This is a genomic window from Kitasatospora sp. CB02891, from assembly GCF_002803145.1.
In the GTDB taxonomy this organism is placed as follows: Bacteria; Actinomycetota; Actinomycetes; order Streptomycetales; family Streptomycetaceae; genus Kitasatospora; species Kitasatospora griseola.
The window spans coordinates 456,283-511,247 of sequence record NZ_NNBO01000001.1 but is presented as its reverse complement, the minus strand read 5'-3'; the positions used below and the strand labels follow the sequence as shown (position 1 = coordinate 511,247).

The window sequence follows — 54,965 nt, the reverse complement described above, 5'->3', positions numbered from 1 at the left end:
CGGGCGAGTCGCCGTTCGCCGCCCGCGCCGGTGGCGTAGTCGAGGTTGTAGTGCGCGAACACCTCGGGCTCCATCTCGGCGGCCAGCACCCCGTCGGGGTCGATGGACGGCGCGTCCTTCACGGCGTTGCGGTCGAACGGGACCCGCACGTAGCCCGGCCCGACCACCGCGTCCGCGACCGGTACGAACACCAGGCGGCGTTTGCTGAACATCGGGCCGACCGTGACGGTGGCGAAGGACGGCAGGTCGGTGGCGGTGTCGACGTAGATGTTCTCCAGGGAGCCGATCTTCTTGCTGTCCTGGTCGACCACGTCGTGGCCGCGCCACTCGCGGATGTCGGCGATCGAGATCATTGACGGCCTCCCGGCTGGACGGTCCGCCGGCCGCACGGCCCGACGGCGGTGCGGCCCCGTGGCGGGGCGGGGGGATTCCCCGACCCGTCCATGGTCAGCGACGGTGGTCGGACCCGCCCGTCCGCGCCGCCGGGTCCGGCGGGAGCAGCAGGCCGGCCAGCTCGTCGAGCAGCTCGCCGACCCGGCGGGCCTGCTCCGGGTCGGGGACGGCGCCGGCGATGACCGGCTCGGCGGGGCGGGCGACCCGGGCCCTGATGTAGCGGCGGGCGGTCTCGGAGGCGCTCAGCAGGGTGCGGCGGCCGTCCGCGGGGTCGGGCGCGGCGTCCAGCAGGCCGCGCTCGCGCAGGCGGGCGACCGAGGTGGAGACGTGGCTCTGGGCGAAGCCGGTGCGGGCCCGGATGTCCTGCACGGAGGTGTCCGGGTGCCGGTACACGTCGGCGATCACTGCGATCTCGCCGGGGGAGAGGGTCGCCGAGGCGTGGTCGGTGACCATCTCCCGGCCGAGCTCCGTCAGTCGCTTGCCGAGTCGCAGAAGTCGCACGCCGTCCATGCCCGGCAGAATACATCTTCACAGATGTATCGGTGGCGATGTAGTTTCTCCGGCATGACGACCCAAGAGCCGGCCGGCCCCGGACTGCCCGCCGCCGAGCAGCTGAGCCCCGTGTCCCGCACCGCCCTCGCCGTGGCCCGCGGCCGCGCCTACGAGAGCGCCCGGATCGACCCGCTGTTCGTCGACCCCTACGCGCTCGCCTTCGTCACCGCCGCCGGAGAGCCGCCGCGCCCCACCGGCAAACCGCTCGGGCCGCTCGCCGCCCGCCTGCTCATGCACGGCATCCTGCGCACCCGGCACTACGACGACCGGCTGCTCGCCGCGGGCGCCCGCCAGGTCGTCCTGCTCGCCGCCGGACTCGACACCCGGGCCCACCGGCTGCCCTGGCCCGGCGGCACCCGCCTGTTCGAGATCGACCTGCCGCCCGTCCTCGCCTTCAAGGACCAGGTCCTCGCCGCGCACGACGCCCGGCCCCGGTGCGCGCGCACCGCGCTGCCCGCCGACCTCACCGACCCCCACTGGCCCGACCGGCTCCGGGCCGCCGGCTTCGATCCCGGGCAGCCCACCGCCTGGCTCGCCGAAGGGCTGCTGGTCTACCTGGAGGCCGACCAGGCCGCCCGACTGCTCACCACCGTCGGCGAGTTGTCCGCACCCGGCAGCCGCCTGCTGGTCGAGCAGGGCCGCGACACCAGCCGCACCCCCGTCGAGGAGGGCCTCACCGAGATGACCTCCCTGTGGCGCGGCGGCCTCGGCCCCGGCACCGCCGACTGGCTCGACGCCCACGGCTGGACCACCCGCTTCACCTCGCTCGACGAACTCGCCGCCACCCACGGCCGCACCCTGCCGCCCGCCTCCGGCACCGTCACCAACGGCTTCCTGGAAGCCGTGCGGGGCTGACCGCCGCCCCGCCCGGACACCGTCGGACCGGTGACCGGGCGGCTGCCGCGGCGGAGTGGAGTCGGCTCAGGAGGTCGCGGTGCACACCGGCGTCGCGGACGCCACCGCCGAGGCGTCCGTGCGGGTCGCCTGGACGCCGAACGTGGTGGACGCCGCCGGGGCCAGCACCCCGTTGTACGCCAGGCTGCGCGCCGTCACGGTCTGCCCGCTGCGGGCCACGTCCGCGCTCCAACTCCCGCTGATCTGCAGGCCGGTGGGCCACGTCCAGACCACCTGCCAGCCCTTGGTCGCGGCCGTGCCGGTGTTGGTGACCGTCACTGTCGCGGTCAGGCCGCTGCCCCAGTCGTTCAGGCTGATCGCCGCCGCACACCCGGCACTGCCCCCGCCGCCCGCCGAGGTGGTCGCGGTGACCGCCGCCGACGCCGCCGACACATTGCCCGCCGCGTCCTTCGCCCGGACCGTGTAGCTGTACGCCGTCGCCGCGCCCAACCCGCCGTCGGTGTACGAGGTCCCGGCCACCGACGCGACCTTTGCCCCGCCCCGGTACACCTCGTACCCCGTCACCCCGGTGTCGTCGGTGGACGCCGCCCAGGACAGCGACACACTGCTCGCCGTGACACCCGTCACCGCCAACCCGCCCGGCACGGACGGCGGTTGGGTGTCGCCCGGGCCGCCGCCGCCCGGACCGCCGCCGAAGCCCGGGGACTTCACCGACGCCAGGTAGCCGTCCTTCACCGTGTTCACGGTCGTCCAGTCGTCGTTCAGAATGCCGCCCGTGTCACCCGAGTTCGGGTTCCACGACCAGAACGTCCACTGGAACGAGTCCGCGCCCGCCGTCGCCGTCGGCCGCAGGTACTGCACCAGCGCCCGCAACCAGGTCTGGTCGGTGGCGGACTGCAGCGTGGTGCCGAACTCGCCGACCCACACCGGCGCGAGGTTCTGATTGAACAGGTAGCCCCAGTTCTTGTCCCAGATGCCCGGCATGTTCGCCGGGAAGCTCGGGTCGGAGAACCAGGACTGTTGCGCCACACTGGTCGCGTAGTCGTGCGCCGAGTACACCACCCTTCCGGCGACGCTCAGTTGGACCGGATACTGGCCCGCGCCCTGCAGGTTGCCGCCCCACCAGTACGAGGAGCCGTTGAAGGACTGCACGCCCTCCACGAAGATCAGCAGCTTCGAATTGGCCGACAGCACCGCCTCGCCGCCGCGCTGCGCCGCCAGCCGCCAGTCGGTGGCCTGGTCGCCGCAGCCCCAACAGGCCGGGTCGTGCGGCTCGTTGTGCAGATCGATGCCGACCACCGCGGAGTTGCCCGCATACCGGGCGGCGATCGACTTCAGGTTGGCCAGCCAGGTCGACTCCGGCACCGAGGAGGTGTACCAGAGCGCCGACTGGCCGCCGGAGTCCGGGCGGTGCCGGTCCAGGATCACCTTCATGCCCACGGTGCCCGCGTAGTCGACCAGCTTGTCCATCACACCGAGCGAGTTCAGGCCGACCAGGTCGGCGTTCATCCCGCCCGAGGTGTTCAGGCTGGTCGGGGTGGTGCCCTTGAAGATGTCGTCGCTGTACGGCAGCCGGATGGTGTTGTAGCCCAGCGACTTCATCTGGTCGATCATCGACCGGTAGTCGCGGCTCCACAGGCCGTGGGCCACGTAGTTGGAGGTCTCGAAGCCGAACCAGTTGATGCCGGCGATCCGGACCGGGTTCCCGGCCTCGTCCAGGATCCTCCGGCCGCTGGTGTGCCAGAAACCGGCGCCCGCCGAGACGGTGGCGGACGCCGCGGGTTCGGCCGAGGAGGTCGGGGCGGCGGGCGCCGGAGGGGCGGCGGCGAAGGCGGCCGCGAGCAGCGCGGCCAGCGCGGCGGCCGAGGCCGCCAGCCGGCGCGGCAGGTGCCGGGGCAACGGGAGTCGCATGGTCTCGTTCCTCTCTGGACGCGGATGGGGGCGTCCGACAGGGGTGGGGGAGCGCTCCGACAAGGGCCCTTGGGGATACCGGACATGACGCCAGACGCGGTCCGGCGGTGTCAATAGCGTTGGGAGCGCTCCCACTTGAGGTGCGGAGAGTCCGCCCGCGCGCTGAAACGTACATCGCCCGGCCGCGACACCCCCGGGGCCGGTCCGCATTGACGCGGGGCCGGTCACGGTGATGGAGTCCAGACCGGTCCTGTGCGTTCGCCCTGATGGGAGGCTGGTTTCGATGGCGGGTCGGTCGATCACCGTGGTCGGGGAGTGCGTCGCCGACGCGTTCGTGGAGCCCGGTGCGGCGCGGCCGGGGGAGCTGGCGCTGCGGGTGCTGCCCGGCGGGGGCCCGGCGAACACCGCCGTGGCGCTGGCCCGCCTGGGCACGCCGACGCGGTTCCTCGGACGGATCTCCGGCGACCCGTTCGGCGAACTGTTCCGCGCCCACCTGGCCGGCTCCGGCGTGGAGCTGTCGGGCGCCGTGCGGGCCGCCGAACCGAGCACCCTGGCGCTGGCCGCGCTCGACGGCGACGGCCACGCCGACTACTCCTTCCACGCCGAGGGCACCGCCGACTGGCAGTGGACCGGACCGGAGCTGGCGGCGGCGCGCGGCGACGGGTCGGTGTGCGTGCACACCGGTTCGCTGGCCCTGGTCCGCGAGCCCGGCGGACCGCGGATCGAGGACCTGCTGGCCGACGTGCGGGCCGGGGCCACCGTCTCGATCGACCCGAACGTCCGCCCGCTGCTGGTCGAACCGGAGGCCTACCGGCGGCGGCTGCCGCGCTGGTGCGAACTCGCCGACCTGCTGCGGCTGAGCGCCGACGACCTGGCGCTGCTGCTCCCCGACACCACGCCCGAGCAGGCCTGCGACCGCTTCCACCGGGCCGGCGCCCGACTGGTGGTGATCACCCTGGCCGAACACGGCGCCCTCGCCTCCCTGGACGGCCGGCGGGTCCGGGTGCCCGCGCCGCCGACCCCGGTGGTGGACACCGTCGGCGCGGGCGACTCGTTCACCGCCGGACTGCTCCACTCGCTCGCCGAACAGGGCTTCCTGGGCGGCCGGTTGGACGCGCTGACGGCCGAAGGCCTGGAACGGGCCTGCGCGTTCGCGGCGCGCGTCGCGGCCCGGACGGTGGCGGTGGCCGGCGCCAACCCGCCGTGGGCCGGCGAGCTCTGAGTTGCTGCCGACGGCCCGTCACCAGGGCAGCGGGCCGTCCTCGTTGAAGAACTGCCCGGTCGGCCCGTCGGCCGGCAGCGTGGCCAGGCGCACCGCGATCACCGCGCCCTGGGCGGGAGTCCGGGTGCCGCGGTGGCCGTTGAGGTCGGTGTCGCAGTAGCCCGGGCAGGCCAGGTTGACCAGGACGCCGGTGCCGGTCAACTCCTTGGCGTACTGCACCGTCACGGCGTTCAGGAAGGTCTTCGACGGCGCGTAGGCGGCCGAGGTCGGCCCGGTGAACGCGTCCGGGTCGGACTGCAGCGCCAACGAGCCCACCCCGCTGGACATGTTGACGATCCGCGGCGCGGCGGAGCGGCGCAGCAGCGGCAGGACCGCGTTGGTCACCCGGATCACCCCCAGCACGTTCGTCTCCACCACCAGCCGCACCTGCGCCGGGTCGACGCCGGTCGGCGCCTGCGGCATGCCGCCCGTCACCGCCGCGTTGTTGACCAGCACGTCGAGCCGCCCGAAGCGCTCGGCGAGCAGCTCCGCGGCGGCCGTCGCGGAGTCGTCGTCGGTGACGTCGAGCGGGACGGCGAACGCGTCCACGCCGCGGGCGCGCAGCGTCCGCACCGCCTCCTCGCGGCGCTGCCCGTCCCTGGCGCCCACGCCGACCTGCCAGCCCAACGCGCCGAGTCCCGCCGCGATCTCGTACCCGATGCCCTTGTTCGCACCGGTCACCAGCGCCACGGTGGGTCCGTTCGTGTTCTCGTTCATGGCCACCATGCTGCGGGCCGGCCCGGCCGGGTGGCCAAGACCGATCCGGTGGCCCGGCGATACCGTGCGGGTATCGCCGTAGGCTGGGGCGGGTGGAGACCAGGGAACTGCACTACTTCGTCGCCGTGGCCGAGGAGTTGAACTTCGGACGGGCGGCCCGGCGGCTCGGCATGGCGCAGCCGCCGCTGTCGCGGGCGATCGCCCAGCTGGAACGGCGGCTCGGCACCGTCCTGCTGGAACGCGACAGCCGCGGCGTGACGCTGACCGGCGCCGGACACGTGCTGCTGCGCGAGGGCCGCACCGTGCTGGCGGCCGTGGCCGCCGCCGAGGCCCGCACCCGGCGGGCCGGGCAGCCGCCCGGCCTGGTCCTCGCGGCGAAGGCCGGCGCCTCCACCGAACTGCTGGCGGCCCTGCTCGACGCGTACGCCGCCGGGCCGGATCCGGTGCCGGTGGACCTGCGGCTGTGCCGGTTCGGCGAGCAGGAACGCCTGCTGCGCGAGGGTGCGGTGGACGCGGCGCTGCTGCACCTGCCGTTCGACTCCACCGCCGGACTCGACACCGAGGAGCTGCACACCGAGGGCCAGGTCGCCCTCCTGCCCGCCGGCCATCCGCTGGCTGCCCGCACCGCCCTGCGACTCGCCGAGCTCGCCGCCCTGCCGGACCTGCCCGCACCGCGCTTCCCGCGCCGCGACGGCAGTTACCCCGACGGCCCCGGCCCCGAGATCCGCGACCACGCCCAGCTCAGCCAACTGGTCGCCCTCGGCCGGATGTACGCCGTCCTGCCCGACTCCTCCCGCACCCAACTGCGCCCCGGCGTCACCGCCGTCCCCGTGCCCGATGCCCGGCCCGTCACCTCCGTGCTGGCCTGGGACCCGACCGCCCGCTCCCGCCCACTGGCCGGACTGGTGCGGGCGGCGATCGAGGTGTTCGGGGTCGGGACGAACTCCGCTTCTGCGCAGGTGAGTTGAACAACTTTCAGGTGGCCCGGGCGTGGCAACCGGCGTGGGGCAAGTGGATGTTGGGTGGTTTCCCGGGTTGGTGTTGGCCTTGAGGGGTGCGTGAGCGTCGACCGTGGTGGTGCGGTGCGGGCTGGCATGTCGCCGAACGGGGCGGCGGAGCTGTTGCGGGCCGGGCAGCTGTGCCTCGGCGGCGCCTGCCATTGGTCTGGGTGAGTTGGGCAATTGGCGTGGGGCAAGCGGATGTCGGGTGGTCGCCCGGGTTGGTATCGGCCTTGAGGGGCGCGTGAGTGCCGGTCGGAGTGGTGCGGTGCGGGCCGGCATATCGCCGGACGGGGCGGCGGAGCTGTTGCGGGCCGGGTAGCCGTGTCTCGGCGGCGCCTGCCATCGCGCCGGGCGGCAGGGTTCGGCGGCGGACGGTGTCGGCTGTCCTCGGCTCGGTGTTCCTGTTCGAGAACGTGCTGAGCTGCGCCCGGCGAGACTGCACGGGGTTCGTCGAAAGGGCGTCAACTGGTTACCGGATCACCGATGGTGGGTGGCTGCCAGGTGTAGGTGGGGGCCGAGCGGTCGAGCAGGACGCGGTCGGGCAGGCGTCCGGCGGCGGCGAGGACGCTGTCGCGCAGGAGGGTGCCCGGGCGGGAGTGGACGGCGACCAGGCGGCCCACGGTGTGCGAGCCCGCCACGATCCGGGAGGTGCGGGGCAGGCGGGCAGCGGAGTAGGCGTCGAGGGCGAGGGAAGGGTCCGACGGCTCGTGCGGGGCGGGAAGTGCGGCGGCCAGGACCACCGCGTCCTCGACGGCCTGGCAGGCGCCCTGCCCCTGGAACGGCGACATGGCGTGTGCGGCGTCGCCGAGCAGCGCGACCCGGCCGCGGTGGAACGCCGGCAGCGGGTCGGTGAGCGCCCAGACGTCGTTCCGCAGCACCCGGGCGGCGTCGGCCCCCCGCAGCAGTTCCGGCAATGGGGCGCACCAACTGCCGTACCGGCGCAGCATTTCGGCGTGCTCGTCGCCGTCGGCGGCGCGCTGCCCGGCCGGCGCGAGGGCGGCCCCGTATACGTACACCCGTCCGGCGGCGAGCGGCACGATGCCGGCGAGCGCGCCGCGTCCCCAGATCTCGCCGACGGCGGCGGGCGGGTGCTCGGGGTGGTCGACGACGGTCCGCCAGGTGGTGAACCCCGAGTAGCGGGGCCCGGGGTGGTGCGGGAAGAGCCGGGCCCGAGTGGCGGAGCGGATGCCGTCCGCCGCGACCACGAGGGACGCCTCGCACCGGCCGTCCGGGGTGTCGACCCGGGCCGGGGCGTGGGCGTCGCCGGGGTCGTGCAGAGCGGCCGGCGAGTCGGTGCGGACGGTCCCGGGCGGGAGGGCGTCGACCAGCGCGGCGATCAGTTCGGCCCGCGCGACCGCCAGCACCGGATCGCCGAAGTGCCGCTGCACCGCCTCGGTGTCCGTCCGGGCCAGCCACCGTCCGGACGGGCGTCGCAGGCCCACGGCCGGGTGCCGCACCGCGAGGGCGCGCAGGCGTGCGCCGACGCCCAGAACGTCCAATGCCCGCAACGCGTTCGGCGCCAACGCCAGCCCCGCGCCGACCGGTTCGAGGCTCGCGGCCCGCTCGTGCACGGTGACCCGGACGCCCCGCCGATGCAGGGCGAGGGCGGCGGCGAGGCCGCCGATGCCACCGCCGATCACGATCGCCGGGCGGCTGTCAGGGGTGGAGGGCATGGCGGGGCTCCGATCGACCGAGTCGACTACAGGTGTAGTTCGGCTTGCTGGGGCCGAGCGTACTACGGATGTAGTTCCGGTGGACCGGGTTCCTTCGCGCGCCGTCGACGGCGCGCCGTCGGCTGCGGGCTGTCGGCTGGGGGCCGTCAGGCGGAGGGTGCGGCGGCCGAGCGGATGGCCCGGAGGGCGGACTCGGGGGTCCAGCGGGCGGCGGCGCCCGGGCGGGTGGCCAGGTAGTTCGCGGCTCGGGCCGCGCTCCAGCCGTGGGCCTCGGAGAGACCGGCGGCCATGGTGGCGAGGTAGGCGGCGGAGGGCGGGTTGAGATCGGCGTCGGCGAGCGTCCCGGGGGCGGTGAAGGTGAGCACGGGGATGCCGTCGAGGCCGCCGAGACGGAGCAGGGTCTCGTAGCGCCCGGGGCCCACTCGGTCGCGGCCCGTGGTCAGGACCCGAGTCAGGTCGAGGTCGGCGAAGGGCTCGCGGTACATCTCCTGGGCGGCGATGTCGGCGAACTGCCCGGCGGTGAGGAGGTAGGCCCGGGCCGGCAGGTCGCCGCCCGGAGCGGGGTCGTAGAAGGCCGTGCCGCCGGTCCAGGTGGAGGATTCGAGGGCGAAGTACAGGGTCCCCGACAGCAGGATCGGCAGCGTCCGCTCCGGTGGAGTGCGGTCGCGGCAGCCCGAGTAGCTGCGGGCGGCGCCGACCGGACGGCCGCCGGAGAGGTAGCGGGCGAGGCGGCCGGCGTGCATGTTCGACCCGTACGCCGCGTACCACACCGGGTCGCCGGGGGCGGTCGGGCCGGACAGCGGCGACGGTCGGCGGGGCGACGGCTGGGGCTCGGCGCGTGACGGCCGGGGCTCGTTCATGTGGCAGAAGGTAGCGGCGACCTGACGGACCGCGGCTGCTCGACGGGCCGATGGCGCGGCGCGGTTTGGGGGAAGCGGCCGGAGCGCGGGATGATCTCGCCATGACTCTGGCACGACCGACCCGGATTGCCGATGCGGCTGTCGCCGTGATCGCGGAGCGCGGCCTGCGCGGGCTGACGCACCGGGCGGTCGACGAGGCGGCCGGGCTCCCCGTGGGATCGACGTCCAACCTGGCGCGGACGCGGTCGGCGCTGCTGGAGGTCGCCCTGACCCGGATCGCCGAGGTCGAGGCGGCCGGGATGGTCGGGGACGTGCTGACCCGGCCGGTCGGGGAGGGCGCGGCGGCGCGACGCCTGCTGGTGACGGTGGTGGCGGACGGGCTGGAGCACGCGTTGACGGCGGGCCGGGTGCTGACGGTGGCCCGGATCGAGCTGGCCCTGGAGGCCGCCCGTCGCCCCGAACTCCGGTCCGTCTGCGACCGGTTGGGGGCCGGCTTCGTGGACGTGGCGGTCCACCTGCTGCGCGCCTGCGGCTCGACCGACCCGGCCGCGGACGCCCGGCGGCTGGTGCGCTGGTGCGACGGCGTCCTGTTCAACGGGACGGCGGGCAGCGGGCACGCGAACCCGCCGGGCCGCGCCGAACTGGCGGCGGACGCCGACCGGTACCTGGCCGCCCTCCTCGACGGCTGAGCGTCGGCGGTGCTCGAACTGCCCGAAGGCTCCTGGTGGGACTGGGACGTGGTCTCCTGGGACCCGTCCCGACTGATCCTGGCCGCCGGCCACGACCTGACGTACCACCACCGCCTCGAACTGCACTTCGAAGACCCGGAGTTGGTGTCCTGCCCCGCTTCCTTCCAGGACCCGGTGTTCCGCGCTCCGACGCCCGCCGAGACGACCGGCGTCCGCGACCGACTCGGCACCGCCCCGTCCGTCCTGATCGCCTTCACCGCCGACGCGGGCGGCCCCGAACCGACCGAGGGCCTGATCGCGGCGGGTCGGCTGCGCGTCGTCGAAGGCCTGGTATACCGGTACTGGCGTGGGGAGTTGGGCCCTGGCGAACGCCTTGCACCGTGGGTGCGGCGGCCGGAGTGACAGCGCGGACGGCGATCGAGCGCGCCGGGCTTCGGGGGGTACTGAGGGCATGGAGCTGCGTGGAGCCGAGGTCGTACTGCGGCCGGTCGCCGTCGGTGACGAGGAAGTCCTCGACCGGATCGTCCGGGAGCCGGAGGTCGCCGCATGGTGGTCGCCCCCGGACGACTTCCAGCGCATGCTCGCCGTCGTCCTCCGGGGCGAAGTCATCGGAGCGATCCAGTACCAGGAGGAGACCGACCCCGAGTTCCGGCATGCCGGCCTCGACGTCTTCCTGACCGCACGCCACCACGGAAAGGGACTCGGCACCGACGCCGTACGGACCCTCGCCCGCTGGCTGGTGCACGACCGCGGCCACCACCGCCTGACCATCGACCCCGCCGCGGCCAACACCGCGGCGATCCGCAGCTACCGCAAGGTCGGCTTCCAACCCGTCGGAATCATGCGGTCCTACTGGCGCGACCACCGGACGGGCACCTGGCAGGACGGGCTGCTCATGGACCTGCTCGCCGAGGAACTCACCTGACCCGACCGGCCTGCGCCGGGCCGCTCCGCAGTGGCCGCGCCTGCGCCGGTCAGCCTTCGGCGTCGAACCAGTCCTTGTCGGCCGTCCAGTGGGCGACCCAGCCGGCGAAGCCCGGAGCGGCGGTGGTCCCGCCGAAGACGTCGCCGAACGGGGAGGCGCCCTCGCCGGTCACGAGCCAGATGTGGCCGCGGTGTTCGCCGGTGACGACCAGGTGCCAGTACATGCCGCAACCGTCGGTGCCGAGCACGATCGAACCGTCGTTGAACACCGGCTCGATCGCCTCGTCGAGCTCCTCCTCCGGGGTGTCCTCGTCGTCCTCCCACAACCACGTCCCGGTCAGCGGGAACGGCCGGCCCAGCACCCGCTCGGGCCGGCCGCCACCCCAGTCCTCGGGCAACTCGGCCAGCGGCACCAGCCCGTAGGTCGGCGGGCCCTCGGCCGAGCCGTCGGCGATCTCGGCGACGAACGTCCGATAGGGCTCCGGCAGGACGACGCCGTGCTGCGCCTCGAAGGCGTGCACCCCCGCCCAGCCGAGAGCGGCGCCGTTGGCGGAGGCGAAGGCTTCGCGGAGAGCGGCGAGTTCGGCCGCGTCGGGGTGTTCCGTATGCACGGGCCATGTCTAGCAGCAGGGGCGGACACACGAGACCCGCGGGGCCTGCCGGGGCTGCGTCAGAACGGCGGCTCGGCGCTGTGCCGTTCGGCATGGTCACCCGCCGCCCAGGAAGCACGCTCGGCCCTCGGCCGGTCGCGACGTTCGCGGGCGGCCGCGTCCTCCGTGGTCTCCAGCGCCCCGGTGCCATGCCCCCACGTGCTCAGCGCACCGAGGACGCAGTCGCGCCGGTGGCGGTTCGCGACGGCCGAGGTCGAAGTCGTCGAGTGCAATCGAACGTGGGCGGCTTCGGTGGTCAGCGGCAGTTCGAGGCTGCCGGCCGGCAGAGTCTGACGTTGGTGACGCCCGGTAGTTCGGCGATCGTGCGGCGCAGTTCGGCGCGGTCGGCGGCGGAGGTGCGGGGGTCGAAGACGACCGTGAGTCCGGCGCCCGGCACTCCGCCGGTTTCCAGCAGGAAGACGTGGGTGGCGCCGTGGCCGAGATCCTGGGCGTCGTAGGAGATTGCGTGGGTGTGGCCAGTCGGCAGGAGGGGACTGCCTTCCTGGACTGTGGCGAGGTAGGCGTCCGGTCCGCGGAAGAGAGGGGCGACCCAGGCCTCGCCGATCAGCCAGCCGGCCAGGCCCAGGGTCACGGTGGACACCAGAACGCCGAGCGCGAGCGGCCCGGGGCGGGGCTCGGGACGTGCCCGGCTTGCCGCGGTGAGAAGGACGAGGCCCGCGGGCAGCAGGACGAACAGCCCGAAGAGGAATCCGAGGACGGCGATTCCGAGTACCGCGCAGCTCATGGTCAGACAGGCTGTCCGGAACGTGGCGACGTCCCGCGCGAGCAGCGGTGCTGCTGCGGCCAGTGCGCCGAGCACCAGCCCGAAATCGATGCCCGACCCACCGACCAGGACCACCCAGAGCACGCCGGGCGCGGCGCACAGTGTCGCCAGCACCACCAGGACTCGCGCTGCTCGCGGTACCTGCCTCGCCCGCTCCACGGGTCCGGGTGCAGCCATGGCTTCCACGCCCCCACTGTTGAACGCGTTCAAATTTTCTGAAGTCACGCTACCAGGCCCGCCCGGTCGCTGGTGATCCGGCCGATGCTCGGCGTGCGCAACGGCCATGCGAGCCTGGGCTGATGGCGTGTCAGCCGACGGCGTGGGTGAGGGGCGGGGCGATGGCCTGGACGTCGGCGTTCTGGCCGACCCAGAGGCCGATGAAGAGGGCCGCGGTGGCCTCCAGGAGGTGCGCGCGGGCGAGGGGGCCGGCGTGGACGGGTGTGCAGCCGAGGTCGCGGACCAGGGTGGCGGCGTGCGCGAGGGCGTCCGGATGGTCGCCGCAGAGCGGGACGGCGAGGGGGCGGCCGTCGAAGACCGGGGGCTGCAGGCGCCAGACGTCCTCGTGGCAGAGGTTGAACGCCTTCACCACGCGGGCGCCGGGCGCCGCGTCCGCCAACTGGTGGGCAGCGGACGGCCCTTGTTCGGTGAGCAGCCGGAATCCCGGGCCGACCGGGTTGGCGCAGTCGATCAGCGTGCGGCCGGCCAGCGCATCGCGCAGCTCGCCGACCACCTCGGCGCCCGCGCCGTACGGCAGTGCCACCAGCACCACCTCGCCGGCCTCCGCCGCCGCGCGCAGACCGGCCGGGCGGGCGCCGTGGCCGATCCGGTCGGCGAGGCGGCGGGCCCTGGCCGCGTCCCGGCCGCCGACAGTGACGTGGTGCCCGGCGCGGGCCCAGTGGGTGGCGAGGGCGTCGGCCATGCGGCCGGTGCCGAGAACGCCGATGGTGAACGGTTCGGACATCAATGTGCTCCACTCCGTGCGGGGTTGGACCGATCTCCTTCGACAGTAGGGAGCCGGTCGGGCACCATTCGGTACGTGACCCCCGACGCCTTCCTCGCCGACTGCCGAGCCCGGCTCGCCTTCGACCTGCTCTCCAACACCTGGAACGCCGTACTGATCTGGGCGCTGCGCGACGGCCCGCACCGCCCCGTCGAACTGCGGGAGCGGATCGGCGGCATCAGCTCGAAGGTCCTGACCGAGACGCTGCGCCGCCTGCAGTACCACGGCCTGGTCGAACGCCGCCCGCAGGCCGCGACCGGCGTGGAGTACGCGCTGACCGCGCTCGGCCGCACCCTGCTGGCGCCGATCGACGCCTTCGGAGCCTGGGCGTTCGAGCACGGGGACCAGGTGATGGCGGCCCAGGAGGCGGCGGACGCGGCGGCTGCGGAGGACCGGCCGTGAACGAGGCGCAGCCGGGGCCGACCGAGATCGCCGGGTGGTTGCAAGCCGTCGCCGAGGGGTGGGTGGACCGGGACAGGGCGGACCGGTGGGCGGCGAGATGGGTGCTGGACGACACGCTGCGGTGGGACGAGGTGTCCTGGTGGGCGCTGGGCCTGCTGCACGGCATCGATCTGCGCTCCGGACCGGGCGAGCCGTACCTGCACGACGATGAGCAAGTAGGCGAGTGGGTGGCGGAGTTGGCGGATCGCGGAGTCACGGGTAGGGGCGCCGGGTGATGGCACTGCCGGTTGGTCCTGGCTGAGTGCGGCAGTCGCGGCGCCTGGAAATCGTGCGGATGTTCGGTTGTCGGGGCATGGTGGGACGACGGCGGGTGCGGTGCTGACCGGGTGGGCCCGGAGCGCCGGAGTCTCCATGAACTCGACGCTCTGGAAGCTCAGTTGGAGCCGGACCGGCGCGGGGGCGAGGATGTTGATGCGCCGTCATGTTCGGTGCGGCGGCGGTCGGTCGCAAACGATGGTGGACCGAACGACGGAAGGCGGACCGGAACGATGGTCCGTCGGAATGGAAAGCCGGCCGGAGCCGCACCATCGGTCTGCCGAACGGTTAGGAATTCGGGCGACCCATCACTCGCTTCGACCGCGGCCGGTTCGCTGCCGCAGGGCGCGTCACCCGGCCGGGATCGAGAGGAACCCTCCATGGCACCGCACTTCCGAGGCACCGCGTTGCTCGCGGCCGCCGCCATCACTCTGCTCGCAGCCCCCTCCGCCGCCGCCCTCGGCACCCCGGCCAGGCCCTCCGAGTCCGCCCCCACCGGCACCACGGCCGCCGCCCCGGGCGGAACGTCGGCGGCGAAGCCGGCCGGTAGCACGACCAGCTCGAAGCCTGCCGGTACGGCGACCGGTGCGAAGCCGGCCGGTAACACCTCGAACGCGAAGCCTGCCGGTACGGCGACCGGTGCGAAGCCGGCCGGTAACACCTCGAACGCGAAGCCTGCCGATACGACGACCGGTGCGAAGCCGGCCGGTAACACCTCGAACGCGAAGCCCGCTGGTAACACGACCGGCTCGAAGCCTGCCGGTAGCACGACCGGTGCGAAGCCCGCCGGAAGCACCTCGAACGCGAATCCTGCCGGTAGCACGACCGGTGTGAAGCCTGCCGGTACGACGACCGGTGCGAAGCCCGCCGGTAACACCTCGAACGCGAAGCCTGCCGGCACCACGACCGGTGCGAAGCCCGCCGGCACCACGTCGGGCGCACCGACCGGGGCGAACCCGGGTGCCGGCACCGGCATCATGGTGCCCGGCACCTCGTTCGCGCTCGGTGATGTCGCCACCCCGGGCGGCGCCCCGCTGGCGGAGGACGTCGCGACGCCCGGCGGTGTCCCGCTGGCGGGGGAGGTCGTCACGCCCGGTGGTGTCCCGCTGCCCGCCGATGGCGCCGCGCCCGGGGGCACTCCGGCCACGGGTGGTGTGCCCAGCGGCCAGGACGACGACTCGTATCCGACGCTCCGGCCGGTGGACAAGGTCTACCCCGCGTTGCCGCCGCCCGGGCGGCTCGTCCACGGCGAGCCGGTCGAGCGCGTCGTCCGCTGACGCGTCGTCCACCCTCGCCTCCGGCACACCCCGTGGTGTGTCGTCCGCCCGCCACTACGCTGTCCGCGTCGGTGGTCGGGCGGACTCCGCTGTGTGCCCCCGCCCGTGATCTGCGGCTGCGGGGCCGAGGCGGAGCGGTCCGGTTCTGCCGCGCGGTGCCCACAGACGGCGCTACGGTTCGCTCGTGACGCGGCCGCGAGGAGAGAGCAGGCACCAGTGGGGGACGAATTGACCATGGCGTCGGACGGCTTCCCCGTCCCGGATCTCGCGGCGATGCTCGGCCAGGCGGTGCCCGTCGACCGGAGCCGCTGGATGCCCCTGCTGCCGGACGCCACCTGGTGGCCGACCGGCCTGGACGACTGCCCGCAGGCGGGGCACTGGCCACGTGTCGACCGGCGCGCCGTGTTCTCGCTCGCCCGCCGTGCCGGGACGGTCGAGGCCAACCGGCAGCTGCTGGTCGCCGCACTCGTGTGGGGTTCGGGCACCAAGGCCCGCGAGGTGAAGCGGCGTGGTCGGATATTCGCCCGCAATTCCGTCGCGGAGCTCGATGCGCGACTCGGGTCGGCGCTGACAGTGCTTCGCGAGGAAGGGGCGGCAGCGGCGTACCGGGCGTTCAACAACGACCACAGGATCCCGTACCTGGGGCCGGCGTTCTTCTCCAAGGTGCTGTACTTCGCCGGTGACGGGGCCGTGGCAGGGCCGCACCGTCCGCTCATTCTGGACCGGGTCGTCTCGACGGCCCTCAGGAGGCTCGGGATCGTCGACGGCAGTTGGCCCCGGTGGGGCTGGACGTCGAGCCAGTATGCGCAATACCTGGCTGCGGTTCACGACCTGGCGCAGCAACGCTCCGTCCGGCCCGACCAGATCGAGGCGGCGCTCTTTCACCTCGGCAGTCGGGCCACCCGGAACAGTCGACACGGTGCGGCGTGCTGGAGTCCCGCCGTCGGGCCGGTTCCTGCTGCCCGGGTCAGCGGCTGTCGCGCTGCTGGACAGTGAGGCGCTCGGCGGGGAAGAGGTGCCGGCCGGTCAACTGCGCGCGTTCGGTGCGGCAGAGGATCAGGAGTCCGAGGTCGGGGAGGTCGGCGAGGGGCGTCAGGTCGAGCGAGACGGGGTGGTCCTCGGTGACTTCCAGGGTCAGGAACTCCAGTGCGGGGAAGAAGCTGTCGAGCAGGTCGAGCGGGTAGTCGGTGGGGACCTGGGTGAGGTTCAAGTACCAGACCAGTTCGACCGGTTGAGGGTTCGGGATCGAGGCCAGGTCGGGTGCGGTGATGGTGAGGGCGTCCAGGCCGACCACAGTGCCGAGGACCGAGTGGAGTTCGGCGGGCCGGGTCTCGGCGGGGAGTTCGTGCAGGTACAGGCTGCGGACGGACATGCCGGAGAGCGGGGTCAGGTCGACCAGGTCGGGGCACCGGTAGATCGACAGGCGGTCCAGCGGGCCCCAGTGCCGGAGGAAGGAGAGGTCGGAGAGTCCCCGCATGGACAGGCTCAGTTCCTTCACCTGTGGTGCGAGCCGATTCCACAACTCCGGTTCGACGGGCAGCCGGTGGCCCAGCAGGACGCGACGCAGGGTCGGGTGGCCGAGCAGTTCCGGGATCTGGTCGGACGACGTGATCTGCACCTGGATGCTGGAGAGGTCCGCCCGGGCCACCACCTGTCGGCTGAATTCGTGGGTCCCGAAGTGCTGCCACTGGTCGACGACGCCTTCGAGCAGGGTGCGGGTTCCGGGCCTGGCCGACTCCTTCAACCGGGACTTGTCGCCGGCGCCGGGGAGTTCGGCCAGCGTGCCGAGCACGGCGAGCGACTCGTCCCCGCCGATGAGAGCCAGGACTTCCGGCACGAGCGGGCCTGCGGCGAGCAGGACGTCAGGGTCCTCCTCGGCGAACCGCCGGACGACGGTGGTGAGTTCCTCGCCGACCACGGCCAGCTCGGCGGGAGCGGGTTCGGCGGCGAGGAGCGCCGGAAGGTGCTGGTGGAGGCGGTCCAGGATGGTGCGGCGGACCTTGCCGTCGAGTTCGGGGGCGCTCGGGAGGCAGCTGGCGGCGAGGAGGTGGACGGCGGGGCGGTGGTCGCTCGGGGCGGTGTCGGCGGCGTCCAGGATCGCGGTGAGGAGTTCGGCGCGTTCGCGGCGGCCGCAGTGGCCGACCGTCATGCGGATCACGTCGCCCCACTGCTCGTCGGCGGCGTGGCCGGCCAGCAGGCCGAAGTCGTTCTCCTCGCGGAACTCCATGGCGGCCAGGTAGTCCTGGAAGGTGCGGTGGACGAACTGGAAGGTGTCCGGGCCGGTCTCGGTGATCAGGCCGGTCCGGTTGAGGACGTGCAGGTACGCCCGGTCGGCGCCGGTCCGTCTGGCCAGGCCCGGCAGGTCGCGCAGGGCCTTGCCGATCTGGGCGACCGCGTCGCGCCGTCGGCCTTCCGACTGGTTGTTGCGCACCAGCCAGTGGGCGATCCGGCGGAGCATCGCCAACTGCTCCTCCTCGGACGCCTGCAGCTGCTCCGCGCCCTGCACCCGCCGGCCCTCGTCGCGTTTGACCAGCATCATGGACATCGCGTCGCGGTACAGCGCCATGCGGTGCCGCGGCAGCGCACCGTCCGACTCGCGGTTCAGGGCGCAGATCATCGCGCACAGCAGCGGGCTGTCGGTGAGCTGGGCGATCTCCGGCACGCTGTCCAGGGTGCGGAGGAGATCGGCCTCGTCCTGGTCCACCTCGCGGCGCCAGCGCTGCGCCTCCTCGTCGGTGTGCTGGACGGCCAGGAGTTCCTGCAGCGCGGCCCGGTGCCAGCGTTCGATGAAGTGGCCGCGGTCCCGACGGTTCATCGGGCAGAGCTGCAACTCGTCGAAGCCCAGGTGGCCGAGCCAGCCGTGCGGCACCGCGGACGGGCGGACGGTGGCCAGCGTCCAGGTGTCGGGGTAGTGGTCGAGCAGCCGGTCCAGCCAGCCGAGGGCCTCGTCGCGTTGCTCGCCCGGTACTTCGTCCAGTCCGTCGACGAGCAGCAGGGCGCGTCCGGCGGCCAGCACCCGGTGTGCCCAGCCGGCGGGTTGGCGGTCGGCGCACATGCGGTCGTCGAGGGCGAGGAACTCCTCGGGGCGGGGCGTCATGGCGCCCTTGCGGTACAGCTTGCGGAGCTGGAGGACGAGCGGGACGCGGTGGTTGAACTCCTCCAGGCCCTCGCGCAGGGTGCCGTTCATCGCGCCGACGGCCAGCCACTGCACGAGGGTGGTCTTGCCGGAGCCGGCCTCGCCGCGGATCAGGACGCGGCGGCGGCCCGGGAGGACCCGTTCGGCGCGCTGCGGGCCGAGGTCGGGGCCGGTGGCGCTGTCGGCGGAGCGGATCTCCAGGCTCAGGTAGGAGGTGGTGAGGTCCCAGCCGCGGCGGCCGTGGCCGGCGGCCTGACGGAGGCCGAAGATGCGGATCCGGCCGTAGTCCGCCTCGACGGCTCTCGCGTAGTCGCGTTCGAAGTCGCGGTCGGCGAGGTCGGTGGCGGAGATGCCTTCCAGCTCCGGGAGTTCGTCGAGGTGGTATCCGAGCGCGGTGCGGAAGCCGGGGTCGCCGAGCAGCGCACCGGTCGGCACCAGGGCGAACTGGGAGTGCTGCCAGGTGTCCGGCTGCCGGTCCTGGACGGCTATGCCGAGCAGGTGGTCCCGGAACACCACGCCGGCGCCGGACAGGCCCGACCACGGCGAATCGGTGCCGCGCCGGGTGCGGGGCGGGTACTGCTGGACGAGCAGGGCCTGGCGGTCGGCCCGCCGTCCGGTGGCGGGCGCGAGGGTGGCCGGCACCTGGACGGTGTCGAGGCGGCCCTCCTCGTCGCGTCCGACGAGCGGAAAGCCCGTCAGGTGGCAGTCGGGGACGGGTTCGAGCATCCTGACGGCGCCCCAGCGCAGTGGCGCGAAGCGGTTGGCGGGCACCAGGTCGCGGTTGGCGAGCAGCAGCGCGGCGTCGAGGCCGGTGGAGCTCCACACGGTGATGCAGCGTGCCCAGCCGGTGCCGTCCAGGACGGCGGCCTCCGGCGACGACCCGCCGACATGGGCCGCCGTCAGGACCAGCCGCGGACCGAGCAGGATGCCACTGCCCTGGGTGGCGCCGCGGATCGCCGCCACGTGGTGGGTGCGGAGCGCCAAGGTCAGAATCCGTCCCGGCGGCCCAGGTCGGGGTTGGAGATGTCGATGCTGCGGCCGGTGCTCGCGTCCTTCGGCGTCAGGGTGACCGAGACCTTGTGGGTCCGGGTGTGCGCGAGCCCGGCCTCCGCGTCGGCGGACAGCACCCAGGCCTTGACGCCCCCCTTGGCGCGGGCGTCGCGCTTCAGCTCGACGGTGAAGTCGAGCGTCACCGGGCCGACTTCGAACTGGACGGCCTGGCCGCGGCCGCGCTCGGAGGCGTCCAGCAGCTCCAGGCGGATCGCCTCGATCGCGTCGGCCAGTTCGATGTCATGACGGTCCATCGCTCGTCCCCCACAGCTCGGATTCTCCCGAGGCCGAGCGTAGAGCGTCCGCCGGGCGGCGGTGGTGCGGTTGGGTCAATCCGAGCGGAGGTGCGCGGCGAGGTACGGCGCGGTCGGACCGGTCGAGGTGGCGGCGACCACCGCCGGGGTGCCCGTGGCGAGGACGCGGCCGCCGTCGGCGCCGCCGAACGGGCCGAGGTCGACGAGGTGGTCGGCGGTGGCGAGCAGCGGGAGGTGGTGCTCGGCGAGCAGCACGGTGGCGCCGGCGTCGACCAGGCGGTGCAGCTGCGCGGTGAGGACTTCGCTGTCGGCGGGGTGCAGACCGGTGGTGGGCTCGTCGAGCAGGTAGAGCGTGCGGTCGCGGCGGGCGTGGTGCAACTCCGCTGCCAGCTTGACGCGTTGGGCCTCGCCGCCGGAGAGTTCGGGCGCGGGCTGGCCGAGCCGCAGGTAGCCGAGGCCGACCTGCTGGAGGACCGTCAGGACGCGGGCCGCGGCCGGCACGTCGGCGAGGAACGGGGCCGCCGCGTCGACGGTCAGCGCGAGGACGTCGGCGATGGTGGCGCCCCGGTAGGCGATCTCCAGGGTCTGCGGGTTGTAGCGGCTGCCGTGGCAGTCCGGGCACGGGTTCCACGCGGTGGGCAGGAACAGCAGCTCCACCTCGATCGCGCCCGCGCCCTCGCAGGTCGGGCAGCGCCCCGACGCCACGTTGAACGAGAACCGCCCCGCGTCGTAGCCGCGCCGGTGGGCCTCGTCGGTGGCCGCGAACAGCTTGCGGACCACGTCCAGCAGGCCCGTGTACGTCGCCAGGTTGGAACGCGGAGTGCGGCCCAGCGGCGTCTGGTCGACCGTCACCACCCGGCCCACCGACGGGTCGGCCGCCGCCGCTTCGGCCGCCGCGCCCAGCAGGGTCGACTTGCCCGCGCCCGAGACGCCCGTCACCGCCGTCAGCACGCCCAGCGGCACGTCCACGTCGACGTCGTGCAGGTTGTGCCGGGTGACGCCGCGAAGCCGCAGCACACCCGACGGGGTGCGGCCCCGGGACGGGGGAGCGGCCGGGGGAGCGAAGAGGAAGCGGCGGGTGGCGGACCCGGCGACGTCGCGCAGGCCGTCCACCGGCCCGCTGTACAGCACCCGGCCGCCACCGGCGCCCGCGCCCGGGCCGACGTCCACCAGCCAGTCCGCGCCGCGGACGACCGCCATGTCGTGCTCCACCACGAACACCGAGTTGCCCGCGGCGCGCAGCTCGGCGAGGACCTCGCGCAGCGCCTCGGTGTCCGCCGGGTGCAGGCCCGCCGACGGCTCGTCCAGCACGTACACCACGCCGAACAGGCCCGAGCGCAACTGGGTGGCCAGGCGCAGGCGCTGGAGTTCGCCGGTGGACAGGGTGGGGGCGGCGCGGTCCAGCGAGAGGTAGCCGAGGCCGAGACGGCGCAGGGCGGCCAGGCGGTCCGCCAGGTCGGCGGTGAGCAGGCCGGTCGGGCCCTCCTGGGCGGTGAACGGGTGCAGCAGGGCGGCGAGGCGGTCGGCCGGGAGAGCGGCCAGCTCGGTGATCGGCAGGCCCGCGAACGTCACCTCCAGCGCCTCCGGACGCAGCCGGTGGCCGTGGCACACCGGGCACGGCGACTGCTCCAGGAACGCCGCCGCCTTGGCCCGGGTCGCCTCGCTGCGGGACTCGGAGAACGCTTTCAGCACCAGCCGGCGCGCACTGCTGTACTTGCCCCGGTACGGCCGCTGGACCCGGCCCGGCTCGCGCTCCGGATGGACCGTCACCACCGGCTGCTCCTCGGTGAACAGGATCCACTCGCGCTCCTGCGCGGGCAGCTCCCGCCACGGCCGGTCCAGGTCGTGGCCGAGCGCGCCCAGGATGTCCCGCAGGTTCTTGCCCTGCCACGCACCCGGCCAGGACGCGACCGCGCCCTCCCGGATGCTCAGCGACGGGTCGGGGACGAGCGAGCGCTCCGTCACCCGGTGCAGCACGCCCTGCCCGTGGCACTCCGGGCAGGCGCCGGCCGGGGTGTTCGGCGAGAACGCGTCCGAATCCAGCCGGGCCGCGCCCGCCGGGTAGTCGCCGCACCGCGACAGCAGCATCCGCAGCAGGTTCGACATGGTGGAGATGGTGCCCACCGAGGAGCGTGAGGACGGCACCGAACGGCGCTGCTCCAGCGCGACCGCCGGCGGCATCCCCGTCACCGAGTCCACCAGCGGCGCCTCCACCTGCCGCAACAGCCGGCGGGCGTACGGCGAGACCGACTCCAGGTACCGGTGCTGCGCCTCGGCGAACAGCGTCCCGAACGCCAGCGAGGACTTCCCCGATCCCGACACCCCGGTGAACGCCACCACCGCCCCGCGCGGCACCGCCACCGCCACGTCCCGCAGGTTGTGCACCCGCGCCCCGCGCACCCGCACCATGCCGTCGTCGTCGATCTCCGTGCCGTTCACCGTGCCACGCTACCCCGCGAGCGCGGCCAGGCCCGCGAGGTTGCCGAGCGCCGCGGCGAACCGGGCCTCGGTGTCGCGGGCGGTGCGGCCGTGGAGGAACAGCGCCAGCAGGCCGGTGAAACGCTCGCGCTGGACCACCCGGACCCGGCCGTCGCCGAGGTCGGTGATCAGGTACGAGTGCGCGTTGTCGAGCAGCCCGGGCACCGGGAGGCGGCCGGCCCGGGAGAGTTCACGCCCGGGGTCGACCACGGTGAGCACCGGGTGGAACGTCAGCTCCCGACCGGACGCCGTGCGCACCACCTCGGTCTGGCGGGCGCCGACGGCGAGTTCGCCCTCGACCCGGACCACCACCGGGTGCCACTGCGGGTAGCGGGCGTGGTCGGTGATCAGCTGCCAGACGCCCTCCGGGCTGCCCGGGAACTCGGCTTCGGCACTGACCTCGCAGGTGAACAGGCTCATGACGGTCTCCCCCTGGTGATTGCTTGTCGGGTGGTTCAGCGGTGGCGTGCCAAGGTGGTGTCCACCAGGGCGCGCGCGAAGCGGTCGTCGATCGGGTCGCCGCTGATCAGCACCCGGTAGTAGAGCGGGCCGACCAGCTGGTCGATGATCAGCGCCGGGTCGGCGTCGGCCGCCAGCTCGCCGCGGGCGACGGCCCGGTCGATCAGCTCGGCGGCCGCGGTGCGGCGCTGCGTCCACAAGGGGCGCAGGGCGTCGCCGAGTTCGGGGTGGCGGGTGCCGGCGGCGATCAACTCGGCCACCAGGGCCCGGGTGGCGGGCAGTCGCAGGCCGGCCGCGATCGCGGTGAGCGTGCCCGTCAGATCGGCCCGGACGTCGCCGGTCTCCCGGATCGGCGCGGTCTCGAACATGGTGGCGAAGGCGGCGACCACCAGATGGTCCTTGCTGGGCCAGCGCCGGTACACGGTGGTCCGGGCGACCTCGGCCCGGGCGGCCGCCTCGTCCAGCGCGAACCCCGCGTAGCCGCGCTCGCGCAGCAGCACCCGGGCCGCCTCCAGCACCTTGGCGTCGACGGCGGTGTCCCGCGGCCTGGCCATGTCCCCACCTCCGAGTTCCGCTACGCGTGTTTCGCAACGAGGAGGAGGCTAGCGGGGGCGGCGGCCATTACGCAACACACGTATCGGAACCGGGCTTCAGGGCGGAGCCGGGCGGTCAGCGGGCCGGCTGCCAGGGCCAGCCGACCAGGGTGGCGCGCATCAGGGTCGCGGCGGGTGACAGCCGGGCGGACTCGGACCAGTGGAGGGTGAGGGTGCGGCGGCAGGCGGCGGCATTGACGGGGAGGACGGCGAGGGGGAGGCGGGCGGCGGTCCGGCGGCCGACGGCGGGGATCAGGCCGACGCCGAGGCCGGAGCCGATCAGGTCGGCGATGGCGGCGAGTTCGTCGCTCTCGCAGATGATCCGGGGCGGGTGGCCGAGGGTGGTGAAGAGGTGGTCGAGGAGGCGGCGGTTCCAGTGGCCGGGGCGGGCGGTGATGAAGGGGAGCGGGGCGAGGTCGGCGAGGTCGACGCAGTCGCGGTCGGCCAGCGGGTGGTCCCGGGCGACGGCCAACTGCACCGGCTCGTCGAGGAGTTGGGCGCTGTGCAGGCCCTCGGTGCGGATCGGCTGGGAGGCGACGCAGAGATCGACCTCGTGCGCGCGGAGCTGACGCGTCATCAGATCGGCCGGGAGCTGCCGCAGTTCGATCTCGGCGGCCGGGTGGGCGCGCTTGTACGCGGCGAGCGGCGCGGTGAAGGTCAGGAAGGTCTCGGACGCCAGCCGGACCGAGCCGAAGCCGTGGCCCGCCGCCTCCGCGACGGCCCGGCGGCCGGCCTCCAGCTCGCCGAGGCACCGTTCCGCGTAGCCGCGGAAGAGCCGGCCCGCCTCGTTCAGGCGAAGCCGCCCGCCGCGGTCGAAGAGCGGGGTGCCGAGCTCGTCCTCCAGGCGGGCGATGGTGCGGCTCAACGAGGGTTGCGCGACCCGGAGTTCCTCGGCGGCCCGGCTCAGGTGCTCCAGCCGCGCCACCACCAGGAACTGGGTCAGTGCGTGCAGATCCATGGCCGCCCCCCGCGCTGCTCGTCCGGCCATGCCCGGAGCGGCATAACCCCATAGCAATATTGATCTTAGACGTGATAGCCGTCGGGTCATAACGTCGAGAGGGAGGCAAGTTCCGCCCGCAGCACCAGAATTGAGGGAGTTCCCGCCATGGCTGTGTCAGCCGTCCCCGAACGTACCGGCCGAAGCGGCCCCGCCGGGCAGGTGCTGCGCGTGCTGGTGGCCGTGCACACGGTGGCCGTCTACGGGCAGCCGGTGTTCGCCGGCGTCTACCTCAGCGGCTCCTACGACGGCCTCGGATGGCACCTGGCCGGGGCCAACGCCGTCACCGGCCTCGGCTACCTGCAGCTGATCGCCGCGATGGTGCTCTGGTTCCGCAGCCGGATCAGCTGGCCGCTGACCGGCACCGCGGTGGTGGTGATCGCCGAGACCGTCCAGTACTTCGCCGGACTCGACGGCACGCTCTGGCTGCACCTCCCGCTCGGCGTGGCCACCATCGTCGCGCTCACCGTCCTCACCATCGGCCTGCTGCGCACCCCGCTGCCCGGCCGTGGATCGGAGGCGGACGGTGAGTGAGCGCCGACTTCTCGTCAGCAGGCGGCAGGTGCTCGCGCTCGGCGGCGCGTTCGGACTGCTGACGGCCGGGAGCCTGGCCTCGGCCGGAGCGCTCGCCCATCGGCCCGCCGGCACGGGCAGGCTGCTGCGCAGCGCGATCGAGCTGCCGCCGGCGTTCCGGGCGCCGCTGCCGCGACCGCAGGTGCTGGCGCCGGTCTCCACCGCCGGGGGCGTCGACCGGTACGAGATCACCCAGCGGGAGACGGTCGCCGAGATCCTGCCCGGCGTGCGCACCCCGGTGTGGACGTACGGCGGCAGCTTCCCCGGCCCGACCGTCGAGGCCCGGCGCGGGCGGCCCACCGTGGTGACGCACCGCAACGAACTGCCCGTCCCCACGGTGGTCCACCTGCACGGCGGGCGCACCCCCGCCGAGTCGGACGGCTACCCCACCGACCTGGTGCTGCCCGCGAGTTGGTCCGAGCACGGCGGCGGCCACCGCGGCCATGGCGGCGGTGGGATGGCGGACCCGCGCGCCGTGCAGAGCCGCGTCGTGCGCGAGTACACCTTCCCGAACGAGCAGCGCGCCACCATGCTCTGGTACCACGACCACCGGATGGACTACACCGCCCCCGCGATCTGGCGCGGCCTGGCCGGGCTGCACATCATCCGGGACGACAGTGAGCAAGCGCTCGAACTCCCGGACGGTGAGCGGGAGTTGCCGCTGGTGATCACCGACCGGGCGTTCGCCTCCGACGGGAGCCTGACCTATCCGTCACTGTCGGACCGGCCCGGCGTCCAGGAGCCCTACACGGCCGGGGTGCTGGGCGACGTGATCCTGGTCAACGGCGCGCCGTGGCCGGTGCACGAGGTGGCGGCGGTGCGGCACCGGCTGCGGGTGCTCAACGGGTCCAACGCCCGCCACTACGAACTGGAGGCGGTCGACCCGGACGGGCGGGCGCTGGAGTTGGTGCAGATCGGCGCCGACCAAGGCCTGCTGGCCGCGCCCGTGACCCATCGCCGCCTGCCGCTCGCGCCGGCCGAACGGTACGACCTGCTGGTCGACTTCGGGTCGGTGCCGGTCGGCGGGACGGTCCGGCTGCTGAACCGGCTGGGCGGCGGGCGGACCCGGGAGGTGATGGCGTTCCGGGTGGTGCGGGCGCAGCGGGAGGACACCCGGGTGCCGCGCACCCTGGCCACCGACCTGCCGCTGTGGCGGCGGGAAGAGGCCGTCCGGACAAGGGAGTTCGCGTTCCGGGCCGGGCGGATGGGCGAGGGCCACGGCTGGCTGATCGGCGGGCGCCCGTTCGACCCGGCGCGGGCGGACGTCGGCGTCCGGCTCGGCGACCTGGAGGTGTGGCGGCTGATCGCGGACGTCCACCACCCCGTCCACCTGCACCTGGTGGGCTTCCGGATCCTGAGCCGGGGCGGCCGCGCGCCGCTGCCGCACGACGCGGGGCTGAAGGACACCGTCTCGCTGCGGCCGGGCGAGGCGGCCGAGATCATCACCCGCTTCGACGGCTACCGGGGCCGGTACCTGTTCCACTGCCACAACGCGGAGCACGAGGACATGGGGATGATGGCGAACCTGGAGGTGCGGTGAGGCGTCCCCGGGGCGAGGCGTCCGAGGACGCCGAGGGGCCGGACGAGTCGTGCCGCCGCGAGCTGACGCGCCGTCGGAGCGGGCCCGGTCAGCGGGCGTCGAGGGCGACGGGGGAGGAGGCGCCGGCGGCCAGCAGGTGGGGCCGGCCGGTGCCGTCGGCGGGGACGGACCACAGGTCGGCGGCGTGGCCGTGCCCTGCGGGCAGGGCGTACCCGAGCGTCCCGGCGTCCAGCCAGGCGGCCTGGTCGTCCATGGCGCGGGTCTCGGCGACGGGGTGTTCGCGCAGGTCGGCGAGGTCGAGGACGTAGAGGCGCCAGGGGTCGGCCGGGCCGGCGGAGACGCGTTTCATGAAGGCGACCCGGGTGCCGTCGGGGGAGAGCGACGGGCAGTCGACGTCCTCCCGCAGGGTGTGCGCCGACCAGGACCGGAGGTCGCCCTCGACCAGGTGGGTGCGGCCGCCGGTGGAGACGGTGGCGTAGAACCGGTTGTCGTCGGCGGCGAAGCTGACGCTCCAGTAGGCGACGTCGGCGGAGTGCGGGCGGGCGCCGTCGACGGTCAGCGGGATGGTCTCGATCGCCCGGACCGTGTACCCGGTGCGCAGGTCGACGATCGAGGTGCGGGTGGCGAGGCCGGCCGTGGCGTAGGAGCTGCCAGCCGCGAGGGTCGTCCAGGACAGCACCTGCCCGGACGGGGAGACCCGGGCCCGGCTCGGCAGGCCGGGCAGGGCGAAGCTCTGGAGCCGGTGGAAGTGCCGGTCGTAGACCACGGCCTCGGTGGAGGCGGGCCGGCCGGGCCTGGCGCGCAGGCACAGCGCCCGGTCGCCCGCCGCGTAGAAGCGTTCGCAGGACGGGCCGCCGACCGTCGCGGGCCCGCCGTCGGCGTGCGGGCGGTGGGCGATCCGGCCGGAGGCGGCGTCCCGGTAGTACAGGCCGGGCTCGTCCAGGGTGAAGGTGGCGTCGGCCGGGACCACCCGGTGCGAGCCGTCGCGCTGGCAGGTGTGCAGGGCGAACCCGAGCGCGGCGCCGAGCAGCGTGACCAGGACCACCACCAGCACCACCAGGCGGGCCGCCGCCGGCGGATGCTCCGTCGAATCCCGTTCGCAGTCCTCCCGCCAGTCGGCCTCCTGTGCGGTACTGGGCGCGGTCTCGGTCGTCATGAGGGATTCCCTTCGAGCAGGATGGCTCCACGAGATTAGTTGAAAGGAAAGTTTCCTACTGGTAAGTCACGAGCAGTTCGCCACCCCGAACTTCCGTGCGGGAAAGGGATGCTGACGTCGCAGCGGATTGTCGGAAAGTGTGGGTAACGGCGTTACCCATGGGATACGGTGTTACCCGTGAACACGCCCTACCAGGACGCGCAACGCCTCGGCCAGAGCGCCGTGCGGACCGCGATCCTCGACCACGCCATCGACCTCCTGGTCTCCGAGGGACCCGCCGCACTGACGATGCGTCGGATCGCCACCGGCATCGGCGCCTCGACCAAGGTCCTGTACACCATGTTCGGCGGGAAGGAGGGCCTGGCCGACGCGCTCTACCGCGAGGGGTTCGCCCGACTGCGCCGCGCCCAGCAGCAAGTGCCCCCGGCGGCCGACCCGTTGACCGTACTGAACGACCTCGGCGCCGCGTACCGGGCGCACGCCCTCGCCGAACCCGCCTACTACCGGGTGATGTTCGAGCAGGCCGTTCCCGGCTACCGGCCCGGACCGGAGGCGCTGGCCGCCGCCGACCACGCCTTCGACGCCTCGGTGGCGGCCGTCCGGGCCTGCATCGACGCGGGCGTGTTCGCGCCCGGCGACGCCCACGAGATCTCCAAGCTGCTCTGGGCGGCGGCCCACGGCGCGGTGAGCCTGGAACTCGCCGGCCACTTCCCGCCGGAGAGCGCCGTCCACCGCTTCGACGCCCTGATGGCGGCGGTCGGACAGGCGTTCCTCGCCGACCCGGACCGAGCCGCACCCGCACCCGCACCGCAACGAGGACAAGGACGCCCGGCATGACGACGACCAACCGCTACCTGACGGGCAGCTTTGCCCCGGTCGCCGAAGAGGTCACCGCCCACGACCTGCCCGTCACCGGCCGCATCCCGGCCCACCTGAACGGCCGCTACCTGCGCAACGGCCCCAACGCGCTGGGCATCGAGGACCCCGCCGCGCACATCTGGACCCTCGGCCCCGGCATGGTGCACGGCGTCCGGATCCGCGACGGCCGCGCCGAGTGGTACCGCAACCGCTGGGTGCGGTCGGGCGCCGTCGCCGACCACCTCGGCGAGCCGCGCCGCGGCACCCCCGTCGACCCGCGGCTGGACTTCGCCCCGAACGTCCAGGTCGCGGGCCTGGCCGGCCGCACCTTCGCGCTGATCGAGGGCGGCATCCGCCCCTACGAACTCGGCTACGAACTCGACACCCTGGGCCCTTGCGACCTCGGCGCCACCCCCGAGGGCTACAGCGCCAACGCGCACTCCGTCCTCGACCCGCACACCCGGGAACTGCACGCGCTCGCGTTCCGGTACGGCTCCGACCACGTCCAGCACATCGTGCTGGACCAGTGCGGCGCCGTCCGGCACACCACGCTGATCCACACCCCCGGCAGCCCGTACATGCACGACTTCGCGCTGACCGAGCACCATGTCGTGCTGTTCGACGCCCCCGTCGTGTTCAGCCCCGCCCACCTGCCCACCGGCGTCCCGTTCAACTGGGACGACACCCACCGGGCGCGGGTCGGCGTCATGCCGCGCAGCGGCGGGCCGGTGCGCTGGTTCGAGGTCGCCCCCTGCCTGGTCGGCCACACCCTCAACGCCTACGAGGACGGCGCCGAACTGGTCGTCGACGTGGTCCGGCACCCCGAGGGCTTCGCCATCCGCGACTTCGGCCGCAGCCGCCCCACCCTGGACCGCTGGCGGATCGACCTGGCCGCCGGGAAGATCCGCGAGGAGCGGCTGGACGACCGCACCCAGGAGTTCCCGCGCGTCGACCCCCGCCGGGTCGGCCGCCCGTACCGCTACGGGTACGCCGCCGCGGCCGAGCTGTACGCCGCACCCACCGGCCCCGACGACCCGCGCCCGAACGAGGGCTTCAGCAGCGCGCTGCTCAAGCACGACCTGCTGCGCGGCACCGTCGAGGCCCACGAGTTCGGCCGGTTCGGGGCGGTCGGCGAGGGCGTGTTCGTCCCCGCCGAATCGCCCGCCGCCGAGGACGACGGCTACCTGATGGCGTACGCCCACAACCCCGAACGCGGCGCGGCCGACCTGGTGATCCTCGCCGCGCAGGACTTCACCGGCGAACCCGTCGCCCGGATCCACCTGCCCGTCCGGGTCCCGCTCGGCCTGCACGGCAACTGGGTGCCCGACGGGCCGTCAGCGCGCTGACGGGGCACCGGCCTTCGGAACCTTCGCACCCGCCGGCGTGCCCGTGCCCGCGTGCGCATGGGCGGGCGGGGGAACGTGCCGGGTCGGCGCGGGCAGCGTGGCGTGGCGTCGGCGCTCGCGGTGCAGCTCGACGTGGACGGCGACCTTGGCGCGCAGTGCCCACGGGTCGACCGGCTTCGGGATGAAGTCGACCGCGCCCGCCGCGTAGCCGCGCATCGAATGGTCCGGGTCGGTGCCGATCGCGGTGACGAAGATGATCGGGATGTCGCGGGTACGGGCCCGGCGCTTGATGTGCGCGGCGGTCTCGTAGCCGTCCATCCCCGGCATCTGCACATCCAGCAGGATCACCGCGAAGTCGTCCGGCTCCAGCAGCGCCCGCAGCGCGTCCGGGCCCGACTCGGCCCGCACCAGCCGGTGCCCGTGCGGCCCGAGGACGGCCTCCAGCACCATCAGGTTGTCCGGCCGGTCGTCCACCAGCAGCACCTTCGGCGGCAGGCCCTCCTCCAGCGGGCGCACGGCCGGCGCCCGGACGTCCGCGAGGCCCTGCTGCTGCTCCACCAGGGCGAGTTGACGCTCGAAAAGGTCGCAGCGGGTCTCCGCGCACGCCGCCCGGTCCCGGGCCCGGGCCAGCTCCTCCGCCAGCCGGTCCACCTCGCGGGCCAGCGCGTCGCGCTCCGCGAGCAGCGTGCTGCGGTCCGGGGGAGCGGTGGCGTCCGACGGCGCGGGCGGTTCGTCGCGGCCCGGCGGCTCGGCGTGGCCCGGCGGCTCGGCGTGGTCCGGCGGCTCGGCGTGGTCCGACGGTTCTGTGCGGCCCGGCGGTGGGACGCGGTCCGCGGGCGCCGGCGGTGCGGGCAGCAGCGGGCGGGACTCCAGGCGGACCAGCCGGGCGTCCAGGTCGGCGATGGTCTGCCGGGTGTCGTCCAGCGCCTGGTCGAGCTGCTCCTCGCGCGCGCCCGCCCGGCGGGCCTCCCGGTCGGCCGCCTGCAACTGGCCCTCCAACTGCTGGACCGCCCGGCCGATCGACGCCGCCGTGCGCAGCGCCGCCTGGTGCCGACGGCGCAGCCGGTCCAGCGCCGACGGGTCGAGCCTGGTCCCGCAGTCCTCGTCGAGGTGGTGCAGCAGCTCCTCGACGAACTGCCAGGGCGCGATCCGCGACCCGGACAGGTACCGGGACAGCGTGCCCGGATTGAGGTAGCAGCGGGTCGCGTACCGGCGCACCGAGATCCCGAGCTCCAGGAAGAGCTCCCGCAGTGTCTCGGCGAACTCCCGGCACTCCCTGTTCAGTTCACGGTCCAGCGGCTGCAGCCCGCCGTCCCGGACAGGCCCTGCCATCACGCTCCGCACCCCCGTCGGCCGTTCATCGGTCCGCCGGGTCGCCATGTACGCCGCACCCGAATCCTCCACCCGTACCCGCCGGACATCACCGTCCGGTCGCGCCAACCCCGGCCGCCGCTGCGCCGGGGTGGACAGCAGCATGCCGGATCGCGAGGGTGTTGCGCGCCCCGCAACGCGCAGACGCGCCGGACGGCCGCTCAACCGCAACGGCTTTGGCGTTCACCCGATCTGACGTTCCCTCAGTTGAGTGAAAGAGGAGCCGTTCGGGAACGTCCGGCCGGTTCAGGTGCTGGGGCGGCGGGAGAGGGGTCTTGGCAGGTGGCCTAGAGATAGTTGAACATATAACCACATGAGTCGCGTGCCGTCGCGCCCGTCCGACAAGGAGACCGCCATGCCTGTTCCCGGTCAGAAGAGCCTCACCGCCGCCGTCGCCACCGGGGCCGCCCTGCTGCTGGGCGCGGCGCTCGCCCAGCCCGCCGCCGCCGTCGACCTGCCGCACTCGGCCGTCGCCTACTTCGCCGCGGACGCCGACCTGACGGGCGCCCGGTTCACCGTCGACACCGGCGCGGGCTGCCACAACCTGCCCGCCGCGGCGAAGTCCGCCGTCAACTTCACCACGGCGAACGTCACGGTGTACTTCAACGCCGACTGCCGCACCGGAGCGCCCGGCCGGACCGGCGACCTCGCCTACGGGCTGGGCAGCCTGCACTGGGCCAACTTCCCCTACCAGGCGCTCAGTTACCGCGTCAGCGGCTGATCCTGCCGGGCACGGGAAGCCGGGCCGGCTCCCCGTGCGGGTGGCAGCGCGTCAGTCGCGGAGGAAGCCCTCCAGGGACGCCGCGAGGGCGACCGGGGTCTCGTACATCGGGTAGTGGCCGCTGCCGCCCAGCTCCTCCAGTTCGGCGTTGGGGTAGTGGGTGAGGAAGGTGCCGCGCATCACGTCCGCGGTGAGGGCCAGGTCGTGCTCGCCGACGATCACCTTGACCGGCACCGGGTTGCCGCTGATCCGGCTCTCCAGGTCGGCCGTCGCCCAGTCGCGGACGTAGCCGCCGAAGGCCTCGGGGGCGGACAGCCGCAGCGACTGGTCGACCATGCGGTCCAGCCAGACCCGGCCGGCCCGCTGCCCGGTGACCAGGTCGAGGATCGCCAGGCGCTTGCCCCGGTCCTCGGCGGCGCCGTAGAACAGCGCCTCGCCCGCCTCGTCCAGCGGGTACGCCCCGGCCGGCACCGGGGCCAGGCCGACCAGCTTCCGCACCCGCGACGGCGCCTCGGCGAGCACCTGCTGGGCCGCCTTCCCGCCCATCGAGTGGCCGACCAGGGAGAACCGGTCCCAGCCGAGCTGGTCGGCCAGGGCGAGCGCGTCGGCGGCGATCTCGGCGAGCGTGTACGCGCCGGGAACGTCCTGGCGCTGCCCGTAGCCGCGGTAGTCGAGGAAGGCGTAGCTGAACGCGTCCCCGTCGAGGTAGTCGAGGAACGGGCCCCAGCCGGCGCTGGTGCCGAACCAGTCGTGGAGGACCAGGACGTGGTGGTCGCCGGCGCCGATCGAGAGGTGAGGAATCGTCATGCCCTCGGTCGTTCCCCGTGAACCGCCCGCCCGAACGGGCAGTTCACGACGGCTCGCCCACTCGGTCTCGGCGCGGCGGACAACCGCTGCCGCGCTAGACGTTGACCGCCTTCCAGGCCGCGGCCACCGCGTTGTACTCCGGGGCGCCGTACAGGTCGAGCGTCGCCCTGAGCGTCGCGGAGCGGGCGTTCGCGTAGGTGGTGGTGGAGGTGAAGTAGACCGTCAGCGCGCGGTACCAGATCGCGGCGGCCTTGTCGCGGCCGATGCCGACGAGCGTCGAGCCGTCCGCCGTCGGGCTGTTGTAGCTCACGCCGTTGACCACCTTCGCGCCGCTGCCCTCGGACAGCAGGTAGAAGAAGTGGTTGGCGACGCCCGAGGAGTAGTGCGGGTCGAGGCCGCCGATGCCCGGGTACCAGAAGTCCTTCGAGTAGCCGTCCCTGGACGGCCGGTCCAGGTAGCGCACCGGGGTGCCGTTGCCCGCGAGGTCGAGCTTCTCGGCGATCAGGTAGTCCGGCGGGTCGGCCGGCAGGCCGGCGTACCACTCGATCATGGTCCCGAAGATGTCCGAGGTGGCCTCGTCGAGACCGCCCGCCTCGCCGGAGTACACCAGCCCGGCGGTGGCCGAGGTGACGCCGTGGGCCAGCTCGTGGCCGGCCACGTCCAACTCGGTCATCGGCTTGCTGCCGCTCGGGCCGTCGCCGTAGCTGATGCAGAAGCAGGTGTCGTCCCAGAACAGGTCCATGAGGTTGCTGCCGTAGTGGACCCGGCTGGTGATGCCGACGCCGTTGCCCCTGAGGCCGACCCGGCCGAAGGTGTTCTTGAAGTAGTCCCAGGTCGCGGCCGCGTCGAACTGGGCGTCCACGGCGGCCGACTGGCGGTTGGACGGGAGGCCGTTGCCCCAGATGTTGGTGGTGCTGGTGAACAGCGCGTTCTTGTTGCCCGCGTCGACGGTGGACTGGTTGCCCCGGGTGGCGTCCTTCAGCTGGTAGGTCGCCCCGGTCTGCGTGGTGGTCAGGGTGACGGCGCCGACCTGGACGCCGGTGCCGGTGCCCGTCGCGGCCCGGATGCCGTCGTCACCGGCCAGCACCGCGCCGGTGGCCGCGTCCGTGATCAGCCGCCGGCTGCTGGGCACTCCGTCGGTGCGCACGCCCTCCACCACCGTCCGGTAGGCCAGCCGCGGGCTGCCGCCGCCGGCCCAGACCACCAGCTGCGCCGCGCCGGTCGCACCGACCTGCGCGAGCGCCGCCCCCTCCCCGCCGGCCGTCCCGAGCGTGCCCCGGAGGGCGTCCGCCGCCCCCGTGGCGGCCTGGTCGGCGGAGAGCTTCGGGGCGAGGCTCGGCAGCGACAACCGCCCCGCGAAGGCCCGGTCGACGGAGGTGATCGAACCGTCGGCCCGCTGGTGCACGACCAGGTCGCCGCCGACGACGGGCAGGCCCGCGAAGGTCCGCTCGTAGCGCAGATGACGGTCGCCGTCGGCGTCCACCACCGCGTCCTTGACGATCAGGCGTTCCTGGCCGCCCAGCGCCAGTGCCCCGGCGATCGGGGCGGCCTGGGCCCCGGCCAGCGAGAGCAGGGCGTCGCGTTGCTGCCCCACCGACGGCACACCCGCCTGCGCGGGGGCGGCGCCCACCTGGACGACGCCCGCCAGCAGGGCGGCGGCGGAGAGTACGGCTCCGGCTGTCAGCTTTCGCTTCACGTGCGGGGTCCCTTCCACGAAACCGCAGGTGCGCGGTCGCGCCGCGCACCGGGGCGCCGGGCTTGGCACCGTGGGGCGGTACGGGCGCTGACGTGCTGCTCCCGTGCGAACCTCGACGGCCCGTCAGGGTGCGTGGGGGACGGCGCCGCCGAACGGGACGGGAGTTGGCCAGTAGCATGACAATGCGTAGGGTGAAGTGACAGGTTCCCTCCGCATATTGGCCAACTCCCGCCACCGGACCGGGGGAGGTTGCCCGCCTGCCGGTCATGTCCCGCTATCGCCCCGTTCGCCGCGCTGGCGGGATCCCGCCAGCGGCCGTCCCCTTGCCGCCTCCCGCACCGCCTGCTAACGCTGCTGCACCCTCGGAGGTTCTGAACTCGCCCACTGGAACCGGGCGTTGTCGTTCACGTCGCCGCTCGCGGCCGCCGATCCATGGCCGGTCGCCTCCTTCATGGTCTGCTCGATCCACTTCGCGTACGCGGGCGCGCTGGTGTACAGGCCCGGCCCGCCCGAGCACGGGACGCCCGGGGCGCCGGGACCCGAGGTGACGCCGACCAGCTCCCAACGACCGTTCCGGGCCTTCTGGAGCTGAGGGCCGCCGGAGTCGCCGTTGCAGGCCATGGCGTCGGCCTTCCGGCTGATCGTGCAGAGCCGGTTCGAGTTCGCCCAGCCCGGGGCGCACTCGGAGACGGCGCCGATCCGGGTGCTCAGCTCCCGGAGCTGCTCCGAGAAGGCGAATTGGCCGTCCACGGTGCTGCCGAAGCCCAGCAGGCGGGTCGGAGTGCCCGGCCGCCCCGCCTCGCCCGCGATCCCGACGGGCTGCTGGGCGACCGGCCGGTCGAGCCGGATCAACGCGAGATCGTCCTTGTTGGGCCCCGCCCCCTCGCCGTTCAGATAACCCGGGTGCACGAACGTCCGGTCGATCCGCCGGACGGTCCCGCCCGACGTCCGGTGGTCACTGCCGATCCGCACCGTGCCGTCCAGCTCGATGGCCTCGCCCGTCACGCAGTGCGCCGCCGTCAGCACCCACTGACGGTCGATCAGCGAGCCGCCGCAGCTGCCGTCGAGCAGGCCGTAGTCCGGCGCCGCCATCGGGATCACCGCCATGAACGGGTAACTCTCGGTCGCGGCACCGCCGTTGACGATGGCCCCGGCGCTCCCGGCCAGGACGGTGGTGCAGGCGAGCGCAGCGAGAGCGCCGGCGGTGCCCAGACGGGCCGCGCGGCGGCGGGACGGCTTCAGGTTGAACACGGAGAGTGCCTTCCGTTCGGGAATGCGTCTGGGTTCAGCCTGCGTTGTCCGTGATCCACTGCGCGATGGTGGCAGCAGGTGGACTCGCAGTGGGGCCACCGGCCCGGTGACCGGTGGGGCTGTCCCCCCACCGGAGTCGGCGGCCGGCGGTCTACGCTGTTGTCCGCCCCGTGGACCGAGGAGTCGTTGTGGCGGACATGTACGCCGTGCTGATCTGCGACAACGTGCCCAACGCCGTGGTGCTGACCCGTTCCGGGCCGCATGCGATCGAGGTCGTGAAAGTGCTGCGCCGATGGACCGGGCTGGCCCTGTGGGACAGCAGACTGCTCCTGGACCGCCTCCCGGCTACCATCCTCGAAGACGTCACGCGGGAGACGGCCGAAGCCGCGGTCCGCGAACTCCTCGAAGCCGGAGCCGAGGCCGAAGTGCGACCGTAGGCGCCCGACTGCTCCGGGTGGTCCGGCAGATCCATCCGTGCCGCAGGGCGGAGCACGTACCGTGCGGAGGAGAGGCCGCTGTCCTCGGCGGGCCCACTGGACAGCTCATGCTCGATTCATCGACTCCGGAGACCCGACCATGGCATGGCTTCGCTCACTGCCCCCGCAGGCGGTCTGGCACGACACCGGCACACGCGTTTTCCCCTGCGCGGCCCGGCTCGACGGGCACTGGTGGGTCCTGCGACTCAACGACTTTCCCGAGCATCCGCTCCTCACCCTGTTCGTCGACGCGGAGGTCGTCGGCGACCTGGAGGACAGCCAAGCCGTCTGGCGATCGGCACCCCGTGCGCGGGCGACTGGTGCACCTGCAGCATCCTCACCGACGAGTACGTGGCCCGGCACCGCACCCCCTCGTGAACGGCCGCGGCCCGGTCCTCCTCGGTCCGCTGGACTTCCAGTACCCCGGCTCGTGCGCGGAGGCATCGCTGCTATCGGGGAAGTCGGCGGCCACCCGACCGGTGCGCAGCTTCCCCTCGAACTCCTCCTCGGCGGTGACCAGGCCCTGGCTACACCCGGGTGCTGAATCCAGCGGTCAGGCTCCGGTGTCGGTCCAGGCACGGCCGAGGGCCGACACCTCGCTGTCGGTCAGGGGCAGGTCGGCCGAAGCGAGGTTGGTTGTCAGGTGGTCGATGCTGGTGGTGCCCGGGATCGGGACGACGGCGGGGGAGAGGTGGAGGAGCCAGGCCAGGGCGAGTTGGGCCGGGGTGGTGCGGTGGGCCGCGGCGGTGGACGCGAGGGGGCCGTCGTGCCGGGCGAGTTGTCCGACGCCGAGGGGGAAGAACGGGATGAACCCGATGCCGGCCTCGGTGCAGTGGTCGAGCGTGTCCCGGTAGCGCTGGCGGGTGAGGTTGAAGACGTTCTGCACGGCGGCGATGTCGGTGACGGCCCGCGCCCGTTCGATCTCCTCGACGTCGACCTCGGACAGCCCGATGTGGCGGATCTTGCCTTCGGTGCGGAGTTCGGCGAGGGCGCCGACTTGGTCCTCCAGCGGGACGAGTGGGTCGATGCGGTGCAGGTGGTAGAGGTCGAGGCAGTCGAGCCGGAGCCGACGCAGGCTCATCTCGACGCACTGGCGCAGGTATTCGGGACGGCCGACGGCGTGCCACCGGTCGGGGCCCTGCCGGATCAGGCCGCCTTTGGTGGAGATCACCAGGTCGGACGGATAGGGATGGAGGGTCTCGGCGACGAGTTCCTCGCCGACGTGCGGGCCGTACGCGTCGGCGGTGTCGATGAGCCGTACCCCGAGGTCCACGGCCCGGCGCAGGACGGCGACGGCCGCGTCGCGGTCAGCGGGCGGGCCCCAGATGCCGGGGCCGGTCATGCGCATGGTCCCGAGTCCGAGGCGGGGGACGGTCAGTTCGCCGCCGAAGGTGAAGGTGTCCACGGGCAGACCGGCTCCTGGGTGAGGGAGTGGTGCGGTGGCGGCCGACTCTAACGCCGGCCGGTCGCGTTCTCGACCGGTTTTCCGTTGCGTCAGACGTCGCGCCGTCGGACCAGGAGGGCCGCCGTGCCGAGGAGGACGGTCAGGTGGAGGGCGCAGGTGGGGAGGGCGGTGGCGGATGGGGCGTGGTTGGGGGTGGTGACGGTGGCGGTCATGGATTCGAAGGCGGTCTGGAGGGTCCACCGGGCGGCCCGGTCGCTGATCGTGCCGAGCAGGGGCGGGAGGACGAAGAACAGGCCGAAGAGGAGGGCGACGGCGCCGGCCGGGCGGCGGACGATGAAGCCGAGGGCGAGGCCGGTCAGGGCGAGGACGGCGAAGAAGAGGCCGGTCTGCAGGACGGCGCGGAGCACGCCGGGGGCGCCGAGGGGGACGTCGAGGTGGCGGGCGGCCAGTTGGGCCTGGCCGAGGAAGTAGGTGGTGAAGGAGAGGAGTTGGCCGCAGGCGAGGGCGAGGAGGCCGGTGGTGAGGACCTTGGCGGTGAAGACCTGGCGGCGGCGCGGGGTGGCGGTGAAGGTGGTGCGGATCAGGCCGGTGCCGTACTCGGTGGAGGCGGAGAGGACGCCCAGGGTGCCGACGGCCAGGACGGCGAGGTAGAAGCCCCCGCTGAAGCCGTAGCGGACCGGATCGAAGGTCGCGCGCCGCTCGGGCGTCCAGGAGTCCCAGGCGTCGGCGGCGGACGCCGCGTCGAGGGTGCCGACCAGGACAGCGGTCGCGGCGGCGAGCAGCAGCGTGAGGTAGGTGGAGCGGACGGTGCGGAGCTTGATCCACTCGGAGGCGAGGGCTCCGCGGGTGGTGAGGGCGGTCACGGGGTGCGGGTCCTGTCTGTCGTGGCGGTGCCGAACTCGACCGCGGTGCCGGTGATCTCCATGAAGGCCTCCTCCAACGAGGCGGTACGGTGGGTGAGTTCGTGGACGCCGATCCCGGCGCCCGCGGCGAGTTCACCGATCGTGCGCGGGTCCAGGCCGGTGACCGCCAGCGCGCCCCCGTCCTCGCGGCGGACCGAGGCGCCGCCGTCGGCCAGCACGCGGGCCAGGCGTTCGGGCGCGGAGCAGCGGACCAGCACGTCGGTGCGGGCGGCGGCCGCGAGGAAGTCGGCCGTCGGGGTGTCGGTGATCAGCCGGCCGCGGCCGATCACGATCAGGTGGTCGGCGGTGAGCGCCATCTCGCTCATCAGGTGCGAGGAGACCAGCACGGTGCGCCCCTCGGCCGCCAGGTCGCGCATCAGGGTGCGGATCCAGTGGATGCCCTCGGGGTCAAGGCCGTTGACCGGTTCGTCGAGCAGCAGCACCTCGGGGTCGCCGAGCAGCGCGGCGGCGATGCCCAGGCGCTGCTTCATGCCCAGCGAGAAGCTGCCGACCCTCCGGCGCGCGGCGGACGCCAGCCCGGTCGCGTCCAGCACCTCGGTCACCCGCCGGGCCGGGAGTCGGTTGCTCGCCGCGACGGCCGCGAGGTGGCTGCGGGCGCTGCGCCCGGGGTGGGCGGCGTCGGCGTCCAGCAGCGCGCCGACCCGCCGCAGCGGATCAGGTAGCTCCCGGTACGGCCGGCCCTGCACCAACGCCCGTCCTGCGCTGGGCCGTTCGAGGCCCAGGATCATGCGCAGGGTGGTGGACTTGCCCGCGCCGTTGGGCCCGAGGAAGCCGGTGACCCGGCCGGGTGCGACGGTGAAGGTCAGACCGTCCACCGCCGTCCTCGGTCCGTACCGGCGGCTGAGCTCGCGGATCTCGATCAAGGGAACGCTCCAGGGTGTCGACTGCTGCGGTGCGACTCAGCGTGCCCGCGGTCCGCAGCCGTCGTCGTCGGGCCGCGGCCGGAGCGGTCGGCGGCCGCCTACGACCGCGGTCATAGACCGCGGGACGGATGACCGGCGCCGGGCGGCGTCACTACGCTGGGCCGATGAATCAGGAACCGCGCCCGCCGCTGACCGGGCGGCTGCGCACCGCGCACTGGATCGCGCTGGACGCCGCGCTCGCGCTGGTGCTCGGCGCGGTGACCTGGCAGCGGGTGCTGAACTACGCGGCGGACTACCGTCCGCACGGGCGCGAGCTGCCCGAGCCGGCGACCTGGCAGGTGGCCGTGGTGCTGGTCTGCGTGGTGGCGCTCGGCGCGGCACTCGCCGTGCGGCGGGTGCGGACGCCGCTCGCCGTGGGGCTGGTGCTGGCGGCCTGGGCGGCGATCGTCGCCGCGGCCGGCGAGCTGATGATCGCCAACATCGTCGGGCTGCAGGTCGTCCTGACCGGGGCCGCGGTCGTGTTCCTGGCGGCCGCGACCCGGTCGACCCGCGACGGCCTGGCCGCGCTCTGCCTGGCGCTCGCCGCAACCCAGTTGACCTGGTTCGGCTCCTACGAGCTGTGGCACAACTGGCTGGTCGCCGCACTGGCCCACCTCACCGCCTGGGCGCTCGGCGCCGCCGTCGGACGCCACCGCGCCCACGACGCGGCCCTGCGCCGCCACCAGGCCGACGCCGTCCGGGCCGAACTGACGGCCGAACGGATCCGGCTGGCCCGGGAACTGCACGACGTGATCGCGCATTCGATGAGCGTGGTCAACGTCCAGGCCGGATACGGCCAGTTCGTCATCGACAGCGACCCGCAGGGAGCCAAGACCGCGCTGGCCGCGATCCGGAGCACCAGCCGGGACGCGCTGCGGGAGATGCGCGGACTGCTGGGCGTCCTGCGCGACGGCGGCCCGCCCGACACCGCCTCGCTGCTCCCCGCACCGACCCTGGCGGACCTGGACCGCCTGGTCGCCGGTGCCGCGGACGCCGGCGTCCGGGTCGACCTGACGATCACCGGCGCGCGCCGCGAGCTGTCGCCGGCCCTGGAACTGACGGCGTACCGGATCGTCCAGGAGGCTCTGACCAACGTGGTGAAGCACGCGGCCACCGACACGGCGCGGGTGCGCATCGAGTACCGGCCGGACGCGCTGCTGCTGGAAGTCGGCGACCGGGGCAGGGGCGCGCAGCCCGCCGAGGTCGAGGCGGCCGACGGGCACGGCCTCGCCGGGATGCGCGAACGGGTCGGCCTGTACGGCGGCACTCTGGAGGCCGGGCCGCGGACCCCGCGAGGGTTCCGGGTACGGGCGCTGCTCCCGACCGGGGGCGAGCGGTGACGATCAGAGTGCTGGTCGCCGACGACCAGGCACTGGTGCGCGCCGGGTTCCGCGGGATCGTCGACGCGGCGGACGGCTTCACCGTGGTCGGCGAGGCCGCGACCGGCGCCGAGGCCGTCGAACTGGCCCGCCGGACGGCGCCCGACGTGGTGCTGATGGACATCCGGATGCCCGGGATGGACGGGCTGGCGGCGACCCGACTGATCGCGGCGCCCCGGGCGTCGAACTCGTCCGCAGACGAGGTGAAGGTGCTGATTCTCACCACGTACGACATCGACGACTACGTGTACACGGCGCTGCGGGCCGGAGCGAGCGGGTTCCTGCTGAAGGACACCCCGCCCGAGGAACTACTGGCCGCGATCCGGGTGGTCGCCGCCGGGGATGCGCTGCTGGCACCCGGCATCACCCGCCGCCTGATCCGCGAGTTCGCGGCCCGGCCGGCCACACCGATGTACGAAGACCCGGACACCGCAGCGCAGTTGGCGGCGATCACCGAGCGCGAGCGGGAAGTGCTGACGCTGATCGGCCAGGGGCTGACCAACAGCGAGATCGCCGAGCGACTGTTCATCACCACCGGGACCGTCAAGACCCATGTCGGCCACCTGCTGGCCAAGTTGGCGGCCCGCGACCGGGTGCACCTGGTGATCCTGGCGCACCGCGCCGGGCTGGTCGGCTGACGTCGCGGCGGTCTCCCGCCACGGGTGCATGCCCGCGGTCGTAGCCGCGCTCCGGACATCTGACCGCGGGCCGACGCGTCGGTGTCCGCAGCTCGGGCACGGTGGAGCCTCCGCCACCACAACTCCGTTGGAGCTGACCGAACATGACGATGAGTCATCGGCGAAGACTGCTGGCCGTGCTCGCCTTCGGCATCCTGGCCGCCACCGTCCCCGACGCCGCGACCGCCGCGACCGCCGTGACCTCGACCGCCCCGACCGTCACCGCCGGGGCCGGGCCGCTGCGCCTGACCCTGCCCGCACCCACCGGGCGGCACCTCGTCGGCACCACCACGATGCACCTGGTCGACGAGACCCGTCCCGACCCCTGGGCGCCGACGCCCCGGTCCCGCGAGTTGAAGATCCAGCTCTGGTATCCCGCGACCAGCACCGCCGGCCACCCGGCAGCCCCCTGGATGAGCCCCGCCGAGCAGGCGCACCTGGAGTCCGACTACTTCGGCATCCCGACCGGCGGGCTCGCCTGGCCGGTCACCCACGGCCATGAAGACGCGCCCGCCGACCGTGCCGCCCGCCACCCGGTGATCCTGTACTCGCACGGGTCGCGCGGGGACCGCTCGTTCGACACTGCGCTGGTCGAGGAACTGGCAAGCCACGGCTACATCGTGGCCACCATTGACCACACCTTCGACGCCGGCGAGGTCGAGTTCCCCGACGGCCGGGTCGAAGTCCGCAACACCGCAGCCGTGCACGCGATGAGCGACGCCGAGATCGTCGCCGTCCGCACCGCCGACACCCGATTCGTCCTGGACCGGCTCACCGCGCTCGCGGCCGGCGCCGACCCCGACGCCGAACACCGGCCCGTGCCGCGCGGACTCGGCGCCGCCCTGGACCTGACCTCTGTCGGCATGTTCGGCCACTCCATGGGCGGTGCCACCACCCTTCAGGCCCTGCACGACGACGCGCGCATCCGGGCCGGCGCCACCCTCGACGGGCCGGTCTTCGGCACGGTGGCCGGCGACGGCCTGGCCAAGCCGCTGCTGCTGATGAGCTCCGGCTGGGACAGTCCCGCCCGTGATGCCATGTGGGACGCACTGTGGCCCGAACTCACCGGCTGGCGCAGGCAGTTGAACCTCAAGGATTCCGGCCACCTGTCCTACTCCGACCTCGAACTGCTCATCCCGCAGGGCGAACCCGTGATCGGCTGGTCCGCGGAGCAGCTCGACCACTTCCTCGGCACCGGCGACGGCCCGCACGCCGTCGCCGCCCAACGCGCCTACCTGCTCGGCTTCTTCGACCTCCAGCTGCGCCACCGTCGCACCGGCCTGTTCGACGGTCCGTCGCCGTGCTACCCGGAGATCGCCTTCACCCGCTGACCGCTGACCGCTGACCGCTGCTCGAACTCGGCGGCGGGGCACGGCGGGTGTGCGGGGCAGTCGCCGTCGGCGGCGACGGAGACCCGCTCCCGGTCCGCCCGGGTCCGCAGCCGCTCGGCGCAGACCTGGTCGACCAGGTGGGTGGGCGCGGCGCCGAACAGCACGCGCAGCGGCGGCTGTTCGGCGCCGACGACCTCCGGCAGCGCGGTGGCGGCGGCGCTCGGCTCGACCAGGGTGACCTCGATGCCGAACGAGGCGACGGACGGTCTCCCGCGCCTTCCCGCACCGCACCGCACCGCACCGCCCACCCGGGTCCCGGCCACCGTCGACATCAACGAGGCTGCGGCCCGCGAGGTCCCGGCATTGCCCCGAACCGCTCCCCGTAGGACGGTGTCCACGGGAATGCCGCGTCGGTCGGGACGGCCTCCGGCGGGGCTCGGCGCCGCAGTCGAGGGGATGGGTGATCGGCATGACCACTGCCAGGACCGAGCAGGTGTCGGACTTCTACTGCCAGGAGGCCTTGTCCGGGAACACTCCGATCACGGTGGTCGAGGAGACGGACGAAGTGCTTGCCTTCGAGCACACCCGGCCGTCGTACCCGGTGCACATCGTGGTGGTTCCCAAACTGCACACCCCGTCCCTGGAGGACCTCGGCGAGGGCGGAGAGGAACTGCTGATGAAGGTCATGCGGGTCGTCCGCTCGGTGGCGGCGAGGGTCCGTGAGGAGCACGGCGCCTGCTGCATCGTCACCAACCTGGGCGAGTACCAGGACAGCAAGCACCAGCACTGGCACGTGCTGTTCAGGGGCGAGCTGCCCGAGGGGCGGGTCTGAGCCGCAAGGGTTCCGGCGGCAGTGTCCGGGCAACTCGGGCTGTTGGACGGGAGGCGGCCCGTGCCCTGGATGGGGCGGTGGGCGTTGAGCAGGATGGCAGGATCAGCGCGAGAAGGAGCACAACCACCTTGACTGCACTTCGGATTCGCAGGGCGGCCGTGGCCGCGGGGGCGGCGGCCCTGGCCCTGATGACGGCGATGCTGCCCGCGGCGGCGGACGGGTCGGCGGGCCGGCGGGCGTTCACGGACCGGACGGACGGCGAGTTCCAGCGCGACTGCCTGGCCGCCGTCAACGCCTACCGCGCCGAGCACCAGGTGCCGCCGCTCACCGTCGACCCGACGGTCGTGGACTACGCCAAGTCCCGGGCGCAGCAGGTCTCCCGGCCGAACGGCTTCAACAGCGACGGCCTGGCGCGCGGGTACGGCGAGACGCTGAGCCGGAGCTCGACCGCGGGTGAGGGCACCTACACCCCGGACACCTGCCGGGACGCGGTGGACTCCTGGTACGAGGGCAGCGCGCACTACGACTACGCCAAGCCCGGCTTCTCCCGCGAGACCGGCAGCTTCACCCAGCTGGTGTGGAAGTCCACCACGAAGCTGGGCTGCGCCCGGGTCGGCGGCCTCCGCGACGGAGGCCCGGACAGCGAGGGCTTCTCCTGGTCCGACACGTACATCGTGTGCGATTTCACGCCGCGCGGGAACCTGACGACGGACCCGCAGAACCCGACCAAGGCGTACCGGGACAACGTCCTGCCGCCCCGGCCGTAGGCACGGTGGGGCGGCAGGCGGTCGCCCGGGTTCGCCGTCTCAGTCGGCCAGCTCCGCGCGGAGGGTGCGGGCGTCGCGGTCCGACGCCGCCCGTCACGGCGGCCGCGCGACGGCTCTATTCGGAGTCGGTGCGGCGCAGCAGGTAGCTGTCCATGATCCAGCCCTTGCGCTCGCGTGCCTGCTCGCGCAACTCGGCGATGCGGTCGGCCTGTTCGGCGAGCGGGCCGGCGGCGAGGATCTCGTCCTCGGTGCCCAGGTACGCGCCGTAGTGGATGTGCACGCCCGCCGGGTCGATCTTGGTGAACGCCGCCTGCCCGTCCAGCATCACCACCGCGTCCTCCGACCCCGGGCCGAAGCCCTCGGCGGCGAGGCGCCGGCCGGTGGTGATCCGTACGGGGCGGGCGGTGCGGGTGAGGGTGGTGCGGTGACGGGCCGCCAGCACCGAGATGCTGCTGATGCCGGGGACGACGGTGTACTCGAACCCGGTGCGCCCGCGGGCCAGAATCCGGTCGAGGACGGCGATCACACTGTCGTACAGCGCCGGGTCGCCCCAGACCAGCAGCGCGCCGGTCTGCCCGTCCGCCAACTCCTCGACCACCGCCTGCTCGACCAGGTCGGCCCGCCGCTCCCGCCACTCCTCGACGGCTTCCTTGTACGCCGCCGTGGCGCGGTCCCGCGCGGGGTCGATCAGTTCCACCACCCGGTGCCCGGGCCGCCCGTGCTCGGCGATCATCTGTCGCCGCAGCCGGATCAGGTCCTGGCGCTCCTCGGGCTTGTCCAGCAGCAGGAACGCATCCGTGCGGCCGATCGCCTTGACCGCCTCCAGAGTGAGGTGGTCGGGATCGCCCGCGCCGATGCCGATGACGAGAAGGGTACGCATGACGCCGATTCTGCCTGGTCGCCCGCGCGGACCGGCAGGTGGGCGGCACGCTGCACGGATCGAGGCGCGGTCGGCCCGGTGGATCACGGCGATGCGAGGGCGGGCGACGATCCCGCCAGGCTTCGCGATCACCGCTGTCCGGCCCGACCCGCCGGCCTGCGGCAGGTACCCGGCGATGCCGCACCGAGCAGCCCTGACGCCGTCGAACAACGCCGAACAGTCGAACAGCGCGCCCTCGCCGACGACACCACGGTTGTCGGTGGCGGGTGCGACGCTGCCGGGATGACTCCTTGGAACCTGCTCGATCTCGACCGGGCCCTGCGGGCCAGTTGGGCCGCCGACACCTGTTCGCCGGACGACCTGCTCAGGGCCGGGTGGGGGCCGGAGAACCCGGCGTGGGGGCAGTGCGACATCACCGCGCTGGTGGTGCACGACCTGTTCGGGGGCGAGTTGCTGGTCGGGAAGGTGTACCGGGGCGGGGAGCAGCAGGGGTTCCACTGGTGGAACCGGCTGCCCAGCGGCGCGGAGCTCGACCTGACGCTCGAACAGTTCCGGGACGGTCAGACCGTCACGGAGGGCCGGGTCCTGGCCCGTCCGGTGGGGCCGACGCGGCACCGCTGGGCGGAGTACCTGCTGCTGCGCGAGCGGGTCGGCGAGCGGCTCGGCGGCTTCCCGGAGCCGGCGGCCTGACGGCGGGTCGGTCGGGGGGCCGGTGTGCGCCGATGGGCGCAGTGCGGCGGGCCCCGAGGGGCGGGGGAGGGCGACGATCGGCGGACAGGAGGCTCGCGCGCGGGGCGCGGACGGAGAGGTTCGCCATGGGTATGGATCGTCGGCGGTTTCTGACTGTCGCTGCGGTGGCGGCGGCAGGAGTGGCCACGGGGGCGGGAAGTGCGGGGGCGGTGGGGGCGTTCCCGGCCAGAGCGCGGGGCTGGCGGGCGGCGCCGCCGGACTGGCAGGCGCTGCGGAGACGGCTGGGGGACCGGCTGGTGCTGCCCGCCGACCCCGGGTACGGGACGGCGCGGCTCGGGTTCAACCAGCTGAACGACGGTCAACTGCCCGCCGCGGTCGCCAAGTGCCTCTCGGCGGACGACGTCCGGGCCTGTCTGGACGTGGCGCGCGGCCACGGCATCCCGATCGCGGCACGCAGCGGCGGTCACAGCTACCTCGGCTACAGCATCCCCGCGACCGGCCTGGTGATCGACCTGCGCGGCATGGCGGACGTCAAGGTGCACCGGGACGGGAAGGCCGAGGTCGGCGCGGGCGCGCGGCTGATCGAGGTGTACGCGGGCCTGGCGGCGGCCGGGCGGCTGCTGCCGGCCGGGAGCTGCCCGACGGTCGGGGTCGGCGGGCTCACGCTGGGCGGCGGCATCGGCGTGCTGGCCCGCAAGTACGGGCTGACCTGCGACCGGCTCGGCGCGGCCCAGCTGGTGACCGCCGACTCCGCCCTGCACACCGCCTCGCCCGGCCGCAACGAGAACCTGTACTGGGCGCTGCGCGGCGGCGGGGGCGGAAACTTCGGCGTGGTCACCCGGTTCACCTTCGACACCGCGCCCGCGCCCGGCCTCACCGTCATCTCGCTGGCGTTCCCCGCCGGATCGGTGCCGCAGGTGCTCGGCGCCTGGCAGGAGTGGGTGGCCCGCGCGCCCGAGGAACTGTGGGCCAGCTGCCAGATCGCCGGCGGCAGCCCGCCGAGCTGCCGGGTCGTCGGCTGCTGGGTGGGCGACCCCGACGGGGCGAACCAGCAGGTCGACCGGCTGGTGAGGGCCGCCGGAACGACGCCGACCAGCCGGACCGTCGCCCCCAAGGACTACCTGGCGGCGATGCAGTACATGGCGGGCTGCTCCAAGGACACCGTCGCCCAGTGCCACCCCACCTGGGAGGGCGGCCGGCTCACCCGGACCGGATTCGTCGCCGTCTCCCGAATGCTCGGACCCCGGCCGATCGACCCGGCGAAGGTCACCGACCTGATGACCGGCCACACCGGCATCGACCTGCTGCTGGACTCGCTCGGCGGCGCCGTCGGCGACCTCGGACCGGGCGACACCGCCTTCCCGCACCGCAACTCGCTCGCCAGCGCCCAGGTGTACGCCTCCGCCACCCCCGCCACCGAGGCCCGGGTGAAGGCCGCGGTCGACGCCGTCCGCGACGGTCTGGCCGGCCTCGGCGCGCACGGCGCGTACGTCAACTACATCGACGCCACGCTCCCGGACTGGGGCCGTGCCTACTACGGCGAGAACCTGTCACGCCTCCAGCTGATCGCCCGCCGGTACGACCCCGACGGCGTCTTCGCCTTCCCGCAGTCGGTCACCGCCGCGTCCGGCGGCTTCGGACGAGCCGCCTGAGGCCGCGGGCCGGGGCGTCCGGGGTCGGCTCCGGGAAGCGCGGCGACGGGCCGTCCGGCAGGTCGGGTCCCGGCGGGGGAGCCGACGAGCGGCCGTCGCACCCGGTGCGACGCCCGTTCAGGAGACCCGGCGGCGCAGCAGGTAGGCGCCGGAGGCCGCTGCGAGGGCGGCCATGCAGGCGGCGAAGACCAGGCCAGCGTGGGTGAGGCCGAGGGGGCGGGCGAGCAGGCCGATGCCGATCACCGGGATCGAGATGCCGAAGTACGCCACCACGAACAGCGCGGACAGCACGCCGCCGCGCTGCTCGGCGGGGGCCGCGCCCGCGACCTCGTCGACCGCGCCGCGCAGGCCCATGCCCTGGCCGGTGCCGCCGACCAGGGCGGCCAGGACGAGCGGCGTCAGGGTGTCGGTGGCGAGGGAGAGGGCGAGCAGGCCGAGCCCGGCGATCAGGACCAGGCAGCCCAGCGGGATGGCCCGGGCCGCGCCCAGCCGGGGAACCAGGAGTTGACCGGCCGTCGAGGCGAAGAAGGCCAGGCAGACGATCGCGCCGACCGCGGCGTGGTTGTGCACGCCCAGGTCCTCGGCGAGGAACGCCGGACTGACCGAGGTGAACACGCCGAGCAGCGAGAACCCGGCGAACGCGGCGATCCCCGCGGGGACGAACACCCCGCGCACCTGCGGCGGCAGCTCCGGCCGCCGGGGCCGCGCGGTGCGCAGCGGGCGGGCGCCGGCCACCGTCTCGGGCAGGAGCCAGGTGACGGCGAAGGAGACCGCCAGCAACGCCAGGTGGACCAGGTAGGGCAGCGTCAGCGGGTGCGAGGTGTACTCGGCGAGCAGCCCCGACAGCAGCGGACCGAGACCGAGGCCGCCCATGTTCGCGGCGGTGGCAACGAACCCGGCCCGGGCCCTGCGGTCGGGCGGGGCGAGCTCCAGCACGTACGCGGTGGCGGTGCCGGTGAACAGACCCGCGGAGAAACCCGACAGCAGCCGGCCGACGAACAGCAGCGCCAGCCCCTGCTCGGCCAGGAATGCGACCGCCGCCCCCGCCGCGCACCCGAGACCGCACAGCAGCACCGGTCGCCGCCCCACCGCGTCCGACACATTGCCGACCAGCAGCAGCACCCCGATCACGCCCAGCGCGTAGACGGCGAACACCACCGTCACCATCAGCTCGGAGAACCCGATCTGTTCCTGGTACAGCCCGTACAGCGGGGTGGGCAGCGTGGTCCCCGCCATGCAGACGGCGAACGCGCCCGCCGCCCCCAGATACCGCAGACGCCGACGACCGGTCATCCGCCCACCGTAACCGCGGGCCTGCCGCGCGATCCTGCGGCAGGGCGGGGCGAACTGCCAGGTCAGCCCGTTCGCGGCAGTGTCGGCGGCGCGCGGTTGAATGGGCGGCATGACCGTTCGCGACCTGCTGTCCTCGCTGCCCGAACCCGCCGAACTGCGCGCCCGCTGCCGGGCGATCGCCCTGCTCGACGCGATCCTCGACGACTACGACCCCACGCACACGTTCGTGCCCGGCTGGCGGGACGGCGTGGACCTGGCGTCCATGGACAACGGCTCGGGCGACCACTACGCGATCGTGTTCGACGCGGCCGGGGTGTTCCTCCACGGGTTCGACCACGAGAGCGACGCCACGCCGTGGCGGGAGGCCGAACGCGCGCACTGGCCGGGCCTGCTCGACGGACTGCCGGCCTCGCTCGCCCACTACGCGCAGGCGCCGGAGTTCCAGTTCATGGACTTCTTCGACGCCACGGTCTGCGTCTGGCGCGAGACCGACGACACCGCGTGGCGCTGCGGCCCGGTGGAGTTCGCCCCCGGCGAGCGGGACGGCGCCGACTGGATGTTCGACCTCGTCGCGGACGGCACCCCCGAGGCGTACGTGGACTTCGCCGAGGACTACTTCGAGCGCCCCGTCGCCCGCTCCGCGGTGGCGGCGATCCTGACAGGCGCTCCGCTCACCCGCGAAACGGTCGCGGCACTCGCCCCCGCCAAGGACTTCGCCACCGTCGCCGCACAGGCCCGCAAGCTGGGCTGGGACGTCCCGGAGCCGGCCGCCGGCTGAGCCGGCGGGGTGCCTGCGCGCCCGCGCCGGCGCGGTCAGTGCGCGGTGTCGACGTGTTCGTCGTGGTCGATGTTGCCGAACCACCACTCGGCCCCGTCGATGCCGGCCGCCCAGCGGTCCATGACGTGTTCGACCGCGGGAAAGCCGGCCGTCAGGGAGACGGTGACGACGACGAAGCGCAGGTCCGACGGGGCCTCGGCGATGCCCCCGAGCTCCCCGATCGCGTCCCGGAGTTCGGCGAGCGACTCGGGTGCGAAGCAGCCGCGCCTCGCCGCCTGAACACACAGGTTCCCGCCGGGCTCCACCACCGTGAACCGGCCGTCGTCGCCGACCCGGAGCACATCGCCGGCCGCGCAGCCGAGCGTCAGCCCCGGGCTTCCGGCCAGTTCGAACAGGCCGGGTTCCAGGAACAGCGCCGGCAGCACTTCGAACACCGGCTCCCCCTCGGAGTGGCCCGCCAGGAGGCGAAGGTGCGTGCGGACCGGCGGCTGGGGATCGGGCGTCATGCGGGGGATCGTTCCACACGGCCGGGACGGGGCCGGCGCCGGGCGGCTCGGTATGAGTGTCGTTCATGGCTCGGGCAGGTCGTTTGTTGGACTCTTGGCTCCGGCCGGTCGCATCATCGCACCACTTGGCGGGACCGAAACGCCCGACGCCCAGGCGAGGAGTGGACTTGGTGCAGAAACCGGAAGTGGCCGTGGAATCGACGGGCCCGGCTCCGGGCCGGTGGATCGCGGGCTTCCTGGCCCTGTCGCTCATCTGGGGGGCCAGCTTCGCCCTGATCAAAGTGGCCGTGAACGCGGAGGTTCCGCCGATCTGGGTGGCGCTCTGGCGGTGTCTGTTCGGGGCGCTGACCCTGGCGGCGATCCTGGCCGTGCAGCGCTCGGGGCTGCCGCGGGACCGGGCGACATGGGGGCATGCGCTGGTGGTGGCGCTGCTCCTGAACTCGATGCCGTTCGCGCTGCTCGCCTTCGGTGAGATGCAGGTCAGTTCGGTGCTGGCCGGTGTGATCAATGCGACGACGCCGCTGACCACGCTGTTCTTCGTACTGCTGCTGGTTCCGCAGGAGCAGCTGACGTCGCGTCGGCTGGTCGGTCTGTTCACCGGCTTCTGCGGGGTGCTGGTGGTGCTGGGCATCTGGCGGGGGCTGGGCGACGCGACACTGACGGGCGCCGCCGCCTGTCTGGGGTCGACGCTGTGCTACGGGGCCGGATTCGCCTACACCCGGCGGTTCTTCGCGGGCCGTCAGGGCTCCGCGGTCGCCCTGTCGACCACGCAACTGATCTGCGCCACAGCGGAGTTGGCCATCGCTGCGCCCTTGATGGCCGGGGCGCCCGGGTGGCCGGGCCGGCCTGCCGCGGTGAGTCTGCTGGCCCTCGGCGCGCTGGGCACCGGCGTGGCCTACATCCTCAACCTCCGCCTCATCCGGGAGGCCGGGCCGACCATCGCCTCCACGGTCACCTATGTGATCCCCGTGTGGTCGACCCTGTTCGGCACCCTGCTGCTGTCGGAGCCGCTGAGCTGGAACACCGCGGCCGGCGCCGTCCTGGTGGTCGCGGGCGTCCTGCTCGCCCGGGCGCCGGGCCGCCCCCGCCCGCCGGCGTCCGGGACGTCCGGGTCGTCCGGGTCGTCGGCCGCCTCCGTCGCGGAGCCCGAGGGGAGACTCAGGCGGTGACGGGAGCCTCGCGGTGGCTGCCGGTGTCGGCGGTGGGCCGCGGGTCGAGCGGCCGGGTCCGCACCGGCAGCGGGAGATCCCGGTCGGCGGGGAGGGGGCCGGTGTCCTGACCGTCCGTCGGATGCCGGCGGCACCAGGCGGTGAGGACGTCGGCCAGCGGATGCCAGGGGCGGTCCGCCGGGCCGGTCAGGGTGAGGCTGCGGGTGACGCGCTGGGCCAGCGGCACCATGGCCAGCCGGTGGTCCAGCATCGTCGCCGTCAGCCCGGGCACGATCGACACGCCGATTCCGCTGCGGACCATGGCGAGCAACGTCCCCATGTCCCGGACCCGGTGCGCCCCGGGCAGCGGCCTGCGCGCCAGCCGGTACGCCTGCCGGACGTACTTCTCGCAGCCCCCGGTCGACAGGATCAGCGGGTCGTCGTCGAGGTCGGTGATGTCGATCCGCGGCTCGGCGGCGAGCGGGTGGTCCCGTCGCAGCAGCGCCTGGAAGGTGTCGGTGGACAGCAGGACGCCCTGCTCGGACGGCGGGCCGACCAGGACCGAGAGCTCGACGGCGCCGCGCCGCAGCCACTCCTCGACCTCGCCGTCGTCGCCCTCCAGGAGCACCACGTTCAACTGCGGGAACGCCTCCCGCCAGCGCGGCAGGAGGGTCGGCAGAACGCCCTGACAGGCCGTCGGCGGGGCGGCCAGCCGCACCGTCCCGGACGGCTGCCCATTGCGCCGGTCCGCCAGTTCGCAGATCGCCGCGTGCGCGGCCACGGCCTGCCGGGCCGGGACGAGGATCTGCTCGCCGAACGCCGTGGGGCGGGGTCGGCCGGTGCGCACCAGGACGGCGGCGCCGAGCGAACGCTCCAGCGCGGCCACCGAGTGCGACACCGCGGACTGGCTGACGTCGAGCTCGTCCGCCGCGCCGCTGAAGCTGCCGCTGTCGAGAACGGCGAGGAAGGCGCGCAGGTGCGTGATGCCGACGTTCATGAAAGCCCCTCAGCTGGCCCGGCACGTCATCGATTTCCCTCATGATGCTGCGGCCCGGAACGGGTCGCAATCACCGCCGCGGACCCGCCCGGGCCTCGGCGGGGCGGCCGGTGCTGCGCCGGGCGGGTGAGGTGCGCGTCGTTCGGGTCCGGGTTGCGGGGGAGTGGGCGGGGTGGATGCCACAGTGACGGGGTTCCGATCATCCGACGGGTGTGCGGGCGGCCGGCCGATCCGGTCGGTGCGTGGCGCATCCGATGCACGTGAGCGAGGACGGTGGACTCCCATGGTCCGTGGCATCCCCCGGTCCTGGCGGGTGGCGGCGCTTCCGCTGGCCGTGGCACTGCTGGTCACGGCCGTCGCGCCCGCCGCCGCGGACCCGGAACCGCCGCCCGACGCCGTGGCCGTCGGGGCGGAACCGCCGCCGCCCGAGGAGGTGACCGCCGGGTCGGCGCTCGAGGAGTTCGGCCGTGACCTCGCGGACGCCCGGCACGCCGCCGAGACCGCGGAGCAGCGGTTCACCGCCGCCGATCTCCAACTCGACCGGAGGAAACGGGAGTCGGCGGACGCCGAAGCCGACGCGGAGCGGGAACGGGCCCGGGTCGCGGAGGCCGAACTGCAGGCCGCACGACTGATCGGCGAGCTGTACCGCAACGGTTCGCTGGGCTCGCTCGGCCCGGTCGCCCGACTCTTACTCTCCGGCAATCCGGAGGAGTTCTTCGGCCGCCAGTGGCGGGCGTTCGAGCAGACCCACACCACCGCCGACGTGCTCGGCGAACTGCGCGAGGCCCGGGCCCGGCTGGTGCTGGCCGCCGACCAGGCCCGGCAGGCCGAACAGGCGGCGGCCACCGCCTCGCAGGACGCCCAGAGAGCCCTGGACACGGCCCGCACCGCGGCCGACCGCACCGCCCGACTGCTCGAATCCACTCCCGCCGACCAACTGGACCTGCTGGAGCAGCTGGAGAGCGACCGCGCCGACCAGGCCCGCGAGGAGATGCTCGCCGCCGGGACGTTCGGCCCCGGCGGCAGCGCGTCCGAGGCCGGCCGCCAGGCCATCGCCTACGCCCTCGCCCAGCTCGGCAAGCCCTATCGGTGGGGCGGCACCGGCCCCGACGCGTACGACTGCTCCGGCCTCACCTCGCAGGCCTGGCAGTCCGCCGGCGTCAGCATCCCGCGCACCAGCGAGGAGCAGTGGGCGGCGCTCAAGCGGATCCCGCTGCGCGAGCTGCGCCCCGGCGACCTGGTCGTCTACGACAACGACGCCGGCCACGTCGCCCTCTACCTCGGCGGCGGCACCGTCGTGCACGCCCCGCACACCGGGACGGTGATCAAGCTCGCCCCCGTCCCCATGCTGCCGATCCTCGGCGCGGTCCGCCCCGACCCGCAGGCCCCGGCCGCGCGCACGGACGAGCCCCCGGCCCCGTCCGCGGACACCGACGAGTCGCCGGGGCCGTCCGACGAGTGATCGCCCCCGTGGCCGGCTGCCTCAGCGGCCGGCGGTGATCGGGCGGACCTGGGTGCCCGGCTGCGGTGCGGAGCGGCGGTCCTGCGGGTTGGCGCCCTCCCAGTGGACGGTGAGGTGCCCGGTGTCGTCCGGCGGGGTCAGCACCATCGAGGTCACCTTGAACTCGGCCTGGCCGCGCTGCCCGCGTCCCCGGTAGGGCAGGTAGTCGATCAGCACGGACGCCGTCCCGCCGGGCGGCAGGGTCACCGTGCGGGTCTGCGACGTCCGGGCCCGGGGCAGGCTCCAGGTGGTTCCGTCGCTGATCAGGTCGATGCCCGGGAAGCCCTCCAGGGTGCAGGTGGCCGCGCTGCGGTTGGCCAGCTCGATCCGCTCCACCACCGGCCCGTCCGAGGCCGCCGCCGCCGAACCCGCCGACACCGTCGCCCGCAGGTCCGCCGCCGTGCACCGGCGCGTCCCGGCCCCGGCGGGGGCGGCGGGCGCGGTCTCCAGGACGGGCGAGACCTGCAGTTCCGCCGCGACGGGCACCGCGGGCGCAGCCGGGGCGACCGGACCGGACGGCCGCTCCTCGGCGCACGCGGTGAGGGACACGCCCAGGGCCGCCACCACGGCGGTGGCGGCGGACAGCTGACGGACACGCATGATCGGTTCCACCCCGTGATCCCGGCGGCCCCGCATCGGGAACCGCGCCGAAACTGACGGCCGATCACCCCTCGAACCCACCCCCCGGGACCGGCACGTCCACCATGCTGTCCCCCGCCGATCAACAACGGATCAACACCGACGTGACGCCCGGTCCACCTGACGCCCGAGCCCGGTGCCGGCGCGGCTCAGCGGGCGGCTCAACGGGCGGCCAGGCCGAGGTGGTCGCGGAGCGTGTCGCCCCGGTACTCGGTGCGGAAGACGCCGCGTTCCTGGAGGAGGGGAACGACCTTGTCGGCGAACTCGTCGAGGCCGGTGGGGGTGAGGTGCGGGGCGAGGATGAAGCCGTCGCCGGCGTCCTCCTGGACGAAGCGGTTCATCTCCTCGGCGACCCGGGCCGGGGTGCCGATGAACGACTGGCGGCCCGTCACCTCGATGATCAGCTCGCGGACGGACAGCCGCTTGGTCGCGGCGAGCGCCCGCCACTCGTCGGCGACGGCCAGCGGGTCGCGGGTCATCCGGACCGAGGCGCGGCCCCGGGCGATGGTGTGTTCGCCGATCAGCGGGTCCTGCGCGGGGAGCGGGCCGTCCGGGTCGAGGTCGGACAGGTCGCGGTTCCACACCTGTTCCAGCAGCCGGATCGCGGTCTGCCCGCTGACCTGCTGACGGCGGATCAGG

56 protein-coding genes (2 of these 56 only partly in view) are annotated in these 54,965 nt (G+C 73.9%); 26 read left to right on the top strand and 30 right to left on the bottom strand.

The genetic code is table 11. The features are described 5' to 3' along the window. Both CG736_RS02385 and CG736_RS02380 read right to left on the bottom strand, forming a co-directional pair. Positions 1-353 carry the 5' portion of a PRC-barrel domain-containing protein gene (locus CG736_RS02385; RefSeq protein ID WP_100584445.1) on the bottom strand. The gene continues 7 nt to the left of window position 1, outside the view, so the window shows 353 of its 360 coding nt (coding positions 1-353); it begins with the start codon at positions 351-353; its stop codon lies off the left edge, out of view. Between the two features lie 94 nt (positions 354-447). Next, a complete protein-coding gene (locus CG736_RS02380; protein ID WP_100584444.1) occupies positions 448-903 on the bottom strand; it encodes a MarR family winged helix-turn-helix transcriptional regulator in 456 nt (151 codons plus the stop codon). 54 nt (positions 904-957) lie between these two features. Here CG736_RS02380 and CG736_RS02375 point away from each other — a divergent pair, with 54 nt between their 5' ends. Further along, entirely contained in the window at positions 958-1,800 is an 843-nt protein-coding gene (locus CG736_RS02375; RefSeq protein WP_100584443.1) for an SAM-dependent methyltransferase, read from the top strand. 66 nt (positions 1,801-1,866) lie between these two features. Here the strand turns inward: CG736_RS02375 and CG736_RS02370 are convergent, their stop codons facing one another. Beyond that, the gene (locus CG736_RS02370) at positions 1,867-3,711 is read right to left on the bottom strand and encodes a cellulase family glycosylhydrolase (RefSeq protein ID WP_100584442.1); all 1,845 of its coding nucleotides are present in this window, start codon (positions 3,709-3,711) and stop codon (positions 1,867-1,869) included. A gap of 283 nt (positions 3,712-3,994) precedes the next feature. Between CG736_RS02370 and CG736_RS02365 the strand changes: the two genes are divergently transcribed. Then, positions 3,995-4,933: a carbohydrate kinase gene (locus CG736_RS02365; protein ID WP_100584441.1), complete on the top strand. Its 939-nt coding sequence runs from the start codon at positions 3,995-3,997 to the stop codon at positions 4,931-4,933. Positions 4,934-4,951: 18 nt separating this feature from the next. Here CG736_RS02365 and CG736_RS02360 read toward each other — a convergent pair whose 3' ends face one another. Next, complete coding sequence (locus CG736_RS02360) at positions 4,952-5,698, bottom strand: SDR family oxidoreductase (RefSeq protein WP_198520326.1); 747 nt, start codon at positions 5,696-5,698, stop codon at positions 4,952-4,954. Positions 5,699-5,781: 83 nt separating this feature from the next. Here CG736_RS02360 and CG736_RS02355 point away from each other — a divergent pair, with 83 nt between their 5' ends. Then, the gene (locus tag CG736_RS02355) at positions 5,782-6,657 is read left to right on the top strand and encodes a LysR family transcriptional regulator (RefSeq protein ID WP_100584440.1); all 876 of its coding nucleotides are present in this window, start codon (positions 5,782-5,784) and stop codon (positions 6,655-6,657) included. Positions 6,658-7,151: 494 nt separating this feature from the next. Here CG736_RS02355 and CG736_RS02350 read toward each other — a convergent pair whose 3' ends face one another. After that, complete coding sequence (locus CG736_RS02350) at positions 7,152-8,363, bottom strand: NAD(P)/FAD-dependent oxidoreductase (RefSeq protein ID WP_100584439.1); 1,212 nt, start codon at positions 8,361-8,363, stop codon at positions 7,152-7,154. Between the two features lie 146 nt (positions 8,364-8,509). After that, the gene (locus tag CG736_RS02345; RefSeq protein WP_369879755.1) at positions 8,510-9,223 is read right to left on the bottom strand and encodes a histone deacetylase; all 714 of its coding nucleotides are present in this window, start codon (positions 9,221-9,223) and stop codon (positions 8,510-8,512) included. A gap of 101 nt (positions 9,224-9,324) precedes the next feature. Here CG736_RS02345 and CG736_RS02340 point away from each other — a divergent pair, with 101 nt between their 5' ends. The 3 genes from CG736_RS02340 to aac(6') are packed head-to-tail and all read left to right on the top strand — an operon-like array spanning position 9,325 to position 10,837. Continuing rightward, entirely contained in the window at positions 9,325-9,912 is a 588-nt protein-coding gene (locus CG736_RS02340; protein ID WP_100584438.1) for a TetR/AcrR family transcriptional regulator, read from the top strand. 9 nt (positions 9,913-9,921) lie between these two features. Beyond that, positions 9,922-10,314, top strand: a complete 393-nt coding sequence (locus tag CG736_RS02335; protein WP_100584437.1) for a hypothetical protein — start codon at positions 9,922-9,924, stop codon at positions 10,312-10,314. Between the two features lie 49 nt (positions 10,315-10,363). Beyond that, on the top strand, positions 10,364-10,837 hold the full coding sequence (gene aac(6') / locus CG736_RS02330) for an aminoglycoside 6'-N-acetyltransferase (RefSeq protein ID WP_100584436.1): 474 nt from the start codon (positions 10,364-10,366) through the stop codon (positions 10,835-10,837). Between the two features lie 49 nt (positions 10,838-10,886). Here the strand turns inward: aac(6') and CG736_RS02325 are convergent, their stop codons facing one another. From CG736_RS02325 to CG736_RS02315, 3 genes are all read right to left on the bottom strand, one after another. Then, the gene (locus CG736_RS02325; RefSeq protein ID WP_100584435.1) at positions 10,887-11,447 is read right to left on the bottom strand and encodes an SMI1/KNR4 family protein; all 561 of its coding nucleotides are present in this window, start codon (positions 11,445-11,447) and stop codon (positions 10,887-10,889) included. A 295-nt stretch (positions 11,448-11,742) separates the two neighbouring features. Continuing rightward, complete coding sequence (locus CG736_RS02320; protein WP_157815365.1) at positions 11,743-12,480, bottom strand: hypothetical protein; 738 nt, start codon at positions 12,478-12,480, stop codon at positions 11,743-11,745. A gap of 97 nt (positions 12,481-12,577) precedes the next feature. Further along, positions 12,578-13,231: an NADPH-dependent F420 reductase gene (locus tag CG736_RS02315; RefSeq protein WP_100584433.1), complete on the bottom strand. Its 654-nt coding sequence runs from the start codon at positions 13,229-13,231 to the stop codon at positions 12,578-12,580. A gap of 75 nt (positions 13,232-13,306) precedes the next feature. Between CG736_RS02315 and CG736_RS02310 the strand changes: the two genes are divergently transcribed. From CG736_RS02310 to CG736_RS02295, 4 genes are all read left to right on the top strand, one after another. Beyond that, the gene (locus tag CG736_RS02310; RefSeq protein ID WP_100584432.1) at positions 13,307-13,672 is read left to right on the top strand and encodes a helix-turn-helix domain-containing protein; all 366 of its coding nucleotides are present in this window, start codon (positions 13,307-13,309) and stop codon (positions 13,670-13,672) included. Further along, complete coding sequence (locus CG736_RS02305; RefSeq protein WP_100584431.1) at positions 13,669-13,947, top strand: hypothetical protein; 279 nt, start codon at positions 13,669-13,671, stop codon at positions 13,945-13,947. The genes CG736_RS02310 and CG736_RS02305 overlap by 4 nt, the downstream gene beginning before the upstream one ends. A gap of 420 nt (positions 13,948-14,367) precedes the next feature. Next, positions 14,368-15,264, top strand: coding sequence for a hypothetical protein (locus tag CG736_RS35835; RefSeq protein ID WP_157815364.1), 897 nt, complete (start codon positions 14,368-14,370; stop codon positions 15,262-15,264). Positions 15,265-15,498: 234 nt separating this feature from the next. Then, entirely contained in the window at positions 15,499-16,260 is a 762-nt protein-coding gene (locus CG736_RS02295; protein WP_157815363.1) for a hypothetical protein, read from the top strand. On the opposite strand, the gene CG736_RS02290 is transcribed toward CG736_RS02295, so the two are convergent. From CG736_RS02290 to CG736_RS02265, 6 genes are all read right to left on the bottom strand, one after another. Next, positions 16,232-19,384: an NACHT domain-containing NTPase gene (locus CG736_RS02290; protein WP_100584428.1), complete on the bottom strand. Its 3,153-nt coding sequence runs from the start codon at positions 19,382-19,384 to the stop codon at positions 16,232-16,234. The genes CG736_RS02295 and CG736_RS02290 overlap by 29 nt on opposite strands. Before the next feature lie 2 nt (positions 19,385-19,386). Beyond that, positions 19,387-19,704 carry a trypco2 family protein gene (locus tag CG736_RS02285; RefSeq protein ID WP_100584427.1) on the bottom strand — a complete coding sequence of 106 codons (318 nt, stop codon included), beginning with the start codon at positions 19,702-19,704 and terminating at the stop codon, positions 19,387-19,389. A gap of 75 nt (positions 19,705-19,779) precedes the next feature. After that, positions 19,780-22,113, bottom strand: a complete 2,334-nt coding sequence (locus CG736_RS02280; RefSeq protein ID WP_100585008.1) for an excinuclease ABC subunit UvrA — start codon at positions 22,111-22,113, stop codon at positions 19,780-19,782. A 39-nt stretch (positions 22,114-22,152) separates the two neighbouring features. After that, positions 22,153-22,602: an SRPBCC domain-containing protein gene (locus tag CG736_RS02275; protein WP_100584426.1), complete on the bottom strand. Its 450-nt coding sequence runs from the start codon at positions 22,600-22,602 to the stop codon at positions 22,153-22,155. 35 nt (positions 22,603-22,637) lie between these two features. Then, positions 22,638-23,195, bottom strand: a complete 558-nt coding sequence (locus CG736_RS02270; RefSeq protein WP_100584425.1) for a TetR-like C-terminal domain-containing protein — start codon at positions 23,193-23,195, stop codon at positions 22,638-22,640. 115 nt (positions 23,196-23,310) lie between these two features. Continuing rightward, positions 23,311-24,192 carry a LysR family transcriptional regulator gene (locus CG736_RS02265; RefSeq protein ID WP_100584424.1) on the bottom strand — a complete coding sequence of 294 codons (882 nt, stop codon included), beginning with the start codon at positions 24,190-24,192 and terminating at the stop codon, positions 23,311-23,313. Between the two features lie 147 nt (positions 24,193-24,339). Here CG736_RS02265 and CG736_RS02260 point away from each other — a divergent pair, with 147 nt between their 5' ends. Continuing rightward, complete coding sequence (locus tag CG736_RS02260) at positions 24,340-24,765, top strand: hypothetical protein (RefSeq protein WP_100584423.1); 426 nt, start codon at positions 24,340-24,342, stop codon at positions 24,763-24,765. Next, positions 24,758-26,344 (top strand): multicopper oxidase family protein, encoded by a 1,587-nt coding sequence (locus CG736_RS02255; protein ID WP_232733736.1) that lies wholly within the window; start codon positions 24,758-24,760, stop codon positions 26,342-26,344. The genes CG736_RS02260 and CG736_RS02255 overlap by 8 nt, the downstream gene beginning before the upstream one ends. Before the next feature lie 88 nt (positions 26,345-26,432). On the opposite strand, the gene CG736_RS02250 is transcribed toward CG736_RS02255, so the two are convergent. Beyond that, positions 26,433-27,500, bottom strand: coding sequence for a hypothetical protein (locus CG736_RS02250; protein WP_232733735.1), 1,068 nt, complete (start codon positions 27,498-27,500; stop codon positions 26,433-26,435). Positions 27,501-27,677: 177 nt separating this feature from the next. Here CG736_RS02250 and CG736_RS02245 point away from each other — a divergent pair, with 177 nt between their 5' ends. Together CG736_RS02245 and CG736_RS02240 are read left to right on the top strand one after the other, a co-directional pair. Beyond that, positions 27,678-28,337: a TetR/AcrR family transcriptional regulator gene (locus tag CG736_RS02245; RefSeq protein ID WP_100584421.1), complete on the top strand. Its 660-nt coding sequence runs from the start codon at positions 27,678-27,680 to the stop codon at positions 28,335-28,337. After that, positions 28,334-29,704, top strand: a complete 1,371-nt coding sequence (locus CG736_RS02240; RefSeq protein WP_100584420.1) for a carotenoid oxygenase family protein — start codon at positions 28,334-28,336, stop codon at positions 29,702-29,704. Before CG736_RS02245 ends, CG736_RS02240 begins: the two co-directional genes overlap by 4 nt. On the opposite strand, the gene CG736_RS02235 is transcribed toward CG736_RS02240, so the two are convergent. Next, positions 29,693-31,036, bottom strand: coding sequence for a response regulator (locus CG736_RS02235; protein WP_100584419.1), 1,344 nt, complete (start codon positions 31,034-31,036; stop codon positions 29,693-29,695). The genes CG736_RS02240 and CG736_RS02235 overlap by 12 nt on opposite strands. A gap of 394 nt (positions 31,037-31,430) precedes the next feature. Between CG736_RS02235 and CG736_RS02230 the strand changes: the two genes are divergently transcribed. Next, a complete protein-coding gene (locus CG736_RS02230) occupies positions 31,431-31,796 on the top strand; it encodes a hypothetical protein (protein ID WP_100584418.1) in 366 nt (121 codons plus the stop codon). 51 nt (positions 31,797-31,847) lie between these two features. On the opposite strand, the gene CG736_RS02225 is transcribed toward CG736_RS02230, so the two are convergent. The 3 genes from CG736_RS02225 to CG736_RS02215 form a co-directional block, all read right to left on the bottom strand. Continuing rightward, positions 31,848-32,603: an alpha/beta fold hydrolase gene (locus tag CG736_RS02225; RefSeq protein WP_100584417.1), complete on the bottom strand. Its 756-nt coding sequence runs from the start codon at positions 32,601-32,603 to the stop codon at positions 31,848-31,850. Between the two features lie 94 nt (positions 32,604-32,697). Then, positions 32,698-34,299: a M4 family metallopeptidase gene (locus tag CG736_RS02220; protein WP_100584416.1), complete on the bottom strand. Its 1,602-nt coding sequence runs from the start codon at positions 34,297-34,299 to the stop codon at positions 32,698-32,700. A gap of 345 nt (positions 34,300-34,644) precedes the next feature. Continuing rightward, positions 34,645-35,550 (bottom strand): trypsin-like serine protease, encoded by a 906-nt coding sequence (locus CG736_RS02215; RefSeq protein ID WP_100584415.1) that lies wholly within the window; start codon positions 35,548-35,550, stop codon positions 34,645-34,647. A gap of 197 nt (positions 35,551-35,747) precedes the next feature. Between CG736_RS02215 and CG736_RS02210 the strand changes: the two genes are divergently transcribed. Then, the gene (locus CG736_RS02210; RefSeq protein ID WP_232733812.1) at positions 35,748-35,987 is read left to right on the top strand and encodes a ribosomal protein L7/L12; all 240 of its coding nucleotides are present in this window, start codon (positions 35,748-35,750) and stop codon (positions 35,985-35,987) included. A gap of 592 nt (positions 35,988-36,579) precedes the next feature. On the opposite strand, the gene CG736_RS02205 is transcribed toward CG736_RS02210, so the two are convergent. The 3 genes from CG736_RS02205 to CG736_RS02195 all read right to left on the bottom strand — a co-directional run bounded on the left by CG736_RS02205 (position 36,580) and on the right by CG736_RS02195 (position 39,217). Then, positions 36,580-37,431: an aldo/keto reductase gene (locus tag CG736_RS02205; RefSeq protein ID WP_255418978.1), complete on the bottom strand. Its 852-nt coding sequence runs from the start codon at positions 37,429-37,431 to the stop codon at positions 36,580-36,582. Between the two features lie 89 nt (positions 37,432-37,520). After that, positions 37,521-38,294, bottom strand: coding sequence for an ABC transporter permease (locus CG736_RS35830; protein WP_157815362.1), 774 nt, complete (start codon positions 38,292-38,294; stop codon positions 37,521-37,523). Then, the gene (locus tag CG736_RS02195) at positions 38,291-39,217 is read right to left on the bottom strand and encodes an ABC transporter ATP-binding protein (protein ID WP_100584413.1); all 927 of its coding nucleotides are present in this window, start codon (positions 39,215-39,217) and stop codon (positions 38,291-38,293) included. The genes CG736_RS35830 and CG736_RS02195 overlap by 4 nt, the downstream gene beginning before the upstream one ends. A gap of 164 nt (positions 39,218-39,381) precedes the next feature. On the opposite strand from CG736_RS02195, the gene CG736_RS02190 reads away from it, so the two are divergent. From CG736_RS02190 to CG736_RS02180, 3 genes are all read left to right on the top strand, one after another. Continuing rightward, positions 39,382-40,596 (top strand): sensor histidine kinase, encoded by a 1,215-nt coding sequence (locus CG736_RS02190; RefSeq protein ID WP_100584412.1) that lies wholly within the window; start codon positions 39,382-39,384, stop codon positions 40,594-40,596. After that, positions 40,593-41,273 carry a response regulator transcription factor gene (locus tag CG736_RS02185; RefSeq protein ID WP_100584411.1) on the top strand — a complete coding sequence of 227 codons (681 nt, stop codon included), beginning with the start codon at positions 40,593-40,595 and terminating at the stop codon, positions 41,271-41,273. Before CG736_RS02190 ends, CG736_RS02185 begins: the two co-directional genes overlap by 4 nt. 143 nt (positions 41,274-41,416) lie before the next feature. Next, entirely contained in the window at positions 41,417-42,643 is a 1,227-nt protein-coding gene (locus CG736_RS02180; protein ID WP_198520325.1) for a hypothetical protein, read from the top strand. On the opposite strand, the gene CG736_RS02175 is transcribed toward CG736_RS02180, so the two are convergent. Next, positions 42,616-42,966 (bottom strand): hypothetical protein, encoded by a 351-nt coding sequence (locus tag CG736_RS02175; protein ID WP_157815361.1) that lies wholly within the window; start codon positions 42,964-42,966, stop codon positions 42,616-42,618. The two genes, CG736_RS02180 and CG736_RS02175, sit on opposite strands and share 28 nt — an antisense overlap. A gap of 146 nt (positions 42,967-43,112) precedes the next feature. Between CG736_RS02175 and CG736_RS02170 the strand changes: the two genes are divergently transcribed. Next, positions 43,113-43,475 carry an HIT domain-containing protein gene (locus CG736_RS02170; RefSeq protein ID WP_100585004.1) on the top strand — a complete coding sequence of 121 codons (363 nt, stop codon included), beginning with the start codon at positions 43,113-43,115 and terminating at the stop codon, positions 43,473-43,475. A gap of 128 nt (positions 43,476-43,603) precedes the next feature. Then, complete coding sequence (locus CG736_RS02165) at positions 43,604-44,242, top strand: CAP family protein (protein WP_157815360.1); 639 nt, start codon at positions 43,604-43,606, stop codon at positions 44,240-44,242. Positions 44,243-44,357: 115 nt separating this feature from the next. Here the strand turns inward: CG736_RS02165 and cobF are convergent, their stop codons facing one another. Next, a complete protein-coding gene (cobF, locus tag CG736_RS02160) occupies positions 44,358-45,122 on the bottom strand; it encodes a precorrin-6A synthase (deacetylating) (RefSeq protein WP_100584408.1) in 765 nt (254 codons plus the stop codon). Between the two features lie 282 nt (positions 45,123-45,404). Between cobF and CG736_RS02155 the strand changes: the two genes are divergently transcribed. Together CG736_RS02155 and CG736_RS02150 are read left to right on the top strand one after the other, a co-directional pair. Beyond that, positions 45,405-45,812, top strand: a complete 408-nt coding sequence (locus tag CG736_RS02155) for a hypothetical protein (RefSeq protein ID WP_100584407.1) — start codon at positions 45,405-45,407, stop codon at positions 45,810-45,812. A 164-nt stretch (positions 45,813-45,976) separates the two neighbouring features. Beyond that, entirely contained in the window at positions 45,977-47,464 is a 1,488-nt protein-coding gene (locus CG736_RS02150; RefSeq protein WP_232733734.1) for an FAD-binding oxidoreductase, read from the top strand. Between the two features lie 117 nt (positions 47,465-47,581). On the opposite strand, the gene CG736_RS02145 is transcribed toward CG736_RS02150, so the two are convergent. Beyond that, entirely contained in the window at positions 47,582-48,757 is a 1,176-nt protein-coding gene (locus tag CG736_RS02145) for an MFS transporter (RefSeq protein WP_100585003.1), read from the bottom strand. A gap of 109 nt (positions 48,758-48,866) precedes the next feature. Between CG736_RS02145 and CG736_RS02140 the strand changes: the two genes are divergently transcribed. Further along, a complete protein-coding gene (locus CG736_RS02140; RefSeq protein WP_198520324.1) occupies positions 48,867-49,535 on the top strand; it encodes a hypothetical protein in 669 nt (222 codons plus the stop codon). Positions 49,536-49,570: 35 nt separating this feature from the next. On the opposite strand, the gene CG736_RS02135 is transcribed toward CG736_RS02140, so the two are convergent. After that, the gene (locus CG736_RS02135) at positions 49,571-50,041 is read right to left on the bottom strand and encodes a DUF4265 domain-containing protein (RefSeq protein ID WP_100584404.1); all 471 of its coding nucleotides are present in this window, start codon (positions 50,039-50,041) and stop codon (positions 49,571-49,573) included. Positions 50,042-50,211: 170 nt separating this feature from the next. Between CG736_RS02135 and CG736_RS02130 the strand changes: the two genes are divergently transcribed. Then, the gene (locus CG736_RS02130; protein WP_232733733.1) at positions 50,212-51,210 is read left to right on the top strand and encodes a DMT family transporter; all 999 of its coding nucleotides are present in this window, start codon (positions 50,212-50,214) and stop codon (positions 51,208-51,210) included. Here the strand turns inward: CG736_RS02130 and CG736_RS02125 are convergent. Continuing rightward, positions 51,200-52,186, bottom strand: coding sequence for a LysR family transcriptional regulator (locus tag CG736_RS02125; RefSeq protein WP_100584403.1), 987 nt, complete (start codon positions 52,184-52,186; stop codon positions 51,200-51,202). The genes CG736_RS02130 and CG736_RS02125 overlap by 11 nt on opposite strands. Before the next feature lie 283 nt (positions 52,187-52,469). Here CG736_RS02125 and CG736_RS02120 point away from each other — a divergent pair, with 283 nt between their 5' ends. Continuing rightward, positions 52,470-53,648 (top strand): C40 family peptidase, encoded by a 1,179-nt coding sequence (locus tag CG736_RS02120; RefSeq protein WP_100584402.1) that lies wholly within the window; start codon positions 52,470-52,472, stop codon positions 53,646-53,648. Positions 53,649-53,669: 21 nt separating this feature from the next. Here the strand turns inward: CG736_RS02120 and CG736_RS02115 are convergent, their stop codons facing one another. Beyond that, on the bottom strand, positions 53,670-54,287 hold the full coding sequence (locus CG736_RS02115; RefSeq protein ID WP_100585001.1) for a DUF4232 domain-containing protein: 618 nt from the start codon (positions 54,285-54,287) through the stop codon (positions 53,670-53,672). Positions 54,288-54,487: 200 nt separating this feature from the next. After that, a protein-coding gene (locus CG736_RS02110; RefSeq protein WP_100584401.1) for an NtaA/DmoA family FMN-dependent monooxygenase crosses the window boundary here: on the bottom strand, positions 54,488-54,965 show its 3' portion. Its footprint extends 875 nt past the window's final position; the window shows 478 of its 1,353 coding nt (coding positions 876-1,353); its start codon lies beyond the right edge, outside the window; its stop codon occupies positions 54,488-54,490.

What these genes read in the sequence shown, in the direction of transcription:
- CG736_RS02275 (WP_100584426.1), bottom strand. Translation starts at nt 22,602, where the DNA reads ATGAGCCTGTTCACCTGCGAGGTCAGTGCCGAAGCCGAGTTCCCGGGC.
- CG736_RS02125 (WP_100584403.1), bottom strand. Translation starts at nt 52,186, where the DNA reads ATGAACGTCGGCATCACGCACCTGCGCGCCTTCCTCGCCGTTCTCGAC.
- CG736_RS02370 (WP_100584442.1), bottom strand. Translation starts at nt 3,711, where the DNA reads ATGCGACTCCCGTTGCCCCGGCACCTGCCGCGCCGGCTGGCGGCCTCG.
- CG736_RS02260 (WP_100584423.1), top strand. Translation starts at nt 24,340, where the DNA reads ATGGCTGTGTCAGCCGTCCCCGAACGTACCGGCCGAAGCGGCCCCGCC.
- CG736_RS02350 (WP_100584439.1), bottom strand. Translation starts at nt 8,363, where the DNA reads ATGCCCTCCACCCCTGACAGCCGCCCGGCGATCGTGATCGGCGGTGGC.
- CG736_RS02180 (WP_198520325.1), top strand. Translation starts at nt 41,417, where the DNA reads ATGACGATGAGTCATCGGCGAAGACTGCTGGCCGTGCTCGCCTTCGGC.
- CG736_RS02375 (WP_100584443.1), top strand. Translation starts at nt 958, where the DNA reads ATGACGACCCAAGAGCCGGCCGGCCCCGGACTGCCCGCCGCCGAGCAG.
- CG736_RS02280 (WP_100585008.1), bottom strand. Translation starts at nt 22,113, where the DNA reads ATGGTGCGGGTGCGCGGGGCGCGGGTGCACAACCTGCGGGACGTGGCG.
- CG736_RS35835 (WP_157815364.1), top strand. Translation starts at nt 14,368, where the DNA reads ATGGCACCGCACTTCCGAGGCACCGCGTTGCTCGCGGCCGCCGCCATC.
- CG736_RS02235 (WP_100584419.1), bottom strand. Translation starts at nt 31,036, where the DNA reads ATGGCAGGGCCTGTCCGGGACGGCGGGCTGCAGCCGCTGGACCGTGAA.
- CG736_RS02285 (WP_100584427.1), bottom strand. Translation starts at nt 19,704, where the DNA reads ATGGACCGTCATGACATCGAACTGGCCGACGCGATCGAGGCGATCCGC.
- CG736_RS02190 (WP_100584412.1), top strand. Translation starts at nt 39,382, where the DNA reads ATGAATCAGGAACCGCGCCCGCCGCTGACCGGGCGGCTGCGCACCGCG.
- CG736_RS02135 (WP_100584404.1), bottom strand. Translation starts at nt 50,041, where the DNA reads ATGACGCCCGATCCCCAGCCGCCGGTCCGCACGCACCTTCGCCTCCTG.
- CG736_RS02225 (WP_100584417.1), bottom strand. Translation starts at nt 32,603, where the DNA reads ATGACGATTCCTCACCTCTCGATCGGCGCCGGCGACCACCACGTCCTG.
- CG736_RS02250 (WP_232733735.1), bottom strand. Translation starts at nt 27,500, where the DNA reads ATGACGACCGAGACCGCGCCCAGTACCGCACAGGAGGCCGACTGGCGG.
- cobF (WP_100584408.1), bottom strand. Translation starts at nt 45,122, where the DNA reads ATGCGTACCCTTCTCGTCATCGGCATCGGCGCGGGCGATCCCGACCAC.
- CG736_RS02230 (WP_100584418.1), top strand. Translation starts at nt 31,431, where the DNA reads ATGCCTGTTCCCGGTCAGAAGAGCCTCACCGCCGCCGTCGCCACCGGG.
- CG736_RS02295 (WP_157815363.1), top strand. Translation starts at nt 15,499, where the DNA reads ATGGCGTCGGACGGCTTCCCCGTCCCGGATCTCGCGGCGATGCTCGGC.
- CG736_RS02380 (WP_100584444.1), bottom strand. Translation starts at nt 903, where the DNA reads ATGGACGGCGTGCGACTTCTGCGACTCGGCAAGCGACTGACGGAGCTC.
- CG736_RS02270 (WP_100584425.1), bottom strand. Translation starts at nt 23,195, where the DNA reads ATGGCCAGGCCGCGGGACACCGCCGTCGACGCCAAGGTGCTGGAGGCG.
- CG736_RS02365 (WP_100584441.1), top strand. Translation starts at nt 3,995, where the DNA reads ATGGCGGGTCGGTCGATCACCGTGGTCGGGGAGTGCGTCGCCGACGCG.
- CG736_RS02140 (WP_198520324.1), top strand. Translation starts at nt 48,867, where the DNA reads ATGACCGTTCGCGACCTGCTGTCCTCGCTGCCCGAACCCGCCGAACTG.
- CG736_RS02120 (WP_100584402.1), top strand. Translation starts at nt 52,470, where the DNA reads ATGGTCCGTGGCATCCCCCGGTCCTGGCGGGTGGCGGCGCTTCCGCTG.
- CG736_RS02345 (WP_369879755.1), bottom strand. Translation starts at nt 9,223, where the DNA reads ATGAACGAGCCCCGGCCGTCACGCGCCGAGCCCCAGCCGTCGCCCCGC.
- CG736_RS02145 (WP_100585003.1), bottom strand. Translation starts at nt 48,757, where the DNA reads ATGACCGGTCGTCGGCGTCTGCGGTATCTGGGGGCGGCGGGCGCGTTC.
- CG736_RS02210 (WP_232733812.1), top strand. Translation starts at nt 35,748, where the DNA reads ATGTACGCCGTGCTGATCTGCGACAACGTGCCCAACGCCGTGGTGCTG.
- CG736_RS02240 (WP_100584420.1), top strand. Translation starts at nt 28,334, where the DNA reads ATGACGACGACCAACCGCTACCTGACGGGCAGCTTTGCCCCGGTCGCC.
- CG736_RS02170 (WP_100585004.1), top strand. Translation starts at nt 43,113, where the DNA reads ATGACCACTGCCAGGACCGAGCAGGTGTCGGACTTCTACTGCCAGGAG.
- CG736_RS02315 (WP_100584433.1), bottom strand. Translation starts at nt 13,231, where the DNA reads ATGTCCGAACCGTTCACCATCGGCGTTCTCGGCACCGGCCGCATGGCC.
- CG736_RS02360 (WP_198520326.1), bottom strand. Translation starts at nt 5,698, where the DNA reads ATGGTGGCCATGAACGAGAACACGAACGGACCCACCGTGGCGCTGGTG.
- CG736_RS02115 (WP_100585001.1), bottom strand. Translation starts at nt 54,287, where the DNA reads ATGCGTGTCCGTCAGCTGTCCGCCGCCACCGCCGTGGTGGCGGCCCTG.
- CG736_RS02155 (WP_100584407.1), top strand. Translation starts at nt 45,405, where the DNA reads ATGACTCCTTGGAACCTGCTCGATCTCGACCGGGCCCTGCGGGCCAGT.
- CG736_RS02340 (WP_100584438.1), top strand. Translation starts at nt 9,325, where the DNA reads ATGACTCTGGCACGACCGACCCGGATTGCCGATGCGGCTGTCGCCGTG.
- CG736_RS02265 (WP_100584424.1), bottom strand. Translation starts at nt 24,192, where the DNA reads ATGGATCTGCACGCACTGACCCAGTTCCTGGTGGTGGCGCGGCTGGAG.